Origin of the sequence: Actinomadura madurae (genome assembly GCF_900115095.1) — a bacterium.
Classification (GTDB): Bacteria; Actinomycetota; Actinomycetes; order Streptosporangiales; family Streptosporangiaceae; genus Spirillospora; species Spirillospora madurae.
In genome coordinates this window covers 739275-795752 of record NZ_FOVH01000002.1, presented here as the reverse complement: position 1 = coordinate 795752, position 56478 = coordinate 739275, and the positions used below count along the sequence as shown (strand labels likewise).

Below are 56478 nucleotides of genomic sequence, written 5' to 3'. Positions count from 1 at the left end.
GCCGAACGCGACGGCCGTGCCGTCCACCCGCACCTCGCCCGCGTCGGGGCGGTGCACGCCTGCGAACGTTTTTACAACCGTGGACTTGCCCGCGCCGTTCTCCCCGGCCAGGGCGTGCACCTCGCCCGCGTGGAGCTCCAGGGTGACGCCCTGGAGGGCGCGCACGGCGCCGAACGACTTACTCACGTTGACCAGTGCCAATGTCGGCGGCGCCGACCGGCCCGGTGCACCCATCGCGGCCCTCCTCGCGGGGGACGTCTGTGACGTACGAATGAAAAACGTTTTAACAGGATGTTGCGGAGGACGCTAGATGTGAGCCGGAGCACTCGTCAAGAGGTGATCTCTCGGCGGCCCCCCGCCGAGCCTGCGCAAAGCCCGTGCTCGCAAGGGCGGCGAAGTTTTCGGAATCGGCCGCGGCCGGGACCGGCCAGCGAGGTTTGCCGGGCCCGCGTCCCGACTCCGGGGTTGACACGTTTTAATCCGATGACCCAAAGTGAGCGGCGACACGGCACGCGGACGGACCGGGGGCACACCGATTGAGCACAGACGACACCGGACGTCCCGAGAACCCGGGCAGAACGGTCGGGATCAAGCAGGTCGCGGCGCACGCCGGTGTCTCGCCGGGCACCGTGTCCAACGTGCTCAACCGGCCCGAGCGGGTCGCCGCGGCGACCCGGGCCCGGGTCGAGCGGGCGATCCGCGAGCTGGGCTTCGTCCGCAACGGCTCGGCGTCCACGCTGCGCGCCGGGCACAGCAGCACGATCGGCCTCATGGTGCTCGACCTCGGCAACCCGTTCTTCACCGACGTGGCGCGCGGCGTGGAGGACACCGCCAGCGAGCGCGGCTACGCGGTGATCCTGTCGTCGTCGGGCGAGTCGAACGAGCGGGAGCAGCGCAACCTGCGGGTGTTCGCCGAGCAGCGGGTCCGCGGCGTGCTGCTGACCCCGGTCGGCGACGACGGCGAGACCGCCGACCGGCTGCGCGAGCGCAACGTCCCGGTGGTGCTGCTCGACCATCCGACGCCGCGCGCCAACCAGTGCTCGGTCGCCGTCGACGACGTCGCGGGCGGCGAGCTGGCCGCCGGCGAGCTGCTGGACGGCGGCGCCCGCACGCTCGCGTTCGTCACCGGGCCGACGGTGCTGCGCCAGTGCGCCGACCGCCGCAAGGGCGCGCTGCGGGCGCTGCGCGCCGCCGGCCTCGGCCGCGAGGCGATGCGCGAGGTGGCCGTCGGGGCGATGAACGCCCGGTCCGGGCAGGAGGCGGCGCGGCGGCTGCCGGAGGCGGGCCCGCCGCTGCCCGACGCGATCTTCTGCGCGAACGACCTGCTCGCGCTCGGTGTGCTGCGCGTCCTGCTGCAGGCCGGGGTGAAGGTGCCGACTGACGTCGCGCTGATCGGGTACGACGACATCGAGTTCTCGGCCGCGGCGGCCGTCCCGCTCAGCTCGGTGCGGCAGCCCACGTACCAGCTCGGCCGGATCGCGACCGAGCTGCTGCTGGAGGAGTGCGACGAATCGGGCGGGCACGCCCACCAGCAGGTCATGTTCCAACCCGAACTGGTGGTCCGCGAGTCCAGCCGCTCCCCGTCCGGAGGCGCCTCATGAAGGTCGCGCTGTTCCTCACCTGCGTCAACGACACGATGTTCCCGGGAACGGGCAAGGCGGTGGTCCGGTTGCTGCGGCGGCTCGGCCACGACGTCGAGTTCCCCGAAACGCAGACCTGCTGCGGGCAGATGCATCTCAACACCGGCTACCGGCGGCAAGCGCTCCCCCTGGTCAAGGGGTTCGCCGAGACGTTCGAGCCCTACGACGCGATCGTGACGCCGTCCGCCTCGTGCGGGGCGATGATCCGGGACTGGCATCCGAGGCTGGCGCCGCGCTCGGCCGGGGTGGCGTCGCGGGTGTACGAGCTGTCGGAGTTCCTGGTGGACGTCCTCGGCGTCACCGACGTCGGCGCGTACTTCCCGCACCGCGTCACCTACCACCCGACGTGCCACTCGCTGCGGATGCTGCACGTGGGCGACCGCCCGCTGCGGCTGCTGCGCGAGGTCCGCGGCATCGACCTGGTCGACCTGCCGGACGCCGCCGAGTGCTGCGGGTTCGGCGGGACGTTCGCGCTGAAGAACTCCGAGGTGTCGGCGGCGATGTGCGCGGACAAGGTCACCGCCGTCCGGGAGACGAGGGCCGAGGCGCTGTGCGCGGCCGACAACTCCTGCCTGATGCACATCGGGGGCGCGCTCACCCGCACACGCGCGGGGGTGCGGGCCGTCCACCTGGCCGAGATCCTCGCCTCCACGGAGGAGGACCCGTCACGATGAGCGAAGCGAAGATGCCGACCTACGTCGGGATGCCGTCGTTCCCGGACGCCGCCCGGCGCGCGGTGGCCGACACCCGGCTGCGCGGCAACCTGGCGCACGCGACCACGACGATCCGGGGGCGGCGCGCCTCCGCGGTCGCGGAGCTGGACGACTGGTCCGCGCTGCGCGAGGCGGGCAAGCAGATCAAGGACCACGTCCTGGAGAACCTCTCCCACTACCTGCGGCTGCTGGAGGAGAAGGTCACCGAGGCCGGCGGGACGGTGCACTGGGCGCGGGACGCGGCCGAGGCCAACCGGATCGTGGCCGACCTGGTGAAGGCGACCGGCGAGACCGAGGTCGTCAAGGTCAAGTCGATGGCCACGCAGGAGATCGGCCTCAACGAGTTCCTCGCCGAGGAGGGCATCACCGCCTACGAGACCGACCTCGCCGAGCTGATCGTCCAGCTCGGGGACGACCGGCCGTCGCACATCCTCGTCCCGGCGATCCACCGGAACCGGTCCGACATCCGCGACATCTTCCTGCGCACGATGCGGGACGCGCCGGAGGGCCTGACCGACTCCCCCGCCGAGCTGGCCGAGGCCGCCCGGCGGCACCTGCGCGCCAAGTTCCTGTCGGCGAAGGTCGGGGTGTCGGGGGTGAACTTCGCCGTCGCCGACACCGGCTCGCTCGTCGTGCTGGAGTCGGAGGGCAACGGGCGGATGTGCCTGACGCTCCCCGAGACGCTGATCTCGGTGATGGGCGTGGAGAAGATCGTGCCCGGCTGGCGGGACCTGGAGGTGTTCCTGCAGCTGCTGCCCCGCTCGTCCACGGCCGAGCGGATGAACCCCTACACCTCCGCCTGGACGGGCGTCTCCCCCGGCGACGGCCCGCGCGACTTCCACCTCGTCCTGCTCGACAACGGCCGCACCGACACGCTGGCCGACGAGGTGGGCCGGCAGGCGCTGCGCTGCATCCGATGCTCCGCGTGCCTGAACGTGTGCCCGGTCTACCAGCGCGCGGGCGGCCACGCCTACGGGTCGCCGTATCCGGGGCCGATCGGCGCGATCCTGTCGCCCCAGATCAGGGGCATCGGGTCGAAGGTGGACGCCTCACTGCCCTACGCCTCGTCGCTGTGCGGGGCGTGCTTCGAGGTGTGCCCGGTCGCGATCGACATCCCGGAGGTGCTCGTCCACCTGCGGGCCCGCGCCGTGGAGAAGGGCCCGCGCCATCCGCTGGAACGGGTGGCGATGGCGGCGGCCGGGTGGACGCTGCGCTCCCCCACCCGGCTGGCGCTGGCGCAGCGCGCCGCGTCCGCGAGCCGCCGCGCCGTGGCGCGCCGCGGCCGGATCCGGCGGCTGCCCGGCCCGCTGAGCGCGTGGACCGAGACGCGGGACGCGCCCGCGCCGCCGCCCGAGTCGTTCCGCGCCTGGTGGGCCCGCACGGACGGCGGCCGGAAGGAGGGGGAGGACACGTGAACGCGCGCGAGGAGATCCTCGGCCGGATCGAGCGGGTGATGCCCGAACGGCCGGCCGCCGAGGTCGCCGCCTCCTACGACCGGATCGACCGCGGCTACCTGCGCCGCCACCACGAGGACGGCGTGCTCGACCTGTTCGCGGAGCGGGTCGCCCACTACCGGGCGACGGTCCTGCGGGTCTCCCCGGCGGAGATCGCCGCGACGGTCGCGGAGCGGCTCGCGGCCCGTCCCGGCTCGTACGGCGTTCCGTCCGACCTGCCGGAGGAGTGGACGTCCGCGGCGGGGGACGTGATCGTCCGCGACCCGTCGGTCCCGTCCCTGGACGGGCTCGCGGGCGCGGTCACCGGCTGCGCCGCCGCCATCGCCGAGACGGGCACGATCGTGCTCGACCACGGCGCCGCGCAGGGGGTGCGCGCGCTGTCGCTCGTCCCCGACTACCACCTGATCGTCGTCCTGGCGGACCAGGTCGCCCCGGACGTGCCGGAGGCGCTCGAACGGCTGGACCCTCGGCGCCCGCTGACGTTCGTGTCGGGCCCGTCGGCCACGAGCGACATCGAGCTGTCCCGCGTCGAGGGCGTGCACGGGCCGAGGACGCTGGAGGTGCTGGTCGTCACATGAGCGAAGCGACCTTCGCCGCCGTGGACCTGGGGGCGTCGAGCGGCCGTGTGATGGCCGGGCGCGTCGGGCCGGGCACCCTCGCCCTGGACGAGGTCCGGCGCTTCGCGAACCGCCCGGTCAGGGTCAACGGCACCCTGCACTGGGACGTCCTCGGGCTCTACGGCAACGTCCTGGACGGCCTGCGCGCCGCGCCGCACGGCCTGGTGTCGGCCGGCATCGACTCGTGGGCGGTCGACTACGGCCTGCTGGACGGGGACGGCGACCTGCTCGGCAATCCCGTCCACTACCGCGACGGCCGCACGGCCGGGGTGATGGAGCGGATCCGCGCCGAGCTGGGCGACGACCTGCTCTACCAGGCGTCCGGCCTGCAGTTCCTGCCGTTCAACACGATCTACCAGCTGGCGGCGGACGACCTGGCCGCGGCGAGCACGCTCCTGCTGATCCCGGACCTGCTGGCCTACTGGCTGACGGGCGAGATCGGCGCGGAGCGGACCAACGCGTCCACGACCGGCCTCCTGGACGTCCGCGAAGGCACCTGGTCGCGGGAGCTCCTCGCCCGGCTGGACCTGCCGGCGGCGATCCTCCCGCCGCTCCGCGACCCCGGCTCGGTGATCGGCGCGCTCCGGCCGGACGTGGCGGCCGAGACCGGCCACGGCGCCCTGCCCGTCACGGCCGTCGGCTCCCACGACACCGCGTCCGCCGTCGTCGCCGTGCCCGCGACGACGGAGCGGTTCGCCTACATCTCGTGCGGCACCTGGTCGCTGGTGGGGGTGGAGCTGGACGCGCCCGTCCTGACCGAGGCGAGCCGCAAGGCCAACTTCACCAACGAGGGCGGCGTCGACGGGACGGTCCGCTACCTGCGGAACGTGATGGGGCTGTGGCTGCTCCAGGAGTCCCTGCGCACCTGGGGCGGCCCCGACCTGCCCGCCCTGCTCGCCGAGGCCGCGGACGTCCCGGGCCTGCGCTCCCTCGTCGACCCCGACGACCCGGAGTTCCTGCCGCCCGGCGACATGCCCGCCCGGATCGCCGCGCACTGCCGCCGCCGGGGGTTCCCCGAGCCGTCGACCCGGGCCGAGACCGTCCGCTGCATCCTGGACAGCCTCGCCCTGGCGCACCGCGCCGCGCTCCGCCAGGCGTCCCGCCTGTCGGGCCGGGACGTCGACGTCGTCCACCTGGTCGGCGGCGGCAGCCGCAACGACCTGCTGTGCCGGCTGACCGCCGACGCCGGCGGCCTGCCGGTGGTGGCGGGTCCGGTGGAGGCGACCGCGCTCGGCAACGTCCTGATCCAGGCCCGCGCCCACGGCGCGGCCGGCGGCCTGGCCGAGTGCCGGGCGCTGGTGGCCGCCACCCAGGACGTCCGCCGCTACACGCCGTCCGGGGACGAGGCGCGCTGGAGGGAAGCCGCCGCCCGCCTGGGGCTGGAGGGCTGACCCGTGCCTCCGGGCGCCCCGGGATGTCACGGTGCCGGGACGGTTTACCTTCCCAAGGTTGACATGGGGCGCCCGAGGGCCGTTCATTGCTAATGGACGGAGGAGACCGGCCCGCGGGCACCGCGCGCGGGCGGGGGCGTGTTGCCCCACCTTATTGACGTTCCACCCGATAAGGTAAGTCCGCCAGTTCTCAGGGACCACGACGACGAGCAGGATCACGGCGTATCGACCGCCTGGTGGGGTGTGAGCATGGAGGGTCGTGCGGCCCGCGGCGCCGGGGGGCGGCCCGGCAACGGCCCGCTGGTCGGCCGGCGCGACGCGCTGCGCGAGATCGACCGCGTGCTGGACGCGGCCGAGGGCGGCTACGGTTTCCTGGCGATGGTCGGCGAGCCCGGCGCGGGCAAGTCGCGGCTGCTGAACGAGCTGGCGGACGCCGCGGGCGCGCGCAAGCTGCCGTACGTGGCGGGCCGGGCGGCCGAGTTCGAGCAGGAGATGCCGTTCGGCGCCGTCGTCGACGCCCTCGACGACCACCTCGAAGACCAGACCCTGCACCTGTCGCAGGGCGCGCTGCGGCTGCTGGGGACGGTGTTCCCCGCGCTCGCCGACATCACCGGCGAGCCGCCCGCCGCCTCCCCGGAGTCCCGGACGGCGCGCTACCAGCTGCACCGGACCGTCCGGCACCTGCTGGAGGACCTGGCCGAGCCGTCCGGGCTGGTGCTGATCCTGGACGACCTGCACTGGGCCGACGACGCGACCATCGAACTGCTGGACCATCTCGTCCGGCACCCGCCGCGCGGCCGGGTGCTGGTCGCGGTCGCCTACCGGCCCGCCCAGGCGTCGCCGCGGCTGGCGGCGCTGGTGGACGCGGCCGGCCCGCAGGGCGTGCGGGTCGCCGTCGACCCGCTCAGCGAGAGCGAGGTCAGGGAGTTCCTCGGCCCGGACGTCAGCCACACCCGGTGCAGGGCCCTGTTCAAGGCCAGCGGCGGCAACCCCTTCTACCTTGAGGCGCTGTCGAAGATGCCGGACGGGGCCGCCCCGGCGGGCGGCGACGGCATCGACCGGCAGAGCTGGCAGAAGGGCGTGGCGAGCCTCACCGAGGTGCCGCCGCCGGTGCGGGCGGCGCTGCAGGTGGAGCTGAGCGCGCTGCCGCCCGAGGCGCTGCGGATGGCGCGCGGCGCCGCCGTCGCCGCGGACGTGTTCGAGCCCGCGCTCGCCGCCGTCGCCGCGGAGATGGAGCAGAACGCCGCGCTCACCGCCCTGGACGTGCTGACCGGCCACGACGTGGTGCGGCCCGCGCCGGGCGGCCGGTTCCGGTTCCGGCACCCCCTCGTGCGGCACGTCGCCTACGCCTCCACTGCGGCCGGCTGGCGGATCGCCGCGCACTCCCGTGTCTCCTCGCGGCTGGCCGAGCTGGGCGCCCCGGCGGCCGTCCGCGCCCACCACGTGGTGCGGTCGGCGCGGTTCGGCGACGCCGAGGCGATCCGGACGCTGGTGGAGGCCGCCCGCGTCGTGGCGCAGCAGGCGCCCGGCACCGCCGCGTACTGGCTGCAGGCCGCCCTCGACCTGATGCCCGACGGCGCCGACGCCGCCTACCCGGACCGCCTCGCGCTGCTGGTCGAGCTGGCCCAGGCGCAGGCGGTCAGCGGCCACGCCGAGGAGGGCCGCGACAGCGCCCGCACCCTGCTCGGCCTGCTGCCGCCCGACGACACCGTCCGCCGCGCCCGCACCGTGCACATGTGCGCGGTGATGGAGCGCCAGCTCGGCCGGATCCACGAGGCTCGCGCCCTGGTGCTGGACGAGCTGCGCCGCATCACCGACCGGCAGACGCCCGAGGCGGTGCTGCTGCGGATCCGGCTCGTCGCCGACCGCATCCAGAAGATCGACACCCGCGGGTCGCAGGCCGTCCTGGACAGCATTCCCGAACGGGACCCCGGCTGGGGCCCCGGGCTGACCGCGGCGGTGGCGTCGATGCGCCCGATCGTGTCGTACGGGCGGGGCCAGATCGACGAGGCGATCGCCTACGCGCGGACCGCCGACCAGCTGTTCTCGGCCGCGTCCGACAACGACTTCGCCGACTGCCTGGACTGCTTCGCCTGGCTGGTGTTCGCCGAGTCGTTCCTCGGCATGTACGACGAGGCGCTGCGGCACGTCGAGCGGCTGGTGTCGATCACCCGGACGACGGGCCAGACGTTCATCCTCGGCTACATGCTGGCCGGGCAGTCGCGCGTCCTCACCCAGCTCGGGCGGCTGGAGGAGGCCTCCGCCGTCGCCGACGAGGCCACCGCCGTCGGCCGCGACCTGCGGTCCAAGGAGGTGCTGGCCTACGGGCTGATGCAGCAGTGCCTCACGGCGAGCTGGATCGGCGACCACGAGCGGGCGGTCCGCGCCGGGGACGAGGCCGTCGCCAACGACACCGGCTCGGGCGAGTGGTGGACCCACATGGCGCACGTCGCGCGCGCCATCGCGGTGATCAACGAGGGGCGGCTGGAGGAGGGCGCGACCGCGCTGATCGCCGCGTGCGGCGACGGCACCCAGGGCCTGGACTTCAGCACGCTGGTGATCTGCGCCGAGGCGCTGGCCGCGGTCCGCGCCGCGCAGGAGGACCACGCCGACGCCGCCGCGTGGGCCGGCATCGCCGACGCGATCGCCAATCCGGCGCTGACCGGCGACGTCGGGCTGGCGAAGCTGACCCGTGCGCACGCCGTCCGGGCGAGCGACCCGGCCGCGTCGGCCGCGCTGGCCGCGGAGGCCGCCGGCCTGCTCGCCAAGGCGGGCCGCCGGCCCGAGGCCGGCCGCGCCGAGCTGGCCGCCGGCGTCGCGCACGCCGCCGCCGGCGAGCGCACCGCGGCCCGCGAGCGGCTGCGCGCGGCGGCGGAGACCTTCGAGGCGTGCGGGATGCGCGGGCTGCTGGCCCAGACCGTCCGCGAGCAGCGCCGCCTCGGCGTCCGGGTGCCGACCACGCCCGCGCCCCAGGGCCGGCCCAAGGGCGCCAAGAAGGACCTGCCGTTCGGGCTCTCGCCGCGCGAGCACGAGATCGCGCTGCTGGTCGCCGAGGGCAAGAGCAACCAGCAGATCGCCGAGCAGCTGTTCCTCAGCGTCCGGACGGTCGAGACCCATCTCTCCCGCGTGTTCGCCAAGATCGGCGTCTCCTCGCGCGTCGGTGTCGCGACCGCTATGAACCGTTCCGCCTAGATCCGACTCTTACATCACGTACGTCCCGTACGCGCGCCAGACCCCGCAGCGCACGTAAGTACGGGTTCTCCACGATGCCGCGCCGATATTCGGGTTTGGCAAGGTTAGGGCGTCGGAAACGCCGGAGGGGATCACCATGGACCAGGAGCGGATCGCGCGCTTCACGCACGCGGGCGTCGCCGATGCCGACGTGTCCGTGCACCCCTTCGCGACCGGGGACGGCCTCGGCCTGACCCTGACCCGGTTCCGCCGCGCGCAGAGCGACGACGTGGTCCTGCTGGTGCACGGCCTGACGACGTCCAGCGACATGTACATCATGCCGGAGCACGCCAACCTGGTGAACTACCTGCACGACGCCGGGTTCGGCGACGTGTGGGCGCTGGACTTCCGGATGAGCGGCCGGTTCCCCTACAACGCCGAGACCCAGCGCTACAACCTCGACGACATCGCGCTCTTCGACCACCCGGCGGCGATGGCCGAGCTGCGCCGCCACATCGGGGGCCGGCGCGTGCACGTGATCTCCCACTGCCTGGGCGCCGTGTCGTTCTCCATGGCCCTGTTCGCCGGGACCGTCACCGGCGTCACCAGCCTCGTCTGCAACAGCGTCTCGCTGACGCCGCGGACGCCGCTCTGGTCGAGGGTCAAGCTCGCATACGGGCCGGCGCTGATGGAGTACGTCGTCGGACCGTGCCATCTCGACCCGCGCTACGGGGCCGCCCCCGTGCTGACCCGCGGCTGGACGCTCGCCAAGGCGGTCGGGCCGTTCCACCGCGACTGCGCCGAGCCGGCCTGCCACATGCTCAGCTTCATGTGGGGCGGCGGCAAGCCGATCTTCACGCACGAGAAGATGTCGCCGGTCACGCACGGGCGCCTGCCCGACCTGTTCGGGGCGTGCAACGTCCACTACTACCGGCACATCCACGCGATGGTGAAGGCCGGCCGCGCGGTGAAGTACGCCCCCCGCTCCGCCCGGCACGCGAGCCTGCCGGACGACTACCTGGCCGGCGCCGCCGAGGTCACCACGCCGATCCTGTTCCTCACCGGAGACCGCAACAACGTGTTCACCGACTCGAACATCGTCTGCCACCGCGCCCTTGAGAAGATCGCGCCGGGCCGGCACGAGCTGGCGATCCTGCCGGGCTACGGCCACCAGGACGTCTTCATGGGCAAGAGCATCGACATCGAGGTGCTGCCGCAGGTGCTCGACTTCCTCAAGCGGAAGGCGGGCTGACGCATGGAGCACGTGGACGCCGTCGTGATCGGGTCCGGCTTCGGCGGCTCCGTCGCCGCCTACCGGCTGGCCGAGGCGGGCCGGCGGGTGGTGCTGATGGAGCGCGGCCAGCCGTACCCGCCGGGCGCCTTCCCGCGCTCCCCCGCGGAGATGGGACGGGCGTTCTGGGACCCGGACGCCGGGCTGTACGGCATGTTCGACGTCTGGAGCTTCAAGGGCTGCGACTCCGTCGTCTCGTCGGGGCTGGGCGGCGGCTCCCTGATCTACGCGAACGTGCTGCTGCGCAAGGACGAGCGCTGGTTCGTCCACGACCAGCCGCTGCCCGGCGGCGGGTACGAGTCGTGGCCGATCTCCCGCGCCGACCTCGACCCGCACTACGACGCGGTCGAGAAGATGATGGGCGCGAGGCCCTACCCGCTGGAGCAGGTCCCGTTCGACGACACCCCGAAGACGCACGCGATGCAGGACGCGGCGGCCGAGCTCGGCCTGCAGTGCACGCTGCCGCCGCTCGCGGTCAGCTTCGCCTCGCGGCCCGGCGGCACGCCCGGCCTGAGCCTGCCGATCGTGGACGCCGGGTACGGCAACGTCCACGGCGTCCCCCGGCGGACGTGCCGGCTGTGCGGCGAGTGCGACATCGGCTGCAACGAGGGCGCCAAGAACAGCCTCGACCACACCTACCTGTCGGCCGCGGCGCACCACGGCGCCGACATCCGCACGTCCCACGAGGTCAAGGCGATCCGGCCGCGGCCGGGCGGCGGGTACGAGGTCGACTACGTCCACCACGTCGACCTGACCGCGAAGAAGCAACGCCTGCCGATCCGGACGATCTCCTGCGACCGGCTGGTCCTGGGCGCCGGCACCTACGGCACGACGTTCCTGCTGCTGAAGTCGCGGGAGGCGTTCCCCGGGCTGAGCGACGCGCTCGGCACCCGCTTCAGCGGCAACGGCGACCTGCTGACGTTCCTGATGCGGGCCAAGGACCGCAACCGGGTCCGGCCGCTGAACGCCAGCCGCGGCCCGGTGATCACCACGGCGATCCGGCTGCCGGACGAGCTGGACGGCGTGCCCGGCGCGGGCCGCGGCGCCTACATCGAGGACGGCGGCTACCCGGGGTTCACCGACTGGATCGTCGACGGCTTCGACGTCGGCAACGACTTCGAGCGCGCGGTGAAGTTCCTGTGGAACCGGTTCACCGACTTCTTCCGGGACGCGCCGGACACCAACCTGTCCAAGGAGATCTCCGACCTGATCGGCGACGGGGCGCTGACCGTCAGCTCGCTGCCGCTGCTCGGGATGGGCCGCGACACCGCCGACGGGCGGCTGCGGCTGAAGGACGGCCGGCTCGCCGCCGACTGGACGTCGGAGACCAGCGAGGAGCTGTTCACCCGGGTCCGCAGGACGATGCAGGGGATCGCGGACGTGCTCGGCGCCCACTACGCCGACAACCCGATGTGGTTCCGCAAGCGGATCATCACCGTCCATCCGCTGGGCGGCGCCCCCATGGGCGCCCACCGGGACGAGGGCGTCTGCGACGCCTTCGGTGAGGTGTTCGGGTTCCCGGGCCTGTACATCGCCGACGGGGCGGCGATGCCGGGTCCGGTGGGCCCGAACCCCTCGCTCACCATCGCCGCGCACGCCGACCGGCTGGCGACGCGGCTGCTGGAGAACTCGTCCGCACGACGGGGTGCGGGCGGTTCCAGCACCACCGTCCCGTCCACCACGGGGGCCGAGCCGGTCGGGGGACCCGGCTCGCCGGGCGGGGGGGAGAACGGCTCGGCGTACGAGTCGGTTTCCGGGGGGCGCGGGGGGGCGTCCCCCCACACGGCGTACGGTCCGGCATCGGGGAGTCACGATGGGGCACGGGGACCGTCCCATGTGGCTGCCGGCCGTACGTCGCTGTCGTTCACCGAGGAGATGAAGGGCTTCGTCACCTACGGCGAGAGCGATCCGCGGATCGGCGAGCTGGCCGAGGGGCGCCGGCCCCTGTCGTTCCGGCTGACGATCACCGCGGCGGACACCGACCGGTTCCTGGCCGAGCCCGGGCACGAGGCGAAGGCCGAGGGCTGGGTGGACGCGGCCGGCGACGGCGGCCGCCGCCCGGTCGAGAAGGGCACGTTCAACCTGTTCGTCGCCGACGGCGAGGACGACCGGCGGCTGATGAAGTACCGGCTGTTCTACACCGACGGGGAGGACCGGCCGCGCACGCTGAGCGGGCACAAGAACGTCCTGCACGGGCCGCCGACGCGGATCTGGCCGGACACCAGCACGCTCTACGTGCGCCTGCTGGAGGGGCATGTGGGCGAGGACGAGGAGGAGGCCGCCGAGATCGTCGCGGCGGGCGTCCTGCACATCCAGCTGACGGACTTCGCGCGGCAGCTCACGACGTTCCGCACGTCGGGCCCGGACGGGGCGGGCAAGCTGCTCGACTTCGGCAGGTTCTTCGCCGGGGAACTGTGGGAGGTCTACGGCCCGGACCCCGCCTGAGAGGGGCCGAGGGGGGCCAAGGTCGTGCAGGCCGAGGGAACTGCGGGGTGCTCTCGGCCTGCACCTTTTCGCCGGAGGTCGCGCGGGGGGTCGCGCGGCCTCCGGCCCCTGTCCGGGTCAGATGTCGCCCGCCCGGCGGGCGGGGCAGTCGGCGGGGCAGTCCTCGACGTGCGCGGGCAGCCACTTGACGAACGTCTTCAGCATCAGCCGCAGCCCGAACCCGACCAGCGCGCCGGTTCCGGGGATCAGCGGCTCGAACGTCGCCTCCCACCGGATGAGGGTGCCCTGCCCGCCATTCTCGAGGTGCCCGCCGTTCTCCAGGTGGACGTCGGAGCGGTAGCGGCGGACGGGGAGCCCTCTCAGCGCGATGTAGCCGAAGTGCGTATAGGGCTCGTAGGCGACGGTCTGCTCGCTGGCCGGCCAGATCTTCTTGACCGTCCCGACGCCGTAGGTGGTCGTGTCGCCCTTGCGCGCCTGCCTGGCCGGGGTGGGGAACCTGCCCCAGCGGCCCCACGCCTCGGGGACGGCGAGGTGCCGGAACAGATCCTCGGGCGCGGCGGTGGTGGTGGCGGTGGCCTGGATCATCGCCACACGCTACACCGCCGTTGGCGGGGTGTCAGGAGGAGTGGGCGCGGGCGCGGAACGCGGCGGCCTTGACGCGGTTCTGGCAGGCGGTCCCGCAGAACCGGCGGGTGCCGTTGCGGGAGGTGTCGACGTAGACGCGGTCGCAGTGCGGCGCGGTGCAGACGCCGAGGCGGTCGTGCATCTCGCCGCCGAGGACGACCGCGAGACCGGTCGCGCAGGTGGCGCCCCAGTCGGTGGTGATGGTGCCGCCCTCGCCGTGGAAGTGCAGGTGCCACGGCTCGCCGTCGTGGCGTGCCAGCCGGGGCCTGGCCCGGGTCCGCGCCAGCAGCCGGTTCAGCTGCCCTGCGGCGGCGTTCACGTCGCCGGCGGCGACGGCCTCGAACACCACGCGCAGCTCGCGGGCGACGGCGGCCAACTCGGCGGCCTCGTCCGCGGTCAGGGCGGTGCGCCTGCTGATGCCCTGGAGGGCCTCCATGCCCACGGCGGCCAGGCCCTCCCCGGTGGGCGGCGTGTAGGGCCGCCCGCGCCGCTCCCCCTCGGTCAGCCCGTTGACGAGCTTCACGGCGGACGCCACCACGCCATCGGTATGACTGTTGAAGTTCACTTGACCAGTTACGCCCTTCCGGGTTAGCTTGTCACTGGTCAAAGGCTACATGACAGTCACAGGAGGAGTCATGACGCTGCTCGGCCGGGAGGCCGCCGGTACCTGGATCGCGCGCTGGGACGCCCAGCAGGAGGGGTACGTCCCCGATCGCGAGGACCGCTTCACCGTGATGATCGACGCGGTGGAGGCGGCCGCGGAGCGTCCCGACCCGCTGGTGCTGGACCTCGGCTGCGGGCCCGGCTCGCTCGCCGGCCGCATCCTCGACCGGATCCCCGCCGCCACCGTCGTCGCCATCGACGCCGACCCCCTGCTGCTGTCGCTCGGCCGGGCCGTGCACGCCGGCCGCGACGGCATCGCCTTCACCACGCTCGACCTGCGCGAGCCCGGCTGGGCCGCCCGGCTGCGGCTGCCCCGGCAGGCCGACGCCGCCGTGAGCACCACCGCGCTGCACTGGATCTCCCCCGCCGACCTGCGCGTGGTCTACGCCGAGCTGGCGACCGTACTGCGCCCCGGCGGGCTGTTCCTCAACGGCGACGACCTGCACGCCGACGACGCAACGCCCGGCCTGGACCGGCTGGAGGGCGCAGTGCGGGAACGGGCGGCGGCCCGGCGGCATGCGGCCGTCCCGCGCCCGGAGACCTGGGCGCAGTGGTGGGAGGCGATCGGCGCCGACCCCGCCTTCGCCGGCCTGCGCGCGCAGAGCGCCGACGACGTCACCGGGCACCACGGCGCGCCGGCCCGCCTGCTGTCCGCGCACACCGAGGCGCTGCGCACGGCCGGCTTCACCGAGATCGGCACGCTGTGGCAGCACGGCCACAACCGGCTGCTCGCCGCCCTTCTGCCCGTCTGACCCGCCACGCGGCGGGCCCTCCGGCGATCACCGGCCCCGGCCGCGGACGTGCTCGCCCTCCCGACGCCTCTCACCTCGCGGCGAGGGCGGGGAAGTCCAGGACGCGGGCTCGCGGGACGAGCCCGGGATCCTGGCCGCCCCGCGCGGACGGCGCGCCGGAGCGGGCCGCGCGGCCGGTGAGGATGTGGCCGCGGAACGCCGCGCCCTTCGCGACGACCTTGACGGCGTGGAAGTCTCCCGGCGGCAGGGCGCAGAACCCGGTCCGCACGACGTCGTCGAACAGCGAGTCCGACACGACGTAGGCCAGGTCGCGGTCCTCGTCGTCGATCAGCAGGCGGCGCAGCGGCGTCGCGTCCAGCAGCCGCTGGACGACGATCGGCGCGTCGCCGGCCGGGCCGAACGGCCCCGCGGTGAGCGTGCCGTGGTGCAGCGCGAGCCGCACCCGCAGCCGGAACCGGCCGGCGTCCTCGTTGACCACGCGCAGCGCCTCGTCGAGGCCGATCACGAAGTCGCCGGCCACCGTCGCCGGGTCGACCCCGTCCGGCAGTGTGGCGAGCTCCCCGTCCCCGCCGACCTGCTTGTCCCAGCCGGCCCGGTCGAGGCCGACGCCCCGGGCCGCGCGGTCGAGCGCGTCCGAGAGCAGCCGCTGCGCGCGCAGCTGCTCGCGGGTGTCGCGCCGGCTGTACCCCTGGATGTCCACCGCCAGCAGCAGGCGGTAGCTGAGCTGTGCTTCCCCGTTTCCCTTCACTCTGCCGCCCCTCGTCATCGGTTGGGCAAATGGGCTCGGTGCCCTCATTCGCTCCACGACCGGAATGAATGTGCCCGGCGAAGACCCTGGCGCGGTCGTTCGGATCCTGCCGTCCCCCTACGAACCTGAGACGCGGCCCGGGGGGCGTCCGCCCCGGGGGTAAGGAAAAGGTCGCGAACAAGTAAGGGAGCAACTGGAAAATTCGCCTCGAAACGGTCTCCAGTTGAACCGGCGGGCCCAGGGGTCCCGTACTGCCTCCCAACGTGACACCCACGGTCACCGCGTCGACCCGCCCCTCGCACCCGCCCGGAGACCCCCGATGGCCCACAGATCACCGGCCGCCGCGTCGGCCACCCGCGAACGCCCTCCCGGACCGTGGAGCTGGTTCCGCGGCCCGCAGCCCGCCGGAGGCGTCGACGACCAGGTGATCGTGACCGAGCTGTACCGCGTGTACGGCCGTCCGCTGCTGTCGTTCGTCCTCCGCCTCACCGGCGGCGACCGGCACTGGGCCGAGGACGTCGTGCAGGAGACGATGATCCGCGCGTGGCGCAGCGCGCACCAGCTCGACGAGAACGCGACCTCCCTGCTGCCGTGGCTGGCGACGGTCGCCCGCCGGATCGTCATCGACGACCAGCGCCGCAAGAACGCACGGCCGCAGGAGGCGGGCGAGGGCCCGCTGGAGAACATGCGCGTGCCCGACGGGTTGGAGGATCTGCTGCGCTCCGTCGTCGTGTCCGAAGCACTCCTCGCGCTGTCCCCCGCCCACCGCGAGATCCTCAACGAGACCTTCTTCCGGGACCGGTCGGTCAACGAGGCCGCCAAGCAGCTCGGCATCCCCGTGGGCACCGTGAAGTCCCGGGTCTACTACGCGCTCAGGGCGCTCCGCGTCGCCCTGGAGGAGAGGGGCGTGACGCCATGAGAGCGCCGGACATGCCGCACGTCGACGTCGGCGCCTACGCCCTCGGCCTGCTGGAGGAGCCCGACCGCCGCGCCTTCGAGGCCCACCTGTCGACCTGCTACTCCTGCCACGAGGAGCTGGGTGCGCTCCGCGGGCTGGCGGAGACGCTCGACGGCATCGGCCCGATCGAGGACCCGGTGGAGGCGATGCCCGCGCCGCCGGAGCCCGCGGTGGTCACCGACATGATGCGGCACCGGATCCGCCGCCGGCGGCGCCACCGCGCGGCCCGGTCGCTGGCCGCGGCGGCGGCCGGGGTCGTGCTGCTCGGCGGCGCGGCCGGCACCGGGTTCACCCTCGGCGCGGACCGCGAGCGGGCCCCGGCCGGTCAGGACGGCGACACGGCCGCGCTGATGCGCGAGGGCCGGCTGATGTCGGCCTCCGACGAGGGCACCGGCGTCACCGGCACGGTCGCGATGCAGCAGAAGGCCTGGGGCAGCCGCGTCGGGCTGCAGCTCAGCAAGGTGGACGGGCCGCTGCGCTGCGAGCTGGTCGCGGTGGACAAGAACGGCAAGGCCCACACCGTCGTCGGCTGGGCCGTCCCGGCCAAGGGGTACGGGCTGCCGGGCTCGGCGCAGCCGCGGCTCGCGGTGCAGGGCGGCACGGCGCTGCGGCCGCAGGAGATCAGCCGGTTCGAGGTCCGGACGATCGGCGAGGGCCGCACGCTGCTGACCGTCCCCGCCTAGGCCCGGGCCTTCTGGATCCGGCCTTCGCAGGACCCGCGGCGCGTCCACGCCGGCCCGGCCGCACCGGCCGCGCGGACGCGCCGCTCCGTCACGTCTCATGGGCCGGGTCTCGTAGGCTGGTCCGGTGAGTGCGATCCGGCCGTCCGCGGGCCCCGAGCTGATGCTGCCGGGGCTCCGCGAGGTGTACGCGGCCTACGTCCGTGAGGCGGACGCCCTGCCCGCGCTGCCGGGCCCGCTGCAGGCGGAGGTGTGGGCGTCCGCGCGGCTCGGCGATCTCGAGGCGGCGGCCCCGCACGTCCAGGGGCGGCGTGCCGCGCTCGGCGACCTGATCGGCTGTCTGCGGGCGGCGGCGACGCCGGGCGCCCGGACGTTCCTGCGGGCGCTCGCCGCGATCGGCCCGGCGGAGGGCCGCCGGGCGGCGGGGCGCGCGGCGGACGGACTCCGCGACGTCCCGGCCGCGCCCTGGGAGGGCTCGCTCGGGCGGGCCGTCCCCGGTCAGGCGTGGCTGATCCAGGAAGGACCGCTGGACGGCGACCGCCTGGTCTGCGAGTTCCGCTACGAGGGCGCCGGAACCGCCGGGATGCACGCTCTGGCAGTCCGGCTGTCGTATGGCGACGTCCCGGCGGAGGTCGTGATCGTGGGGGACGTCCCGGCGCTGATGTCGGCCGCACGGCAGGCGATGCAGGCCGAGCTGTGCGTCGTCCAGCCTCACGAGGCCGCGGCCGTGGGGGCGAGGCTCCGCGCCGCTCTCGCGGGCGCGGAGCCTCTGCCCGAGGCGTGCTACCCGGCGCTCGCGCTGGCGCGGCACCGGGCGTCCCTGCTGCCCTAGCGGCCGAGGGCGCGGTAGCGGCGTACCGACAGCGGGACGAACACCGCCGCGATCACCAGCGGCCACGCCACCGCGAGCGGCAGGCTGCGCTGCGCCGCCCACGACCCGCCGGTGACAGGGTCGCCGAACAGGTCGCGGCACGCCGTCACGGTCGCCGACATGGGGTTCCAGTCGGCGATCGCGCCGAGCCAGCCCGGCATCGTGCTCGGCGCGACCAGGGCGCTGGACAGGAACCCGATCGGCCACACCAGGATCTGGATCGCCGCCACCGACTCCGGCCCCTTGGCGACCAGGCCGAGGTAGACGCCGAGCCAGATCAGCGCGAACCGCAGGAGCAGCAGCAGCCCGAGCCCCGCGAGGGCCCGCACCGGGCCGTCGTGGACGCGCCAGCCGATGAGCACGCCGCACGCCGCCATGACGGCCAGGGCGGCGACCGAGTGCAGCATGTCGGCGGTGGCGCGGCCCACCACGACGGCGGACGGCGACATCGGCATCGACCGGAACCGGTCCGTCACGCCCTTGGCGGCGTCGCTCGCGACCGCGGTGAACGTGGTCTCGACGCCGAACGCCATCGTGAGGGCGAACATGCCGGGGACGATGAACGCGCGGTAGTTCCCGCCGCCGGGCACGTCCATCTGGCCGCCGAACAGGTAGCCCATCATCAGCACGACCATCACCGGGAACAGCAGCCCGACCGCGACCTCGCCGGGCCTGCGGGCCCAGTGGGCGAGGGCCCGCCCGGTCAGGGTCCGCCCGTCGGCGACGGCCCAGCGCAGTGCCTCGACACTCATGAGGGCACCTCCTCTTTCTCCGTGAGGTGCAGGAACACCTCGTCCAGGGTGGGGCGGCGCAGGCCGATGTCGGCGACGGCGACGCCCGCCTCGTCCAGGGCCCGGACGGCCTCGGTCAGCGCGGCGGCCCGGCCGGACACCGGCGCCCCGACGCGCAGGGTCTCGGCGTCGACGTCCACCTCGCCGGCCGCGACCTTCCCGACGATCCCGGCGGCGGCGGTGAGCGACCCGGGGTCGTCCAGGACGACCTCGATGCGGTCGCCGCCGAGGCGGGCCTTCAGCGCGTCGGGGGTGCCCTCGGCGATGACGCGGCCGCGGTCGATCACCGAGATGCCGGAGGCGAGCCGGTCGGCCTCCTCCAGGTACTGGGTGGTGAGCAGGACGGTCGTGCCGCCGCCGACCAGGGCGCGGATCGCGTCCCACACCTCGCCCCGGCTGCGCGGGTCGAGTCCGGTGGTCGGCTCGTCCAGGAACAGCACCGGCGGCGCGAGAATCATGGACGCGGCCAGGTCGAGGCGCCGCCGCATGCCCCCGGAGTACTCCCCGGCGGGCTTGGCTGCCGCGTCGGCCAGCCGGAACCGCTCCAGCAGCTCGTCGGCGCGCCGCCGCGCCTCCTTCGCGCCGAGGTGGTGGAGGCGGCCGAACATGACGAGGTTCTGCCGGCCGCCGAGGATCTCGTCGACCGCCGCGTGCTGCCCGACGAGCCCGATCCGGCGCCGCACCTCGTCCGGCTCGCGGACCACGTCGTGCCCGGCGACGCGGGCGGTACCGCCGTCCGGCCGGGTGAGCGTGGTCAGGATCCGGACGGCGGTGGTCTTGCCCGCGCCGTTCGGGCCGAGCAGCCCGTGCACGGTGCCGGCGGGGACGCGCAGGTCGAGCCCCGCCAGGGCCTCGGTGCCGCCGTAGCGCTTGCGCAGCCCCTCGGCGGAGACCGCGATCCGTGGTTCCGTCACCCCGTCCTCCAAACTATGTACGCAGTACGGAATTACTATCGCGGCCAATATAGCGTACGGAGTACAGAGTTTCATCCCTGAGAGGATCCCGGCGTGACCGAGTACAGCGGGGGCGGGGACCCGAAACGCAGCCTGGAGCTCCTGTGGGGCGTGCGGGCTCGCCCCAGACGGGGGCCCAAGCCGCGGCTGACCCCGGAGGACATCGTCCGGACGGCGATCGGGCTGGCCGACGCCGAGGGCCTGGAGGCGCTGTCCATGCGGCGCATCGCCGACGAGCTCGGCGTCTCCCCCATGTCGATCTACACCTACGTCCCGGGCAAGGCCGAGCTGATCGACGCCATGGTCGACCGCGCGTTCGGCGAGCTGACACCCCCGGAGCAGGACACGTGGCGGGCCCGGCTGGAGCACGTCGCCCACGACGGCTGGGCGCTGTACCACCGCCACCCGTGGCTGCTGCAGGTGACGCTCGCGCGCCCGCCGATGGGCCCGCACACGCTCGCCAAGTACGAGTTCGAGCTGCGCGCCGTGGAGGGACTCGGCCTCACCGACGTGGAGATGGACTCGGTCGTCGCGCTCGTCACCGGCTTCGCCGAGAGCGCCGCCCGCGTCTCGGTCAACGCCGCCGAGGCCGAGCGCCGCAGCGGCATCAGCGACCTGCAGTGGTGGGAGGCCACCGCGCCGCTGCTCGCCGAGCTCGTCGACGAGGCCGACTACCCGATCGGCACCCGCGTCGGCACCGCGGCCGGGCAGGAGTACAACGCCCCCGCCGCGCCCCGGCGCGCCTTCGAGTTCGGCCTCGCCCGCGTCCTGGACGGCATCGAGGTCCTGATCAGCTCCCGCTAGCCCGCTTGGTCCGCTTCGTCGGGACGGCCCCCGCCGGGTCCTCCGGCCACGGGTGCTTCGGGTAGCGCCCGCGCAGCTCCGCCCGGACCGCCTTGTAGCCCTCGCGCCAGAACGAGGCCAGGTCGGCGGTGACCGCGGCCGGGCGCCCCGCCGGGGACAGCAGGTGCACCACCAGCGGCACCCGCCCGCCCGCGAGCCGCGGCACCGCGTCCCAGCCGAACAGCTCCTGCAGCTTCACGGCCAGGACGGGCCGCTCGCCCGAGTAGCCGACGCGGATCCGCGACCCGGACGGCACCTCGATCCGCTCGGGCGCGTACTCGTCCAGCCGCGCGGCCTGCTCCCAGGGCAGGAGCCCCCGCAGCATGGCGGCGACGTCGACCCGCGCCAGGTCGGCGCGGCGCCGCGCTCCCGCCAGCCACTCCGGAGCCCGCTCCAGCAGGGCCGCGTCGTCGACCGCGGGCCAGGGCTCCCCCAGGGCACCGTGCAGGAACGCGAGCCGCTCGCGGAGCGCGACGGCCGCCGGGGTCCAGGTGAGCAGTCCCAGCCCCTCGGCGCGGACCCCGTCCAGCAGCGCGGCCCGCACCGCGGCCGGGTCGGGCTCCGGCAGCGGCCGGACGTCCAGCTCGATCGCGCCGAGCCGCTCGACGCGGCGCGCGGCCACGTCCCCGTCCCGCCACGCGACCTCCTCGTCCGCGCCGAGCAGCGGCGCCGCGGCGAACCGCGCCACGTCCTCGCCGATCACGACGGCCTGCCGCACCCGCGCCGACGCCGACCCGGCCGGGCGGTCCGCCGCCGCCACCGCGAGCCACTCCGGCCGCGCCCCGGCCAGCGCCGACCCGTCCGCGAGGACGGCCCCGGTCCCGGACGCCATCAGATACCCGCCGCCCCGCCTGCGCGCCACCCGCTCCGGGAACGCCAGCGCCACCACGACTCCGGCCACCCGGTCGTCCTCGGCCTCCCCTCCCGGCCGGACCTCCGGAGCCGAGGAGGCGAGCGCCTTCTCCAGGCGGGCGGTCTCGTCCCGCCAGCGGGCGGCGTGGGCGTCGGCGGGACGGCCGCGGCGGCGCAGGGCGCGCCAGGCGGCGGTCAGGTCGTCGCCGGCGGCGCGGGGCGGGGGCTCGGAGAGCAGCGCGACGACCTCGGCCGCGGCACGGGCGCCGACCTCGCCGGCACCGTCGACCAGGGCGCGGGCGAGGCGCGGATGCAACCCGACACGGGCCAGCCTGCGGCCCCGGCCGGTGACGCGCCCGTCCTCCACGGCGTTGCGGGGGGCGTGGGGGGTCGTCCCCCCTCGGGAAGACACGGCGCCGAGGGCGCGCAGGGTGGCGCGGGCGGCGTCCATGGCGGCGGGCGGGGGCGGGTCGGGCAGGGCGAGGCCGCTCGCGTCGGGGTCGCCCCAGCAGGCCGCCTGGAGCGCGAACCCGGCGAGGTCGGCGAGCTCGATCTCGGGGCGGGGCCGGGCCGGGAGGCGGTCGTGCTCGGCCGCCGTCCAGCACCGGTACACCGTGCCGGGGGCCTCCCGCCCGGCGCGGCCGGCGCGCTGCGCGGCGGTGGCGCGGGACGCGCGGACGGTGGTGAGGGAGCCGAGGCCGCGGGCGTGGTCGGTGCGGGGCTCGCGGGCGAGGCCGGAGTCCACGACGGTCCGGACGCCGGGCACGGTGAGGCTCGACTCGGCGACCGAGGTGGCCAGCACGATCCGGCGGCGGGAGGAGGGCGCGAGCACCTCGTCCTGCGCGGACCGGGGCGCCTGCCCGTGGATCTGCAGGACGTCGGCCCCGGCGCCGGCGAGCATCCCGGCGACGCGGGCGATCTCCCCGACGCCGGGCAGGAAGCACAGGACGTCGCCGTCGCGCTCGTCCGCGGCCCGCCGGACGGTCGCGGCGACGTGCGCGAGGAAGGCCGGGTCGACGCGCATGCCGTGGGGCGGCGCGACGGGGCGCGGCGGCGGCGCCCAGATCGTCTCGACCGGGTGCAGCGCCGCCTCGGTCTCCACGACGGGCGCGCCGCCGAGGAGCCGCGCCCACGGCCCGGTGTCGGCGGTGGCGGACGCGGCGACCAGCCGCAGGTCGGGGCGGACCGTGGCGCGCACGTCCAGCAGGAACGCCAGCGCGGTGTCGGCGTCCAGATGCCGCTCGTGGCACTCGTCCAGGATCACCGTGCCGACGCCGGGGAGGTCGGGTTCGGACTGGAGCCGCTGCAGGACGACGCCCGTGGTGACGACCTCGACGCGGGAGCCGGGACGGGACTCGCCGCGCACGGTGACGCCGACCCGGCCGCCGACGCGCTCGCCGAGGAGCCAGGCCATGCGGCGGGCGGCGGCGCGGGCGGCGAGGCGCCGCGGTTCCAGCACGAGCACCTTCCCGGCGGCGGGCGGGCCGCCGAGGGCGAGCCCGGCGAGGGCGAGCGGGACCAGCGTCGTCTTGCCGGTGCCGGGAGGCGCGGCCAGCACCGCCGTGCCGCCGTCGTCCAGGGCCGCGCGCAGGGCGGGGACGGCGTGGCGGACGGGGAGGGACTCGGCGGCGCTCAGCTGCATCGTCCCAGTGTGCCGCCCCGGCGCACGGACCCTGGAACGGCCCCCGATGAATTGCGGCGAAAAAGGCCGTGTTTCTTGCGGTGATACTTGCACTGTGCCTTTCATGCACTCCGCCCGACCTATTCTGTGTTTTCCCGCGAATCGGCCGGGCCAACCCTGCACGATCGACCAGGCACGCAATGCCGTCAAGGCCGAGAACTGTCCTAGGAGTTTGATTTAAGTCACCTTGCGAACTGTAGCGTCAATGCCGGGGGCATCCCCATAATGATGCTGTCATCGCAGGTGCTGGGAGGTTCCCATGTTCGGCAGCTCCATCTATCTCAGGGACCGGCCGGCCTTCACGGGCGGCTCGCCGCAGGCGGTGTACGAGGAGCTATGGCAGCGCGGCCAAAAGGGGCGTTTGCGGACGCGCGCTATTCTGTCGGCGGCGGCGCTCGTGTTGTGCGCACTGCTCGTCAACGCCGCTTTCGGAATCCTGATGGCCGTTCTGGTGGCGTCCGCGGACACGTTCGTCCATTGGCGCATTCATAACGCCTCGCGGGTGTGGCGGCTCGGGCTGCGGGGCGAGGAGCGCATGAACCGCTTCCTGCGCCACACGCTGGAGCGCCGCGGTCACCGCGTCCTGTACGGGCGGACGGTCCCCGGGCACGGCACCGCCGACGAGCTGGTCATCGGCCCCGGCGGGGTCTGGCTCGTGCACAACGAGGCGTGGGCCCCCGGCACCGAGATCTCCCAGCACGGCGGCAAGCTGTTCGTCGACGGCCGCACCCAGTCCAAGCTTGTCGCCGGGCTGACCGCGCGGGCCGAGGCCGCCGCGGCGGCGATCTCCCGGGTCGCGGAGGTGCCGGTGCCGGTGACGCCGGTGCTGGCCGTGCACGGCGGCAAGCTCGTCCGGACGCCCTTCGCCGCCGACGGCATCGTCTTCGCGCAGCCGCTGCGGCTGATCCGCTGGATGCACCGCAACCCGGTCGCCGACCGGTCGCCCGAGGAGGTCGAGGCGATCACCAGCGCCGCCGTCCGCGCCCTGCCGATCGGCGGCCACCACTTGACGGCCGCGGCATGACGGCACGCATGACGGAGCGGAGAGGGCATGCCGCGGCAACCGACTTCTGAACACCTGTGGCCGGGGGGCTCACACGCCGCCGTTCACAGGGCGCCCACCGCCCGCGGAGGCTCCGCCACCTTCGCGGGCGGTGCGGCGCAGCCACAGCAGGCCGAGGACCGGGAGCACCAGCGGCACGAACCCGTAGCCGCGCCCGAACATGGACCAGACGGTCTCGTCGGGGAAGGCCGCCGTGTCGATGACGCTCAGCGTGCCCACGACCAGCACGCCGGCCAGTTCGGTCGAGCAGGCCGCGACGGCGATCCGGAACGACGTCCGGCCGCCGCGGGCGAGCGCGACCGTCGCCAGGACGTAGACGGCCGCGGCGAGCGCCGACAGCAGGTAGGCCACGGGCGCGTCGGAGAACTTCGTGGCGATCTGCACGCCCGCCCGCGCACCGGCCGCGAGCGCGAAGACCGCGTAGACGGCGACCAGCAGCCGTCCCGGCCCGCTCGCGGTGCCGCCGGGCCGGCCTTCGGCGCCCGCGCGGGTTCCGGCGCCGGCGCGGGCGCCGTCGCCCGCGCGGGTCTCGGGCCGCCCGCCCGCGGGTTCCCGGACGTCCTCGTGCTCGGGCTCAGGCACCGGTGCCGCTCCACAGCTGGTTCATCCGTACGACCATGACGGCGGCCGCCAGGCCGGCGACGACGATGACGCCCGGCCCCCAGCGGGTCCGCTCCAGCAGGCCCCACCCGGCGCCGGCGACGGGGATCAGCAGCGAGCCGATCAGGTAGCCGACGAAGGTGGCGGGGCCGTCCGGGCCCTCGCCGCCGGACAGCTTCACGACGGCGACGACGGCCTGCGCGATCAGCAGCGCCTCCAGGACGCCGAGCGCGGTGAGGTCGGCGACGCCCATCGCCCGGCCGCGCAGCGCGGTCACGAGGGCGTAGCCGGCGGTCAGCAGCGCGGCCACGATGGTCACGGTGGCCAGGACGTCCGTCACGGCACAGAGAGTACTACCGCCTGTAGAGGACGGTGTCACCGCACCGGCGTCCGCACCCCGCCGGGCATGGCAGCATGGCGGGCGTGAACGCGCTGCAGTGGCTGACCCTGACCCGGCACGGTGAGAGCACCGGCAACCTCGCCTACCAGGCGGTGGAGGGCACCGACGCCGAGGAGGCCGGCATCCCCGAGCGGGACGCCGACGTCCCGCTGTCGGACACCGGCCGCGCGCAGGCGGCGACGCTCGGCCGCTGGCTCGCCGCGCTTCCCGAGGACGAGCGCCCCACCGTCGTCATCGCCTCCCCCTACCTGCGGACCCTCGACACCGCCGAGATCGCGCTCGCGCAGACGTCCTACGCCGCCCCGCGGGACCCCGGCGGGGTGCGGATCAAGGTGGACGAGCGGCTCCGCGACCGGGAGCAGGGCGCGCTCCAGGGCCTCACCGCCCGCGGCGTGCAGAACCGGTTCCCGGAGGAGGCGGACCGGCTGCGGCGCCTCGGCAAGTTCTACTACCGGCCGCCCGGCGGCGAGTCGTGGGCCGACCTCGCGCTGCGGCTGCGCAGCTTCTACCGCGACCTGCAGGACGGCGCCCCCGGCGGCCGGGCCCTGGTCGTCACGCACGACGCGATCGTCGTCATGACCCGGTACCTGGTCGAGGAGCTGACCGAGAAGGAGGTCATGGCGATCGAGAAGGAGCCGGTCGCCAACGCCTCGGTCACCCGGTGGCGGCACGACGGCACCGGCCTGGCCGCCGTCTGCTACAACGACTGCGCCCACCTGACGGGGACGCCGGCGCCTACGGCTCCCCGCCGAGCAGCCGGGCGCGGCGCGAGCTGACCGCGGGCAGCCGCGGATCGCCCGGCGGCAGGACGGCGCGGAGCCGCTCCAGCGCCTCCAGGTCGGCGCGGCCGGGCTCGGTCTGGACGTAGGTCCACAGCGCCTCGGCCCCGCCCCGGTCGACCACCTGCCGCCGCACCCGCACCGCCAGCTCGTCGCGTTCGGCGCGGACGCCGGGCGCGTCCGACAGCGGCAGCAGCTCGCCCCCGTACAGCCGGGCCGCGGCGGCGACGTCACCGCCGTCGAGCAGCCGCCGCACGGTGAGGAAGTCGGCCTCCACCGCGCAGCCGAGCCGGTAGGGGCGGGCGCGGACGATGCCGCCGAACTGCTGGCGGAGCCGGTGGATCTCGGGCCGGACGGTCGCGGGGCTGCCGTCGTCGCCGTACAGGTAGAGCGCGAGCCGGTCGCCGCTCAGCCCGCGCGGGTGCAGCGCCAGCAGCGCGAGGATCTCGGCGTGCCGCAGCGTCAGGTCGAACCGGCGCCCGTCCAGGTGCGCGTGCGGCTGTCCGGCACCGAGGAGCGTCAGGGTCAGCAGCGGCGCGTCGCCGGCGGGCGGCGCCGCGGCGTCGCGGCCGGCCCGCGCGCCGGTGTCCACCCGGCCGACGAGGCCCGGCAGCCGCAGCAGGAACGCCTCGCCGAGCGGTTCGGCGACGGCGGTGCGCCCGTCCGGCAGGACGACCGTGCCGCCCGGTTCCGGGACGGGGACGCGCCGGCCGCGCAGCCGCTCGCCCGCGATGATGCGGCCGGTGGGGGTGACGAGGGCGCCGGCGCCGCGCAGCCCGCGCAGGTGCGGCAGCAGCCGCTCGCGCAGCCGCTCGTCCCGGGCCAGCATCTCGTTCTCCAGCCGCGACTCCGCCAGCCGCGCGGCGGCGGCGACGAGCGCGACGGTCGCGGGATGCAGCGCGTCCACCGTGGCGCTGACGTCGATGCACCCGACGATCCGCCCGGTGTCGGGGTCGGTGACCGGCGCGCCGGCGCACGACCAGCCGTGCAGGACGTGCGCGACGTGCTCGGCGGCGTAGACGTACTCGGGCCGGCCGGTGGCGAGCGCGGTGCCGATCCCGTTGGTCCCGACGGCGTCCTCCGACCAGCGGAAGCCCTCGGTCAGCCCGATCGCGTCGGCGGCGCGGCTGACGGCCGGCGGGCCCTGCGTCCACAGCGCGTTGCCGGTCTCGTCGGTGATCACCATCAGGTGCTCGGTCTCGTCGGCGACCTGCCGCAGCAGCGCCTCCAGCATCGGCAGGTGCCGTTCGAGGGGGTGCGCGGCGCGGGCGTCGGCGAGAACGTCCCGGTCGAACACCAGGGGCGCCGCCGCCACCCCGGCGTCGACGCCGGCGTCCCGGGACCGGCGCCACGACTCGGCGATCGGCTGCCGGACCGGCACAGCCTCGTGCACCACCATCAGCCCTTTCCCCGGAGAGACCTCGGCCGTCTGAGGATCGGTCCAATCGCGCCGGCGGCGCAACCGATTCCCGGGATCTCGCCCGGCCGGATTCGGACACACAGAGTGATCGGACGATCGCAACCTGCATGCAACGTGGCGGCGCCTACCGTGTCGCTGCCGGGGAGCCGACGGGCCGTCCCAAGGGTCCCGCCGTCCCGTGCGCGTCCGGGGGGAATGCGTGCGGGACGGCGCCGCTCCCCGCACTACGGGGAGGACGTCGGAACGCATGCTCTGCCTGACCTGCCACCGCGTCCGCCCGGCCCTGAGCCGGACGGACTACACCGCCGAACGCGCCTGGCTCATCGTCCGGCGGGGCCTGTGCGCCTGCGCCGCGCCGGCCGCGCCGGCCGCCCCGGGCCCGCGTCCCGGGCCCGTCCGAAAAGCACGTCCGCTCCCCTGAATAAACTCCTGAGTTCACAAAAGGTTCACGGTCGGTTCGCCTACAGTTTAAGGAGATTCCATCCGCTCATCCCGTGGAGGGAGCGCCATGACCGTGATCCCGGGTCTCGTCCGCCGCGCCGCCGCCGAGGCGGAGCGCCATCTGCGCGAAGGCGCCGGCCTTCTCGTCAGAGCGGGGCGGGATCTGGAACGGTCGGCGCGGCTCGCCCGGCTGCTGCCGGACTATATCGAGCGCGTGGCGGTCCTGGAGCGGGAGGTCCGCGACCAGGGCACCGAGGTGCGCGCGATCCGCATCGAGCTCGACTCCCTCGTCGGCCAGCTCAACGACCGGCTGCTGCCGCGCATCGACGAGCGGATGGACGACACCGAGCGCGACCTGGCGGCCGTCGCGACCAGCCTGATCCGCACCGGCCGCGAGACCGCCGGCCACGACGCCCGGTTGGAGTCGGCCGAGCGGCGGATCGGCGAGCTGCGCACCAAGCTCGCCCAGCTGGAGCAGCGCACCGGGCTGTGGCGCGACCTGCAGTCCACCGTGGCCAGGTTCGGCGACGACCTCGACGCGATGCGCGCCCGGATGGCGCTGCGCGCCGCCGAGCCGCCGCCGGCCGAGGCCGCGCCCGCCCCCGTGCAGAACATCACCGACCGCCCGGCCTGAGCGCGGCCCTCCCCGGCAGGGCGGAAACCGGGCGTCCTGGACAATGGACGCATGACTCTGCCGCCCGAATCCCGCCCGCCCGCGACACGCGGTTTCGCCAGCGACAACCAGGCGAGCGTCCACCCGGACGTCCTCGCCGCCCTCGCCGAGGTCAACGACGGGCACCAGCCCGCCTACGGCGATGACGTCGTCACCGCGCGGCTCCGCGAGGTCGTCCGGCGGCATTTCGGGACGCGGGCCGAGGTCTTCCCGGTGTTCAACGGGACGGGCGCGAACGTGGTGTCGCTGCAGGCGCTGTCGGAGCGGTGGAGCTCGGTGGTCTGCCCGGAGTCCTCGCACATCAACACCGACGAGTGCGGCGCCGCCGAGAAGATCGCCGGGCTGAAGCTGGCGACCGTGCCGACGCCGGACGGCAAGCTGACACCGGAGATGGTCGAACGGCACGCCACGGGGTTCGGCAACGTCCAGCGGCGCGAGCCCGCCGTCGTGTCGATCACCCAGAGCACCGAGCTCGGCACCGTCTACACCGCGCGGGAGACCGCGGCCGTCGCCGCGGCGGCGCACGAGCGCGGCCTGACCGTGCACATGGACGGCGCCCGCATCGCCAACGCCGCCGCGTCCCTCGGCCTGCCGCTGCGCGCCCTCACCACGGACGCGGGCGTGGACGTGCTGTCCTTCGGCGGCACCAAGAACGGGCTCCTGCTCGGGGAGGCCGTCGTCGTCCTGAACCCGGACGCCGTGCGCGGCGTGGCCTACCTGCGCAAGTCGAGCATGCAGCTGGCGTCCAAGATGCGGTACGTGTCCGCGCAGCTCGTCGCGCTGCTGGACGGCGACCTGTGGCTGCGCAACGCCGAGCACGCCAACGCGATGGCCCGCCGCCTGGAGGCCGCCGCCCGCGCCGTCCCCGGCGTGCGGATCACGCAGGCAGTGCAGGCCAACACGGTGTTCGCGATCCTGCCCGGGGACGTGGCCGGGCGGCTGCGCAAGCGGTTCCCCTTCTACACCTGGGACGAGTCGACCGGCGAGGTCCGCTGGGTCTGCTCCTTCGACACCACCCCGGACGACGTGGACGCGTTCGCCGCCGCGCTCGCCGAGGAGGCGTCCGCCTGAACCGGCACGGGCGTCCCGATGATCGGGAGACCGCCCGCCCGCGGCATGGCCCGGCGCGTTATCGTGTACCGAACAGGATTCGGTTACAGGAGGCGAGCCCCATGGCCAACCGCACCTTCGTCGTCGGCGTGGGCATGACCAAGTTCGAGAAGCCCGGCTCCCGCGACTGGGAGTACCCCGACATGGCCAAGGAGGCCGTCGGCAACGCCCTGGCGGACGCCGGCGTCGGCTACGACACCATCGAGATGGCCTACGCCGGCTCGATGTACGGGTCGATGGGCCAGCGCGCCCTCTACGAGACCGGCATGACCGGCATCCCCGTGATGACCGTCATGAACGCCTGCGCGACCGGCTCCAGCGCCCTGTTCCTCGCCCGCCAGGCCGTCCGCGGCGGACTCGCCGACTGCGCCCTCGCCCTCGGCATGGAGAAGATGAAGAAGGGCTCCCTCGGCGCCGGCATGGGCGAGTCCAAGGTCACCATCATCGACCACCACCTGCGCTCCATGACCGCCGGCCGCGAATGGGAGCTCGACAAGGCGCCCATGCCGCAGATGTTCGGCAACGCCGGCCGCGAGCACATGGAGAAGTACGGCTCCACCCCCGACCACTACGCCTGGATCGGCTGGAAGAACCACAAGCACTCGGTCAACAACCCCTACGCGCAGTTCCAGACCGAGTACAGCCTCGACGACGTCAAGAACGCCACGATGATCTTCGACCCGCTCACCAAGCTGCAGTGCTCCCCCACCTCCGACGGCGCCGCCGCCGCGCTCGTCGTCAGCGAGCGGTTCCTCGACCGGCACGACCTCTGGGACCAGGCCGTCGAGATCGCCGGCCACCACATCGCCACCGACACCCCCGAGAGCTTCGAGGACAACTCCTCCATCCAGGTCGTCGGCTTCGGCGTCTCCCAGCGCGCCGCCGGGAAGGCCATGGACGAGGCGCGGGTCACCATCGACGACGTCGACGTCATCGAGCTCCACGACTGCTTCAGCGCCAACGAGCTCATCACCTACGAGGCCCTCGGCATGGCCGGCGTCGGCGAAGGCCACAAACTCGTCGACGACCAGGCCACCACCTACGGCGGGAAGTGGGTCGTCAACCCGTCCGGCGGCCTCATCTCCAAGGGCCACCCCCTCGGCGCCACCGGCCTCGCCCAGTGCGCCGAACTCACCTGGCAGCTCCGCGGCAAGGCCGGCGACCGCCAGGTCGACGGCGCCCGCGTCGCCCTCCAGCACAACATCGGCCTGGGCAGCGCCTGCGCGGTGGCGGTGTACAAGAGGAGCTAGCCGGCTCGGTGCGTTCGGGGCGGGTTCGGACGTGCGACAATCTTTGACTCTTGTCTCATCCGGGTTACTCTGGGTCTGAGTGATCGCTTGCCTGGAGGTGCGATGCCCGCCCCGTCCTCGCCCCCGTCGGTCGTCACCACCGCGGCTCGCCGCACCGCGGCGCACGCCCCGCTCGTCCCCGGCACGCTGCTGTGGCGGCACGCCGCCGACATGCGTTCGCTGCTTCCCGGCGCCGCCGCCGGGCTCATGCAGCTCATGCATCCCGGCATCGGCGCCGGGGTCAGCGAGCATTCCGCGTTCTTCGACGCCCCCTTCGACCGGATCCACCGGTCCGTCCCGCAGATCTGGGCGACGATCCTCACCCCGGACGGCGCCGCCCGCGCCCGCGGCATCCGCGACCTGCACCGCGCCATCGGCGGCGTCGACGAGCACGCCCGCCGGTACCACGCCCTCGAACCCGAGACGTTCTGGTGGGCGCACGCCACCTTCACCTGGGAGATCTTCAAGGCGGCCGAGACCTTCCACCCCGGCACCCTCACCGCCGAGGACCACGAGCAGATGTACGCCGAGACCGTCACCTGGTACTCCCGCTACGGCGTCAGCATGCGCCCCGTCCCCGCCGACTACGCCGCCTTCCAGTCCAAGTTCTGGCACATCTGCGCCAAGACGCTCGAACTCACCCCGGCCGCCGCCCGCGCGCTGGAGATCGCCAAGCACGGCTCGGACACCGTCACGCTGCTGCCCGTCGGCGGCCCCCGCCTCGACCGCGCCGGCCGCCTCGTCATCGAGCGGCCGCTGCGCCTGATCACCTTCGGCTGCCTGCCCCCGCTCGTCCGGGAGCGGTTCGACATCCCCTGGTCGCCGCTCGACCAGGCCCGGTTCGCCGCCCTCGCCCTGGCCAACCGGCAGGGTTACCGCATGATGCCCGCCGGCCTCAACCACTGGGCCCTGCGCAGCATGCTCCGCTACATCGGCGCCCAGACCCGCCAGAGCCGCTACCAGCCCGCCGCCTAGCCCGCGGGGGCCGACGCGGGGACGGCCAGCCGGGGGTGGAGTTCCGCACAGGCCGCGAGGATCCGCGAGACGTCGTCGTCGCTCAGCGCGGCATGGGCGGAGAGGCGCACCAGCGTGCGGCCCACCGACGCCGACGGCGGGAACAGCGCCGCGCTGAAGATGTCGCGGCGGACCAGCGCGTCCCGCAGCATGGTCGCGTCGGCCTCCGAGCCGGTCTCCAGGGCGATGATCTGCGAGTCCGACGCGACGAGGCGGTAGCCGAGGCCCGCCAGGCCGTCCCGCAGCCGGGCGGTGACGGCGCGCAGGCGGTCCCGGCGCCAGCCCTCCTTGCGGACGACCTTCAGCGCCGCCGCGAGCCCCGCCACGTCGTGCGGCAGCAGCGTCGAGCTGAACACCGCGGGGAGCGCGGTGTGCGCGAAGTAGTCGGCGAAGCCGGGACGGTCGCAGGTGATCAGCCCCGCCCGGCCCGGCAGCGCCTTCGCCAGGCTCGCGGTGCGGAAGTCGACGCGCCCGGTGAGCCCCGTCGCGGCGACCAGCCCCGCGCCGCGCTCCCCGTGCGTGCCGAGCGAATGCGACTCGTCCACCACCAGCAGGCAGTCGTACTCCTCGGCCACCTCCACGAGGCCGGCCAGCGGGCACACCGAGCCGTCGGTGCTGTAGACGGCGTCCACGGCGATCACCCCCGAGCCGCCCACCTCGATCCGCCGCCGCAGGTGGTCGAGGTCGTTGTGGCGGAAGTAGGCCAGCTCGGCGCCCGCCGCCCGCGCCCCCTCCCACAGCGACATGTGCGCGAGGACGTCCAGGTAGACCGGGACGTCCGGCCCGGCGACCACCTGGAGGAGCCCGGTGTTGGCGGCCCACCCCGACGGGCACAGCACCCCGGCCCGCGCGCCCATGTGCCGTGCGACGTGCTCGCCGAGGACGACCTGCGGGTGGTCCTCGGGCAGGCAGGGGCCGGGTGCCTGCGCGGCGCCCTCCGACGCGCGCAGGCAGGCGATCATGGCCTCGGTGATCGCCGGATGCTCGGCCAGGCCCAGATAGTCGCTACAGGTCAGCATGATCGCCCGGTCGCCGGGGGCCTTCGCGGTGGCCGGCCGCCGCCCGCCGCGGGTGCCCCGGAACACCCTGATGCGTTCGCCCAGCCGCTGGTGAGCGCTGGTCATGGTCGTCACTCTCCCCCGTCAAACCTAGGTCACGTCCTGTAGCGGCCCCTAATCATAGTGTGAAAAGAATCTCGGGAGCGGACCAAGGCGTCGTGGCGCGGGAAAAGTTCGAGTGGAACGAATCATTCCGTTCTGATAGAATCGGAGGCATGAACAAGACCTCCGGCTGGACCGTCCTCGACACCGCCCACGACATGCTGCGCACCGCCGTCCACGGCCTCTCCGACCGGGACCTCGGCCGCCCGACCCCGTGCAGCCGATGGGACGTCGCCCAGGTCGTCCAGCACGCCGCGGGCGACCAGCTCGCCTTCGCCGCCGCCATCACCGGCGAGCCAGGCCCCGGCTACGACCCCTTCCAGCCGTCCGGCACGCTCGACGGCACGCCGATGGACCTGCTGGAGCCGTCCCTGACCGCCTGCGCCGCCGCCTGGGCGACCGTCGGCCGCGACGCCGCCGCGGTCACCGTCCCCGTGCCGCCCGGCTCCCTCACGCCGGACACCGGCGCCGGGGCCGCCGCGCTCGACGCCGCCGTCCACGCCTGGGACATCGCCGTCGCCACCGGCCGGCCGTCCCCGCTCACCCCCGAGATCTCCCGGACGCTGCTCGGCGTCGCCCGGGAGATCGTGGAGCCGCTGCGCCAGTACGGCGCCTACGCCGCGGCCCTCCCCCACACCGGTCAGGACGACGTCGCCGCCCTCCTGCGCCACCTCGGCCGCGAGCCCGGCTGGACGGCCTGATCCGCACGTGACCTGCGGGCCTCGTGGATCACAGGTCACCCAACGTTCGCGTCCAGGGATGCCGGGGGTCGCATACTCTTCAATCGAGTAGCCGACCACTGAGGTGTGGAGACGATCGCCGCCCCCGCTGAAACCGCGGCGTCCGCCAAGGTCACCGGAATTGGCGTCGACGCCCCCGCCCTCCCCTCCGTCCCGCGGTCCCGCGGGGCCCGCTGGGCCGTCCTCGGAATCCTGACGGCCGCCCTCACCGCGGCCGCGCTCGTGGCGGCCGGCCCACTACGGCCGGCCGCCGCGGCGGTCGGCCACATGCGGTGGGGATTCCTCGCGCCGCTGGTCCTGCTGTCCCTGCTGCACTACGTCTTCTCGGCGATCGCGCTGCGCGGGGCGGCGGGCCGGCCGCTCCCGCTGGTCGCGACGACGATGACGCAGTTCACCGCGTCCGCCGCCAACCGGGTCACCCCGGGAGGCCTCGGCGCCGTCGCCGTGAACACCCGCTACCTCGTCTGCCGCGGCCTGCCACTCCCCCGCGCCGCCGTGGCCGTGGCCGTCCTGCAGGTGGCCGGCCTGCCCGCGGACCTGCTGCTGATGGGCGCCGTCCTCGGGCTCGGCACCGTGCTCCTGCCCGGCGCCGCGAACGACCGGATGCTGGACGCGCTCGGCCACCACGCCGCCCAGGCCGCCGAACTCGTCCCGCCCCTCCCGCTGCTCGTCGCCGTCGGGGTACTGCTGCCCGCCGCGGTGCTGTGGGGCCGCCGCGCGCTCCGCTCCGGGCCCGCCCGCCGGGCCGCCGCCGGGTTCGCCGACCTGTGCCGCCGCCCGCGCGACCTCGCGGTCGTCCTCGGCGCGTCCGCCGGGACGACGCTCGCCCTCGGCCTCGCCTTCACGCTCAGCGTCCTCGCCATCCCCGGCACGGCGGTGGGGCCGGCCGACACCCTGGCCCTCGTCGCCGCCTACCTGGTGGGCGCCGCGGCGGGCTCGGCCATCCCGACGCCCGGCGGCGTCGGCTCCACCGAGGCCGCGCTCGTCGCCGCGCTCGCCGCCCTGGACATCGACACCGGCGCCGCCCTGCACGCCGTCCTGCTGTTCCGCGCGATCACCTTCTGGGCGCCGGTCCCCCTGGGGATCCTGGCGTGCCGGACGCTCCGGCGCTGACCTTTACGTTGTAGATCATTAAAGACCGAAGACCTTCTGGGCGTTGCCCGCGAGGAACGCCTCCTTCGCGGTCGCGCCGAGGCCAAGGTCGCCCAGCCCCTTGAGGGCCCGCTCAGCGGTCATCATCGGGTAGTTCGTCCCGAACATGACCTTGTGGTGCCGGTCCTGGGTCATGTATCGGACGAGTTCCGGCGGGTACCTGCGCACCGTGTAGGCGGACGTGTCGATGTACACGTTCGGATGCTTGCGGCACACCGCGACCATCTCCTCCGTCCACGGATAGCCGATGTGGCCGCCGACGATGACCAGCTCAGGGAAGTCGAGCGCCACCTGGTCGATGTACGGGATCGGCCGTCCCGTCTCGCTCGGACGGAGCGGGCCCGTGTGGCCGACCTGCGTGCAGAAGGGGACGCCCAGCTCCACGCACTCGGCGAACAGCGGGTAGTAGCGGCGGTCCGTCGGCGGCAGCTCCCACAGCCACGGCACCACGCGCAGGCCCTTGAACCCCAGATCGCGCACGCACCGCCGGAGCTCCCTCACCGCCTCCATGGGCTTGCGCAGGTCGGCGGACGCGATCCCGACGAGCCGGTCCGGGGCCTGCCGGACGAAGGACGCCACCTCGTCGTTGCTCACCAGGTCGCCCTCCGGGCCGTACCAGGCACTGATCAGGCCGACGTCCACGCCCCCGGCGTCCATCGCCGCGACCGTCGCCGCGACCGGGATCTCCTCTTCCGGCGGACGCTCCCCCGTCCACCGCCACAGCGAGTCCAGCATCTCGTGCCGCAGGAACCGGACCGTCCCGTGCTGCATCCACGCGTCAACCAGCATGATCGCCTCCCACCGACCGCCACGCGGCCTCGCTCAGCCATTCGACCTGCCCGCCGTCCGGCTCCGGGGCCTGGCCGTTCAGCCACATCCGGCACAGCTCCTGCGCGGGACCGAGCCAGAGGACGAACGCGGTCACCGCGTCCACGTCGGCCAGCGCGCCGTGGCGCACATGGACCCGCCACCAGCCGCGGACCTCGCGGAAGAACATCCTGTTGCGCGCGGCCAGATCCTCGCTCCCCGCCGGACGCTCGGTGAACATGAACCGCGCCCGGCCGGGATTCTCCCTGCACCACCGGACGTGGAAGGCGACGACGCCGGTCACCGCCTCGCGGGCCCCGTCATGCGCCTTCAGCTCGGCGAGGAAGGCGTCCTGGTACATCGAGACGCACTCCACGAACAGTGCCTCCGCCACCTGCTCCTTGCCGGCGAAATGGTGGTAGAAGCTCCCGACGCTCACCCCGCTCGCCGTCCGGAGCCCGCTCAGCGTCGTGCCGGCGACCCCGTCCCGCCCGAACAGCTCCAGCGCCGCCCGCAGCACCCGGGCCCGCCCCGCCTCCGTCATAGAACATCATTCTGGCACTCCAGAACAATGTTCTGTCAACCCGGTCACGGCCGCTGCTAGCCTGGTGGCCATGTCCAGCCCCGAGTCGGATAGACGCTGACTCCCGGCGGCCCCCTCCCTGCGGGCCGCCCGAGGCGGGCTGTCCTCGCCCTCTGACGCGAGGGATCTCCTTTCGCCACCGCCGTCCGTGACGACACCGGACGGCCATCCCGGCGCAGCCCCCCACCGATCAGCCGACCTGTTCGCCGTCTCGGGAGTCTCCCTTGCCTTTCGCCGTCTATGTCCTCGGGCTGGCCGTGTTCGCCCAGGGCACCTCGGAGTTCATGCTGTCCGGGCTCGTCCCCGGCATCGCCGCCGACCTGCGCGTGTCCGTCCCCGCCGCCGGCCTGCTCACCTCGGCCTTCGCCATCGGCATGGTGATCGGCGCGCCGTCGATGACGCTGCTCGCCCGGCGGTGGCCGCGCCGCCGGGCGCTGCTGGCGTTCCTGTGCGTCTTCGTCGCCGTGCACGTGATCGGCGCGCTCACCACCAGCTACGCCCTGCTGCTGGTCACCCGCGTCGTCGCGGCGCTGGCCAACGCCGGGTTCTGGGCCGTCGCGCTCACCACCGCGACCGCGCTCGCACCCCCCGCCGCCCGCGCCCGCGCCACCTCGGTCGTGGTCGGCGGCGTCACCGTCGCCTGCGTCGCGGGCGTCCCGGCCGGCGCGCTGCTCGGCGAGGCGTGGGGCTGGCGCGCGGCCTTCTGGGCGGTCGCGCTGGTCTCGCTTCCCGCCGTCGCCGCGATCGCCAGGGCGATCCCGGAGGAACGCCCGTCCGCGGGCGGCGCCCGTCAGGAACTGCGTGCGCTGGCCGACGGCCGGCTCCTGCTCACCCTCACGGTGAACGCGCTGTTCCAGGGCGCGACGTTCTGCACCTTCACCTACCTGGCGCCGCTCGCGACCAACGTCACCGGCCTCGGCTCCGCATGGGTGCCGGCACTGCTGGCGCTGTTCGGCGCCGGGTCCCTCGCGGGCGTGACCCTCGGCGGGCGCTTCGCCGACCGCCGTCCCACAGTGCTCATCGCGGGCGGGATGGCGTCACTGACCGTCGGATGGGCCGCGCTCGCCCTGGCGGCGGCGCACCCCGTGCCGGCGGTCGCGCTCGTCTTCGTCCAGGGGATGCTGGCGTTCGGCACGGGCCCCGCGCTGATCGCACGCGTCCTCGACCAGGGAGCGGGCGCGCCGACGCTGGCGGGCGGGTTCGCGACGGCCGCGTTCAACGTGGGCGGCACGATCGGCCCGTGGCTCGGCGGCACCGCGATCGGCGCCGGCCTCGGCTACCGCTCCCCCGTCTGGGTGAGCGCGCTGCTGATGGCCGGCGCGATCGCGGTGCTCGCCGGTCAGGCCAGCTTCTTCAGGGCCAGGCGGGCGGAGCCGGTCATGGCGGGCAGGTAGCCGGACCGGTGGCCGAGCGCGGTCGGGTGGTAGGACGACCCGATCGGGATCGTCACCGCGTTGAGCCAGTCGTGCCCTGAGCACAGTTCGTGCCCGGCGAACTCGTCCCGGACGTCCGACCAGGCGAACCCGGCGCGGCCCGCCGCCGAGGCGATGACGCCGTCGAGGGTGTCGGCGGCGCCGTTCAGGGCGGTGCGCTTGGCGTTGCTCAGCCCCACGCACACGTCGACGATCTTGTAGAGGCGCGGGTAGCCGAGCACCACCACGCGCGCGGACGGGGCCTTGGCGCGGATCTGCGAGTACAGGGAGTCGAGCCGGCCGGGAAGGGTGTTGCGCATGTAGCTCTCGGCCTGCGCGACCCTGCTCTGGCAGCTGGAGGTCGACTCCAGCACGCACGTCTGCATGACGTTGGCGAAGCCGGCGTCATTGCCACCGGCGGTGAGGCTCACGAGCGTCGTCGAGGAGGTCAGCGCCCCGAGCTGGCCGCTCGCGACGCTCGTGGTCGTCGCCCCCGAGCACGCCACGAACTTGAACGAATCGGTGGCGTGCGCCGCCGCCCACAGGTTCGGGTAGGCGTTGGCGCTGCGGTTGCACGACCCGCTGCCGGGGTCGTAGTTCCCGGCCCCCGTGCCGGACGAGTAGGAGTCCCCCAGTGCGACGTAGCTGGTGGCGGCCGCCGAGGCGGACCCGGACCACAGCAGGGAGGCGGCGGCGATGGTCACCGCACCGAAAGCGGACAGACAGGGGCGGGATGGACGCATCTGCACTCCGGAGCGACGAGCGGAATTCGGTTGCCCCACTCATACCCGCGCCGCCATTCTCCCAAGCCACCAACTGATCAACCCGCTTCGTCACTATTCGCCATTGTAATCCGAAATATCAGGGAATCCCGGGCCGTCAAGCCACAAGAGGCAACAACCATTCTAAAACAGATCCCGACGGCCCCATTGATCACATCCGCCCCATTAATCCCCGCAGACCACCTAGGTTTTGCCAGGTACACGCCAGTCCGCCCAGAGACAGAGAATCTCACCAACCATGCACAGCGCCCGGAGATTCAGACGCGAGCATCACCTCTCGCACCGCGACCCCACGGAGAAGTCCGGGACGGTCCGCACGCCAGAAAGCCCCATCACACCCGCGCACACAGACCGAGATAGAAATCTCCCGTCCACGATCAGAAATCGTGAAACTCCCACCTTTGTCCGAAGATCAAGAACCCCGCCCCGGGACCTCGCACCACCCCGTCCAGCCTCGGGCGACCCCGACTCGGGGTACCTTCCGGGATCCTCAACATTGATCATCGCCGGCGCCGCGTCCGCCGGCCGGCATGCCACTCACCGCCTCCGATGTCCCCGATGGGCGTGGCCCGTTGACGCCACCCGTTCCACCGAGGTCCAGGAGGGCCCTCATCAGGTTCGCGTTGATCGACTTCACGAGCCGTCACCGTTCCCGAACGTCGGTAAACGCCCTGGGCACGTTGGCCGTCCAGCAACTTGACGAAGGTCGGGCGCGCCACGGCTCCCAGCGCTTCCGCAGTTTGCGGCACGAAGGAAGGTCGAGCCACACGTGCATCCCTCTTCAGCGTCCCACCGTGCAGGCCCGGCATGACGGCGAGCAGACCCTTGACGTCCCGGGACCCGGAAAGCCTCGGACGCTACCGCCTGACAGGACGCCTTGGGGAAGGCGGCCAGGGCGTCGTTTACCTCGCCGAGGACGAGGACGGTCGTCGGGTCGCCTTGAAGGTCCTTCATGACCGCGGCGGTTCACGCGATGCCTTCCTCAAGGAAATCTCGGCGGCGCGCAAGGTGGCGTCCTTCTGTACCGCCGAAATCCTCGACATGGGGGAAGACGACGACCTCTCCTACGTCGCCACGGAACTCATCGACGGCCCCTCCCTGCGCGATCTCGTGCTGGAGAACGGCACGCAGGACGGCCCCTCGCTCTACCGTCTGGCCATCGGAACGGCCACGGCGCTCGCGGCGATTCACGAAGCGGGTGTCGTCCACCGCGACTTCAAGCCCGGCAACGTCCTGGTCGGCTCCGACGGCCCCCGTGTCATCGATTTCGGCGTGGCCCGGTCCTTGGACGCCACGGTGACCGCTACCAGCACGGTCATCGGCACCCCGTCCTATATGGCCCCGGAGCAACTCGCAGGTGAGCCGGTCGGCCCGGCCGCCGACGTGTTCGCCTGGGGTGCGACCATCGCCTACGCCGCGATCGGCCGTCCGCCCTACGGCCAGGACACCATCCCGGCCGTCATGAACCGCATCATGAAGGGCAAACCGGATCTCGGCGGGCTGTCCGGCCCGCTACGCGTTCTCGTGGCCCAGACCCTTCACAAGGAACCCGCCAAGCGGCCCCGCAGCCGCGACGTCCTGCTGCAGCTGCTGGAGCATTCCCAGGGCCCGATCAGTGCCCCCGAAGCCCTGTCCCAAGGCCACGCCCTGGCCAGAGCCGACGACGCCACCCTCGCGAACGAGCGCACCACCCGCTGGGCCACCGTCAGACTCCCCGTGGAGGGCAACCCGGCGAAGCGCGCCGCCTTACAGCGCGTCCCTCTCGTGGCCGGCCTTCTCATCGCGGTCGTGTTACTTGTCGGCACCATCGCGATGGCCGTCAAGGCGAGAACCTCCGCCCCTTCCCGCATGGCTACGACCACCCCTAGCGCTGCTGCGACTCCCCGAACCACCCACACCCCGCTCAGCAGGAAATCACCAGTTGCGGCGCCCAGGACCGGCCCTTTGACAACTCCCGCCGCCGTGGCCACCGCCGTGGAGAAAGCCGTTGCGCGACAGCAAACGGCCGCCTTCACCGCCGAGGGAGGCATGACCCAAAGCGCCGACAGTTTCGAAGCGCAAGGCAGGCTGCACTACCAGTCCGGCCAAAGCACCAACTACGACCTCACGGTGCGCACCGATCTGGGCTCCTCGTATGGAGCGCCGGACCGCCAACGCATCATCGTGATCGGAAATTGCGGCTACTACCGCAACGACCCCACGACCTGCCATCCCACCGGCGCCACATCGCAGTCGGAGATCAGCGATGTCTTCATCTGGACGGCGAGCGAGGTGAGGTGGGTCACCTCTCCATACAACGTTCTGGAACTTCTCCGGAAATCCCCGGCACTCAGACGCTCGGCCGACAGCGGCACGATCACCTACCGCGGCACGGCGCAGGGTGGAGACCTCGCGGCCAGTGGGCCGATAGCGTCCTTTTACAAGATGTTCGGCAGCAGGATGAGCAAGGTCACCTACACGCTCGTCACCGACCGCGAGAACTTGCCGAAACGTCTGGACATCGACATCTGGAGCAGGGTCGCGCCGGACCTCGTCTACCATTCGCTCTACTCCGTCGGCTACCGCGATTGGGGAGCGAGCGGCACGATAACGCGCGCGTACTGACTGCGTCGGTCTTGGGTCAGGGGTTCTTGCGGCGGAGTTTGTTCCAGGCGGTGCGGGCGTAGGCGTTCAGGCGGGTGCTGAGGCGGCGGGCCGTGGGGAACTCGGTGCCGAGGAGGCCCAGGCCGGCGAGGATCGCGACGATGCCGGGTCCCGGTATGACGAGCATGACGCAGCCGGCGACGATCAGGGCCACGCCGGCGATCGCGACGCCGACCTTCCGGAGGAGCCGGACGGGCGAGCGGCTCTCGGGAGCCGATGCGGTGTCGGCCGTCGGTTCCATCGCGGTCGTGGTCACAGATCCTCCTGGCTTGTCTGGCTTTCCCTTGTGGGACGAGTCGGGGCCCGCCGGTGGATCCCGATCGCGGGGAGTGTGACGAGGACCACGTCCCGCGCGATGCCGCCCGCGGGCGTTCGTCCGGCCGCGGGGGCGGCGGGGGCTAGCATTCGATCATGAGGATCCCGGTCGGCGTGCCGCGCCGGCTGCGCGGGCGCCTCGGCCGGCTCGCCGCGCGGGTCTGGAGGCGGCTGGGCGGGCGGATGCAGTGGCGGCTCGCGCGGCTCCGGCACGACACGTTCCTGGTGTACGCGGGCGGGATCGTCCAGGACGACGAGGGCAGGATCCTGCTGCTCCGGCATCGGCTGTGGCCCGAGTACCGGGCGTGGGGCCTGCCGGGCGGGTACGTCAACGCCGGCGAGCGGCTTGAGGACGGGGTCAGGCGCGAGGTGCGCGAGGAGACGTCGCTGGAGGTCGAGGTCGTTCCGCGGCCGCTCGGCCTCGCCGGCGGCTTCCGGCACCGGGTCGAGGCGTACTACGAGGCGCGGATCGTGGGCGGGCGGCTCGAGCTGGACGCGGCGGAGATCCTGGAGGCGCGCTGGTACCCGCTCGACGCGCTGCCGGACGCGATGTCCCCGCGCCTGCGCGCCCTGATCGGCGCGCTTGACCTCAAGGGAGGTTGAGGTTACAGGCTGGGCACCATGAGCCTTACCGATCTTGAACGCGAGTACCTCGCCGGGCAGCGGCTCGGCCGGCTGGCCACGGTGGGCCCGAAGGGCGACCCGCAGAACAATCCCGTCGGGTTCAGGTACAACGCCGAGCGGGGCACCATCGATATCCGCGGATACAACCTCGCCCAGAGCCGCAAGTACCGCAACCTTCGCGGCAACGACCAGGTGGCGTTCGTCGTCGACGATCTGGCCTCGATCACGCCGTGGCGCGTGCGCGGCATCGAGATCCGCGGACGTGCCGAGACCGCGGTGGAGGACGCGGGCCAGGAGGCTCATGTCACCGCCGACGTCATCCGCATCCACCCGCGCACCGTCTTCGCCTGGGGCCTCGACCCGGACACCGACGGAATGATCAAACGCGTCATCGACTAGCCGCGCCGCACACCGGTGAGGAATTCGGCAAAGGAACCACTCCGCGGCGCCATACATCTATTAGGCGTCCGCCGTCACACTTGGCCACGGCCGGTCGGTGCCCGATTTTCCCCGGGCACCGGCGGCCGGCCCGCCCTATGGTGTGAGCTGTTTCCGCAGCCAAGGGGGTTCCTATGCCGGTCGGCAACGTCGGGGACGTCAGCTTCAACCGGTTGATCTCCGCGGACTTGCGCCAGACCATCACCGCGGTACCGCAGTCCCTGGACAATCAGTGGTTCGATCGCGATCTTCTGGGCGAGGCGCTCAGGGCGGGCCGGGTCGGCCGGGATGTGCTGGAGAAGCAGGCGCGAAGATCCCGGCGAGAGTACCTGCGGGCCCTGCTGAACGCCGAGAAGGTGCTCATCAACCGCGCCTTTCTCTACAACAACCGGCAGGTCTACCAGGACTACGCGAAGAAGGGCCCGGACCAGAAGGCGTTCCGCGAGATGCTGGCGAGCGGCGTGATCATTCCGATGCTGCTGTCGGAGGACGGGCCGCTCCCCGCGGACGGCCCGCGATTCCAGGTCACCGAGGGCATCGAGGCGTGGCGGCGGACGGCGGAGAGCACGCCCATGTCGTGCCTGCGGCTGTCCTGGGACGACACCGAGAACGCCCTGCTGGCGGAGGAGATGAACCGGACGTTCGGCGAGTTCCTGACGGGCTTCCTCCATTTCAAGGTGCCGGCGCTGCAGCGCGATTTCGGCTTGGACGAGGAAGAGGCCAGGAGCGCCCTCGGACGTCTCAAGGAGGTCGCGCGATGGGCTTTCGATGAGCTGGACGCCGGGCGGCCCGTGGTGCGGCAGACGCTCTACGAGAGATTCGTCGTCGGAGACGGCGGGAACGTCGCACAGCGGCAATACGACGCCGGGCTCCCGCACATGCCCATCGTGAAGCAGCTGGTCGACCTGAAATACGCCACGAACCTCGCCGACGCGGTCGACGTCTTCGCCTTGACGCCGAGCAATTCACCGCGTCGCACCGCCTTACAGGAAGGGCTGGCGCAGATTCGCCGGCGGCGGGACGGCCCGACCGAATCGACGGACGCCGACGAACTCATCAGGCTGCTGCGAAACCTGAGCTTCGAGGACGTGCAGGGCCTTCTGGAAGCGGTGCCGACCCTCGACCGCCTTTCCCTGGCCGACACCTGGCGAGTCCGCAACGAACCGGAGTGGCACGCGTACAAGACGGCGCTCGCCGGGGTCATCAACGCGCCTTCCATCGAGGCCCTGGCCGATCCGGGCACCGGTGTCGTCGAGATCAGCCGGGCCTATCTCGCGATGCTCCGGAAGGCGGAGGAGGTTCGCGACGACCGTTCCGGCGGGCGGTTCGGCGGGCTGACGGAAATCGCCATCGACATCGGGGCCGTGACCCTCAACGTCCTGTACATGCCGGGCGACACCGTCGCCTATGAGGTGGCCGGAGAACTCGGCAGCCTCGCGGGGACCCGCGTGGCCCGGGTTACGCTGCGCCTCGGCCTGGGCAGGTTCCTGGCGAGCAGAGCGCGTCACCGGATCGAGACCACGGCACAGCTGCTGGACATGCGGATGGAAGACCCGTACCGGGAGGCCAGGAAGCTGATCGGTTTCCTGTCCGGACAGGCGGTCGGGCGAGGTTCCGGCGACGACGGCGCCGACCTGTCGAATGAGGGTGAATGACCACGCCTTTCGAGGAGTACGAACTGCTGCGCCGAAGCCGGCCGGATCTGTTCGCCAATCCGCCCGGCGCCGGGAGCGTGATCCTGGACGAGTTCCCGCCCGAAGGCGGCCCGTACGGGATCTGCTATCGGGACCAGTACCTCACCCTGCTACGGGATCCGGTCGCGTTCCCGGACGGCCGGACCGGCGGTTACCTCAGGGCTCTGCATTCCGGCGGCCACGCCGGGGCGGCCGTCCTCCCCGTCCATGACGGCCGGATCGTCCTGCTGCGGCATTTCCGGCACGCGACGCGCCAATGGCATTGGGAGATCCCGCGGGGATTCCCCGAGCCGGGCGAGCCCGCGGAGAAGACCGCGCGCAGGGAGCTGGAGGAGGAGATCGGCGTCCCGGCCGAATCGGTCGAGTTCCTCGGGGACGTCTACGCCGACACCGGCGTCGCGGGAAGCAAGGTCGGTCTCTTCTGGGCCGCCGTCGGCCGGCCGGACTTCTCGATCCGCGGGGAGGGCATCGACCATATCGAGCTGGTCTCGCCACAACGGCTCGACCTCATGCTCGGGCAAGGCGAGATAGCCGACTCGTTCACGATGGCCGCGGTCTTGCACGCCAAACAACGCGCGCTGCCCCCGTTCGCCGGGCAGGACGGTCCCGCGTAAACGGGAACCGTCCAGCGCGGCGAAGTGGGCGAGCCACCGTCGTCCCTCGCCGCCCCACAGGTCACCGATCGACGGGCAGACGACCGTGGCGCGCGGGTCCTCGGCCCCGATGATCGCGGCCGCCCGGCGGGTCATCTCGACCATCGTCTTCACGTCGCCTGTGTAGTGGTAGTGCGTGTTGGCGAAGTCCCACAGCTCATACGCCTCGATCCGGCCGCGGTACCGGGTGACGAGGACGCGGACGTAGCGGTCCCAGTCGGCGAGGTCGCGAGGCGGCGCCGTCCTGGAGTCGTCCAGATAGGGGCTGCGGGGGCCGTCGGGCGCCGCCCACACCGGGGTCATCCCCATCGTGTGGAGCATCGGAAGCCCAGCCCGTCCGGCGCCCGCCACCATGCGGTCGAGCGGGGTCCAGTCGAACCGGTCCCGGCTCGGCTGGACGTTCGACCAGCGCGTCTCGCTGTCCCACGACCGGACCGACCCGATCCTGAACCCGGGCATCGCGCCACTGTTCGTCCCGATCGTCGCGCCGAAGAACGCCCGTGGAACGGGACGGGGCGGGCCGTTCACCCAGGCGGGACCAGGCACCAGCTGCCGCCCCTGCGACGACGCCTCGCCAAGTGCCTGGGAGGACGGCTCGGCCGTCGCCCCGCCCAGGCAGACCAGGGCCACCAGCAGGAGCACGACTCCGACACCGAGTCGAGGCACGACGGGACCGCGTACCCAGGCCGGATAGGCGTCGACGGTGTTGCCTGGAACCGGGGCGGGCGCCTCTGCTCGGACGGGACCGGAAGGCTCTGCGGTGGCCGGGCCGCGGACGGCCGCCGCGCCACGCACAGGCGCTGACTTCAGGGCCCTTGTCGTCTCCACGGTCGGCTCGGGCTCAGGCGGGTTCGGCGGCGGTTCCGGTTCGGCGCGCCAGGGCGCCACCTCGTCTCTGAGAATCGCCTCATGAAGATCGCGGAGCCGTTCGCCCGGTTCCAGGCCCGTCTCCTCGATCAGCAGCGTCCGGCCGTCGCGGTAGGCCTGGAGCGCTTCCGAACGCCTGCCGCAGCGGTAGAGGGCCAGCATCAACCCGGCCCGCAGCTCCTCACGGAGGGGTGCTCATCGACGAGCGAGGCCAGCTCCGCCACGATCGCGCCATGCCGTCCGAGGTCCAGCTCGACGGCGAGGCACTGCTCCACCGCCGCGAGGCGCATCTCTTCGAGCCGCGCGGCCTCACGAGGGACGAACGCCCCCGTCCGCCCCGTCCAGAGCGGGACCCCACCAGACGCCGAGCGCCTCCCGGAAGGCACCGGCCGCCTCCGCCAGGCGGCTCGCCCCGGCGTGCGTCCTGGCCCGGTCGACGAGTTCGACGAACACGGCGAGGTCCACCTGCGCCGCCCGGGTGCGCAGCAGATATCCGGGCGGACGCGTCTCCAGCAACTCCGCGGCCTCACCGAGCGCCCGCCGGACCCGGTGCACCAGCGTGTGCACCTGGGTACGGGCGGAGGACGGCGGGCGCTCCCCCCACAACTCGTCCACGAGCCGGTCCACGGACACGACACGGCCGGCGCTCAGCAGCAGCGCCGCGAGGAGCGCCCGCTGCCTCCCGCCGCCGAGGGCCGCCGCCCGGTCACCGACGTTCGCCTCGACCGACCCGAGCACCGAGAAGGTGACGTCGGGCATGGACCCCTCATCTCGGTTCGTCGGCGGATCTGCTGAATACATGCCATCCACGCGCCGTATTGTCCAGCGATCACCCGCATCCGGCCACGTGGCGAGGGCGCGGCGAGCGGAGGCACAACGGTGCCGGGCGCGAACCCCGGCCCTGCCGCCCTCCCCGATCGACCAGCTATTCGAACCCGCAGGCGAATCCGCCTCCTCTCATTTTCAGCTCCACCACCCATGCATTTCTTTCACGGATGTTGACAGGTGAGTCGAGCAGCCATCAGAATCCGGCGAAGCAGAGCACCGCCCCTCTTCCCCGGGCGCACCCCGCGGAGCTCGTGCATCTCTTTCAACCGACGCCGGTCCGCCGCGCGGGCGCCATCCGGCATGATCATCGGGAGAGCGATGAACGAGAACGCGGAGGAAACCCGTCCTTGGCTGCGGGTGATGAAGGAGGAGTGCCCGGTCGGCGCGCCGCAGCAGGCCTGGATCGAGGCGTCGATGACATGGTTCGCGAGCGAGTTCGGCCGGGAGCCGCTGCTCGGCGGCATCGTCCTTCCGGGACCGAGCCTCGCGTCCGGCTACGAGGGGACGCCGCGGCAGATCAACCGCCTGATCGCCGGCGTGTGCACGGTCATGTCGCTGGAGCCGTCCGACCTGGTCGTGGAGTTCTTCGACCTGCGGGACAACGAGGACAAGGAGGGCAGGCGCGCGGTCGGGCACTACTCCGTCCGGTACGGCCGGCCGGTCATCGGGCTGGACGTCAGCGAGGCGTCCGACGCCGAGTACCTCACGGCGATCATCGCCCACGAACTCTGCCACGTCCGGCTCCTCGGGGAAGGGCGCATCACGACCGAGCGCAAGGACCACGAGCGGCTGACCGATCTCCTCACCGTCTATTTCGGGTTCGGGATCTTCAGCACGAACGCCGCGTTGCGATTCGCGGACGGCACACCGGGTTTCTCCGTGCGGCCTCTCGGTTATCTCGATGAACGCGCGCTGAACGCCGCCTGCAGCGACGGCTATTCACGGGTCGGATATCTCACCGAACCCGAGTTCGGGTACGCGATGGCCTGCTACGCCTGGCTGCGCGAGGAAACGGAGCCCTCGTGGGCCCGCCACCTCGACCCGGGTCCGCGCACACACCTGGAGCAAGGGCTGGCATATCTGTCGCGCTGCGCACCACAGGGCCGGTTCCCGACGACCAGGACCGGCGGCGTCCGGATAACGGTGCATGCGAGAACGAACACCGCGGCTCGCGGCGTGCGCCGGCCGTTCCCCGTCTTCACGCGCGGCGGCGCCCGTCCAGCGCGCTAGCACCACTCTGGGCGAATTACGCATCGCCGGTCAGTGTTCGCGCTGTTGTCGCTTCCGCGTCGGCATGCGCGCCTGCCTCCGTTAACCACCGCCGGGCCATCCTCCTGTGTCGATCAAAGGGAGGGTGTATGTCGGAGCAGTTTCCTCGCCGCCGGTTCCTCGCCACCGGTGGAGCGGCATCAGCGCTGGCCGCCGGCCACGTCCTGCTGGGTCCAGCGCTGCTGGAGCAGGACGGGGCGCTCGCCGCGGTCCGCTCGTACGGCGGCGTCCCGTTGCCGCGTGGCCTGTTCACACTCGGGGTGGCGTCCGGTGACCCGTCGCCCGACGGCTTCGTGTTGTGGACGCGGCTGGCGCCACGTCCCGTCGACGGCGGCGGCATGCCCGACCGTCCCGTCCCGGTGACGTGGCAGGTCGCCGAGGACGAGCGCTTCCGCCGGATCCGCGCGAGCGGCACCGAGACGGCGCGTCCCGGCCAGGGACACGCGGTGCACGCGGAGGTCGGCGACCTGCGCCCCGACCGCGAATACTTCTACCGGTTCCGGGCCGGCGGCGAGCTGTCGCCCACCGGCCGCAGCCGCACGGCGCCATCGCACGGGGCCGTCAACCGGCGGCTGAAGTTCGCCTTCGCGTCCTGCCAGAACTGGCAGGACGGCTATTTCACCGCCTACCACCATTTGGCGCAGGAGGACCTGGCGTTCGTCGCCTTCCTCGGCGACTACATCTACGAATCCGTCCCGCGAACCACGACCGTCCGCGCCCACGAGGGCACCGACGAGCCCTACACGCTCACCGATTACCGCAACCGGCACGCGCAGTACAAAACCGACACGAACCTGCAGGCCGCGCACGCCGCCTTCCCCTGGATCACGACGTGGGACGACCACGAGCTCGACAACAACTGGGCCGACGAGATCCCCCAAGACCCGGACCAGCAGACGCACACCGCGTTCCTGGCCCGCCGCACCGCCGCGTTCCAGGCGTACTACGAGCACATGCCCCTCCGCCGGTCCACCCGCCCGCGCGGCATCGACATGCGGCTGCACCGCAGGCTCGCCTTCGGCCGGCTCGCCACCGTCCACGTCCTCGACACCCGCCAGTACCGCAGCGACCAGCCCGCCACGCTCGCCGAGGCCGAGGACCCCGCCCGCACCATGACCGGCGCCGCCCAGGAGAAGTGGCTGGTGGACGGCATGTCCCGATCCGGCACGCGCTGGAACCTGCTGGCTAACCAGGTGATGTGGGCGTCCAACGACCGCATGGCCGGCCCCGAAGAGGTCTACGACTTCGACAACTGGGACGGCTACCGCGCGCAGCGCCGGCGCATGCTGGAGTTCTTCGGCTCCGGCCGGACGGCGAACCCGGTCGTGCTCACCGGTGACCGGCACGCCACCTGGGTCTGCGACCTGAAACCCGAGTTCGGCGACCCCGCGTCCCCCGTCGTCGGCGCGGAGATCACCGGGACGTCGATCAGCTCCGGCGGCGACTCCGACCCCGCCGCCTTCCACCGGACCTACGACCCGATCATGGCCGAGAGCCCGCACTGGAAGTACATCGGCAACCAGCGCGGATACGTCGTCTGCGACGTCAGCCCGTCCCGGCTGCTGGCCTCGCTCCGCACCGTCAGCACCGTCTGGTCCACGAGCGGAACGACGGTGACCACGGCCGCGCGCTTCCAGGTCGAGGCGGGACGTCCAGGAATCACGGTGGTCGACCAACAGGACACACGGCAGACCCTCAGTTCGTCCGCGCGCCGCTACGACGTGGACGACGACCAGTTCTGACCGCTGTCCGGCACCGGCCTGCTCACCGGCCGGTGCCGGACGCGCATGTCCGTGGTGGATCAGTGGTACATCGGTGGCGGCACGGATGCCCCCGGCCGTCCCGCTGGAACACGATCGGAACAACGCGAGTGTTCCGATACACCGACCGGAGGAGACCACCATGCGACGTGTCATCAACTCGACCTACATATCGCTCGACGGCGTCGTCCACGAGCCCCAGAACTGGACGTTCGGCTACCGCAGCGAGGACGCCGCCCAGCACGCGCAGGACCTGCTGTTCGGCGCCGACGCGATCATCATGGGCCGGCGGACCTACGAGGTCTTCGCCGACTCCTGGCCGAAGATGAGCGACGAGACCGGCATGGCCGACCGCATGAACACCCTGCCGAAGTACGTCGCGTCCGACACGCTGACCGACCCGAGTTGGAACAACACCACGGTCAGCAAGGTCGGCGACTTCCCCGGCATGCTCCGGGGCCTGAAGGAGCAGCCGGGGCAGGACATCGTCCAGTACGGATTCGGCCCCCTGACAGGAGTTCTGCTCCGCGAGGGCCTGCTCGACGAGATGCAACTGTGGCTGCACCCACTCTTCTGCGGCAGCCCCGCGCCAAGCGACCTCATCGCACACCACGCACCCGAGGCCAAATTCCACCTCGCCGACGTCCGCCGCTACGACTCAGGCGTGATCATCCTCCACTACCAGCCGATCTGACACCGATACTCGGCTGTGAGCGGTCTGCATCGACGGAGGCCCTGAGGCGCGCGGGCACCTGGCAATCGCTCCCGAGCCTTCCATGCATGGACGCGCGGGGAGGGAGAACGACGATGCCGGGTGCAAGCCGTCCGTGAAGAGGTCCTGGACGGGGGACTGAGACACTACCCGGTCGCCGGAGAACGAACGCCCAGCCTTGAAACCCTGGCGACCTGACGGCCAAACACCACGAAAGCGGACTTATGGAGACGAACGCGGGCCACGTGCCCGCGAGTGCGGAAGCAGAGCCGCCAGGACCGCGGGTCCTGCTGGCAATGCCCGGCGGTGTGTACGTGAACAGCGTGAGTTACACACCGCGGATGCGCCGAGGTCACCGGGACGCGGGCTCTGCTTCTAACCACCTGGCTGGGTCCACGACGATCCGTCTGGAGTCAGAAAGGGAAGTTGCCGAAGAGCGCTCGTGCACCGCTCGACCAGCGACTCCAATCACATACTCAGACAAAGTAGACATTTCCATATTCCTCAACTTCTCGCGCCCAAAGCATGGATCAGCACGTCATAGGACGCTCAGTATACGAATCCACGTCCTTTAAGCGGCAGGCTCGCGCGATACGCAGACCAGGCGTCGAGCACTCGACGCCCGCACGTGCAAAGTTCGGACGTGCGCGATTTCATAGGGGATCGGCGTGCTCCCGATGTCAGCCCCGCACGTCAGGGGCCACGCCTGGCGGCCCGTCCGACCGATGCCCTGATGGTGGTCCGCTTCCCCTCGACGAAAGGGCAGCGAGCGTGGGCGTGGAACACGGCGGATCAGACAAGGGTCCCGAAACCGGGGACAAGCCCACAAAGCCTGATAGCGCCAGTGGACCACCGCCCGACAATCCCGGATCACCCGGGCAGCAGTCCCGCATCGAGAGCCTCAAGGCCGCAGGCTGGAACGTCAACGGCCAGCAGGAAAGCAGCAGCGAACGCGGACAGAAAAGCAACGAGTCCTCCTCGACCGGATCGAGCGAAGAGAGCGCCTCCGCCGCCCCCAAGACCGAGAAGGGGACCGGATCGGAGACTGGCTCCCAGCCTGGTGACGGCAAGAGCGAGCCCGGCCGCCCGAAGCCCGAAACCGGCGAGGCAGCGCCACGGGACGAGGGCAAGGGGGAACCTCGGACGACCGAGCCTGGGGAGCGACACCCGAAGGCCAACGCCGAACCGCAGTCGACCAGCGAGCGGAACGGCGAAGCGGCCAAGAACACAGAGCCTCTCGGCGACAAGGACAGCCGCACCGAGCTCGGCGACAAGCCCCGCGCAGACGACTCCGGCAAGCCGCCCACCGAGGCCCCTGAGCCGTCCAAGCCGATGACCCGCCGCGAAAGCCTCCAGAACGCCGGCTGGGACTTGCGCGACCCACCGGCGCCCAGCACCGATCAATCATCGTCCAAGAAGACGGATGAAAACGCTGCGCCACCAGAACCCCGAGACGGCAAGCCGGCGACCGACGCTGGCGGTCTCCAGGCTGACGAAACCACGCCACAGGACAAGCCCGCCCCACCAGTAGCCGAAAGCGACAACGCCAAGGCAAACGAAGCCGGCAATCTGCGCGTCACCACCGACGATCAGAACACAGGCAAAGCGTCGGACAAACCAGAACCTGAACTCGGCGAGACACGACCACAGGCAGAGCAGGTCGGACAAACAAACCCACGGGACGGCGACATCCCGGCTAGGGAGCAGCCCACCAGCAACACCGTGGCTGACTCCGACCGGCCCACTGGGCAGACACCCAAAGACCAGGCCAGCACGAGCAACCCAGAGACCAAGCCTGCGCAGGAGAAGGCCCCAAAGCCGGAGGCCCCTGCAACACCACCACCCACTGAGCAACCCCCAGCCACAGACAAGCCAACCGCAGAAACCACCGACACCGACCCGCAACGAGCAACACCGGAGACGGCCACCAACGCCCCAGAGTCCGCGGAGCATGGAACCAAACCGCCGGAACGGCAACCGGAACAACCCTCTGCCACAGAAGACGAGACTAGGGACGCCCCAGCAGACCAACGCCCTGCCGGCGACGCCTCACCCTCACCCACAGAAACGCGCGACCATGATAAGAAAGCCGAGGAGACAGACCTCCCCGAACCCTTCACCGAAAGCAACCCACCCGACCGCGCCCCAACCCAAACCAGCGAAACGGAGGAACCTGGCAAAGAACTAGGTACCCATGAGGAAAACCTGCCCGAACCGGAACAGAACCCATATCGCGCAAGAATCACCCTGCGCCGCGACAGCGACGGCAACTTCATCCAGGAAAGACGCTTCGACGTCGAAGACGATACGCCGGACCGCGCCGAACCCCGCAACCCCCAAGAGGATCCAGCCGAACGCGACCTCCTCGCCGCAGATCCCGAGCGTCGACGGAGTCCAAAGGATCTACGTAAGGAGATGCTCAGAGCCACCGCAGAACTCAACGACGCCGTTAACGAAAACGCCAAACCAGCTTTCAAGCAGTTCGACACAAAGCCGCCAAAAGTCCAACCTTGCTTGGCCCGCAATATATCCGACCATATCCAATCCCTGGATCAACCCATTAAGGGTGGAGACGTAATGGTAGGCATGGTTAGCGGGATGATTATATTTACCGAAATCACTCGACGGAGTATCGAATTGACCAAGAAGCTTGGAGGAAGAGAGCATGCGGGTAACCGATGACCAAGTAGCCGCCCTTCACTCTCAATTGGCAGGGGAACCACCAGAAGAGCACCTACAACTATTCAACAAGCTCGACGAGACCGACAACGTCGGCTATGCAGCGCTTTTGGCCGCTGGCTTGTTCGAGGCGATCCAGCGACGTTTCGCCCAGGAGGGCCGTAGCGCCGATCGAAGGGAAATCGTTGACTTCATTGCCACCGCGCGAGAAAAGGATGACGAGGCTCCCGACACGATAAACCCTGACGTCGCAGAGCGAATAATACTGCATGCTCTCGGCCAGGGAACGATAGCGGACATCGACGACAAGACCGTCCTCGCCCATCAGATCATTCTGTTGGCAGCTCTGGTTGCTCAGGAGCATTACACCAAGGCCGAACTTGAGGCGTTCATGTCTCAAATCCGAGCAGATGCCGAAGAAATGCTTGAGTGATGAACTACTCGCGCGTTGAAATTTGCGAGGAGAACATCCTCGCGTTGCGGTCATTCTTACTGGACGGGCCCGAGGCGTGGGTGCCTCTGCAGGACGAACTCCAGAAGGACGACGAGACCGCAGCCGGGTACATGTCGTTGCTCTTCGGGGCATTCTGCGTGGCGGTGCGGCGGAGGTTCTCGCCGACCTACACCGTTGGTGACATCGTTCGCTTCGTCGCCGACCTGCGGATCAAGGCCGAAGAAGACGCTCACCTGATCAACACGCTCGTCGCCGAGGACATGATCCGCCGCGCCGTCGACGCGGCACCGCTGAAGGGCGATGTACCGGACGACCCGTCGACCGTACTGCACGCCCAGGTCATCATCCTGCTGTACCTCATCGCCGAGGCCGAATTCGACCGTGCAGGCCTAGAGCAGTTCATCGACGAGACCACGGCATACACCAAGATGTGGCTGGACGCCCGGCAGAGCGAGTCCGTCGACTCGTCTGGTCAACGGTCCTGACACCCCATACCTATCTCCGTAGGTCGAGTCTGGTCAGTGTTCCGCGATGACCACCGTTGCTGGCAACGCTCTCTGCCACCGAAGGGAGCTGGACGCTCTCAATGGGCGGCGCGGTAGGCGGTGTATTCGCGGATGAGGGTGGGGTGGGGCATGCGGGGCCAGCGGCTGAGGGCGCCGGTGTGGCGGTCGACGATCAGCAGTGGAGCCGGGTCGTCGGCGGGGGCGTCGGCGGCGCGGGTGATGAAGCCGTCCGGGAACTCCTCGACGATGACCGGGACGGGGCGGGCGCCGCGGGTGAAGTGGGCGTCGGCGCGGCGCCACGCCTCGGCGCGGTCGACGCCGCAAGGGCGGACCGTGTAGGCGGTGAGGACGTCGGCGACGCCGCGCAAGGTGCGGCAGCCGCGGGTGCCGCAGCCTCGGCAGATCTCGCGGCCGTGCGGGTCCTCGCCAGGGCGGTGCGCGGAGAGCACGCAGGTGAGCGCGGCCGTGCAGGCGAGTACCAGGCGACGCGACTCGGCGACGAAATCGCGGCTGTAGGGGTCAAGGACTCCGTTCTGGACGAGTGCCGCGTCGATGGCGTGGACGTCGGCGCGCATGGCGGCGGTCATCGCGGCGTGGACGCGCCGATGGACCTGGTCGTGCGTCCAGGAGGCCGGCGCGGTCATGCGGCCCACTCCCCCGCGAACACGGCGGTGACGGTGCGGCCCTCGCCGTTGCCGTGCCAGCCCCAGCTCGCGGCGGTGAGGGAGACGGTGCGCAGCCCTCGTCCGGACTCGGCCAACTCGCCGGCGTCGGTGACGGTGGGCTCACCGGGGCCGCCCTGGTCGGCGACGGTGACGGCGACCAGGGCGCCGTCATGCGCGACCTCGACCGTGAAGAAGCCGCCGTCCTGACCGGACTTGGTGTGCCGCAGGGCGTTGACGACCAGTTCGTCGGCGGCGAGCAGGACGTCGTCGAGGAACGGGCAGCCGTCCAGGAGGCAGCCGACGAACCGCCGGACGTTGCGGGCCTGCTCGGGCCCGCCGGGGAAGGAGCGCCGCCACCGCAGCGGCGCGGGCGGGACTGCCGGGAGCATGGTCGGGGACATCGGACACCTCGCGGTCGTAACGGACATCGTGTGCTGCGGATCCTTCGGGTCACTCCTGGTCCGCGCGTCAATCGTCACAGGAAGTCGCCACCCGGTCACGATGATTCGTCGTTTCGGGGCTTCCGGGCGGCGGATCGGCACGCACGGTGCTCACATCCCCAAATCTCGCACGTGCGAGATTCGCACGCCCGTCAGCCGGACGAACAATCATTGGGTGCTCAAATTCTATTCGAGCGCCATTTTCAAAGCTGAGCTCGAACAGAAAGATGGCCGTGATATAAAGGTCGTGAAATCGATCCGGAAAGCGATAGGAGGTGCACCTTGGGCTCCCCCGATGCCGACGAGCGAAGAATCCCGATAACGGGTCTCCATGTCGCCGCGGTGCGCGCGCTGCTGACCCGCTGCAACGACGACTACCGGGAGCTGTCGAAGCAGATCGAGACGGAGGACGACTGCGAGGGGTTCGCCCGCCTGCTGTTCAGCGCCTTCTTCGAGGCCGTCGACCGGCGCTTTGCCCGGGAAGGTGACGCCGCCATCATCGAGTTCGTCGCGGACATGCGCGCGGAGAACCTCCACCTCCTCGACGACATCGACCCGTCCGTGGCCGAGAAGATGATCGCGTACACGCTCGGACGCGGCGAAATCGGCGACATCGACGGCGCCACCAAGAACAGCCATCTGATCGCGATTCTCATGCACCTGGCTGGGGACCTCCCGCCGGGCGGCGCCCTCGACCGCCTTCTCGCCACAGCCCGCCGCGACGCCGAGGAATGGTGACCGGATGACCGGTAAGTTGAAGATCACCATCGATGACCTCCACCGGGATGCCGTGCGCGGGCTGCTCCTGGACAGCGCGGACGACTTCGAGCGCGACCATGGCGAATCCCTGGACGCCGACCCCAATCCGATGGGTTTTTCTGCGCTCCTGACGTTCGCGACCGCGACCATGCTTCACCGCCGGTTCGCGCCCGCCTACACGCTCGCGGACGTGATCCGGTTCGTGGCCCGCGTGCGGGTGGCGCTCGACGACCCGAAGGCGCTCGGCGCGCTCGTCATCGAGAAGACCATCCGCATGCTCCTTGAGGACCCAGCGCTCGGGGAGGCGCCACCTTTCGGTGCGCCCCCGGAAGACATGGTGGCCGCTCTGTACGCCGTCCTCTTCCACCTCGTAGACGAGGCCGGCCTGGACGAGGGCGGCGTGGACTCGCTGATCGCCGAGGCCGCGCAGGTCGTCGACGGGCGCGAGTTCGACGTGGATGCGCTGCCGGTCCCCGTCCCGCCCGAGCTCATGGAGCGCCTGCGCCGGTCGTGACCGTCCCGGCCGGGCGGCGTCGCCCTCCCGGCCGGTGCGGGCCCGGCGGCTTGAGCCCGATGCCCGATGTTCACGACGAGCGAGTGGCCGCCGAA

Annotated in this window: 55 protein-coding genes and 1 pseudogene (2 of these 56 running past the window's edge); 36 read left to right on the top strand and 20 right to left on the bottom strand. The window is 72.3% G+C overall.

The window, feature by feature from the left end; translation table 11 throughout:
• A protein-coding gene (locus tag BM339_RS09240) for a sugar ABC transporter ATP-binding protein (RefSeq protein WP_024935545.1) crosses the window boundary here: on the bottom strand, positions 1-234 show its 5' portion. It extends 1305 nt beyond the left edge of the window; the window shows 234 of its 1539 coding nt (coding positions 1-234); the start codon lies at positions 232-234; its stop codon lies off the left edge, out of view.
• 302 nt (positions 235-536) lie between these two features.
• On the opposite strand from BM339_RS09240, the gene BM339_RS09235 reads away from it, so the two are divergent.
• From BM339_RS09235 to BM339_RS09200, 8 genes are all read left to right on the top strand, one after another.
• Positions 537-1601, top strand: coding sequence for a LacI family DNA-binding transcriptional regulator (locus BM339_RS09235; RefSeq protein WP_075020518.1), 1065 nt, complete (start codon positions 537-539; stop codon positions 1599-1601).
• Positions 1598-2314, top strand: a complete 717-nt coding sequence (locus tag BM339_RS09230; RefSeq protein ID WP_021598288.1) for a (Fe-S)-binding protein — start codon at positions 1598-1600, stop codon at positions 2312-2314. Before BM339_RS09235 ends, BM339_RS09230 begins: the two co-directional genes overlap by 4 nt.
• Positions 2311-3768, top strand: a complete 1458-nt coding sequence (locus BM339_RS09225; RefSeq protein WP_420883407.1) for a LutB/LldF family L-lactate oxidation iron-sulfur protein — start codon at positions 2311-2313, stop codon at positions 3766-3768. The genes BM339_RS09230 and BM339_RS09225 overlap by 4 nt, the downstream gene beginning before the upstream one ends.
• Entirely contained in the window at positions 3765-4385 is a 621-nt protein-coding gene (locus BM339_RS09220; protein WP_256255274.1) for a LutC/YkgG family protein, read from the top strand. Before BM339_RS09225 ends, BM339_RS09220 begins: the two co-directional genes overlap by 4 nt.
• Entirely contained in the window at positions 4382-5815 is a 1434-nt protein-coding gene (locus BM339_RS09215) for a rhamnulokinase (protein ID WP_075020517.1), read from the top strand. The genes BM339_RS09220 and BM339_RS09215 overlap by 4 nt, the downstream gene beginning before the upstream one ends.
• Before the next feature lie 249 nt (positions 5816-6064).
• A complete protein-coding gene (locus BM339_RS09210) occupies positions 6065-9007 on the top strand; it encodes a helix-turn-helix transcriptional regulator (protein ID WP_075020516.1) in 2943 nt (980 codons plus the stop codon).
• A 136-nt stretch (positions 9008-9143) separates the two neighbouring features.
• Positions 9144-10238: an alpha/beta hydrolase gene (locus tag BM339_RS09205; protein ID WP_021598922.1), complete on the top strand. Its 1095-nt coding sequence runs from the start codon at positions 9144-9146 to the stop codon at positions 10236-10238.
• Positions 10239-10241: 3 nt separating this feature from the next.
• Positions 10242-12722 carry a GMC oxidoreductase gene (locus tag BM339_RS09200; protein ID WP_075020515.1) on the top strand — a complete coding sequence of 827 codons (2481 nt, stop codon included), beginning with the start codon at positions 10242-10244 and terminating at the stop codon, positions 12720-12722.
• 117 nt (positions 12723-12839) lie between these two features.
• On the opposite strand, the gene BM339_RS09195 is transcribed toward BM339_RS09200, so the two are convergent.
• Entirely contained in the window at positions 12840-13307 is a 468-nt protein-coding gene (locus BM339_RS09195) for an SRPBCC family protein (protein WP_033332177.1), read from the bottom strand.
• 31 nt (positions 13308-13338) lie between these two features.
• Entirely contained in the window at positions 13339-13881 is a 543-nt protein-coding gene (locus tag BM339_RS09190) for a CGNR zinc finger domain-containing protein (RefSeq protein WP_256255273.1), read from the bottom strand.
• Positions 13882-13981: 100 nt separating this feature from the next.
• On the opposite strand from BM339_RS09190, the gene BM339_RS09185 reads away from it, so the two are divergent.
• Positions 13982-14761 (top strand): class I SAM-dependent methyltransferase, encoded by a 780-nt coding sequence (locus BM339_RS09185; protein ID WP_021598918.1) that lies wholly within the window; start codon positions 13982-13984, stop codon positions 14759-14761.
• Between the two features lie 70 nt (positions 14762-14831).
• On the opposite strand, the gene BM339_RS09180 is transcribed toward BM339_RS09185, so the two are convergent.
• Positions 14832-15509 carry a nucleotidyl cyclase domain-containing protein gene (locus BM339_RS09180; RefSeq protein ID WP_256255272.1) on the bottom strand — a complete coding sequence of 226 codons (678 nt, stop codon included), beginning with the start codon at positions 15507-15509 and terminating at the stop codon, positions 14832-14834.
• A 319-nt stretch (positions 15510-15828) separates the two neighbouring features.
• Here BM339_RS09180 and BM339_RS09175 point away from each other — a divergent pair, with 319 nt between their 5' ends.
• From BM339_RS09175 to BM339_RS09165, 3 genes are all read left to right on the top strand, one after another.
• Positions 15829-16428, top strand: coding sequence for a sigma-70 family RNA polymerase sigma factor (locus tag BM339_RS09175; RefSeq protein ID WP_021598916.1), 600 nt, complete (start codon positions 15829-15831; stop codon positions 16426-16428).
• Positions 16425-17150 (top strand): anti-sigma factor family protein, encoded by a 726-nt coding sequence (locus tag BM339_RS09170; protein ID WP_081842674.1) that lies wholly within the window; start codon positions 16425-16427, stop codon positions 17148-17150. The genes BM339_RS09175 and BM339_RS09170 overlap by 4 nt, the downstream gene beginning before the upstream one ends.
• Before the next feature lie 124 nt (positions 17151-17274).
• The gene (locus BM339_RS09165; protein WP_024935552.1) at positions 17275-17979 is read left to right on the top strand and encodes a hypothetical protein; all 705 of its coding nucleotides are present in this window, start codon (positions 17275-17277) and stop codon (positions 17977-17979) included.
• On the opposite strand, the gene BM339_RS09160 is transcribed toward BM339_RS09165, so the two are convergent.
• Together BM339_RS09160 and BM339_RS09155 are read right to left on the bottom strand one after the other, a co-directional pair.
• Positions 17976-18770 carry an ABC transporter permease gene (locus tag BM339_RS09160; protein WP_075020512.1) on the bottom strand — a complete coding sequence of 265 codons (795 nt, stop codon included), beginning with the start codon at positions 18768-18770 and terminating at the stop codon, positions 17976-17978. The two genes, BM339_RS09165 and BM339_RS09160, sit on opposite strands and share 4 nt — an antisense overlap.
• Positions 18767-19723: an ATP-binding cassette domain-containing protein gene (locus tag BM339_RS09155; RefSeq protein WP_075020511.1), complete on the bottom strand. Its 957-nt coding sequence runs from the start codon at positions 19721-19723 to the stop codon at positions 18767-18769. The genes BM339_RS09160 and BM339_RS09155 overlap by 4 nt, the downstream gene beginning before the upstream one ends.
• A gap of 93 nt (positions 19724-19816) precedes the next feature.
• On the opposite strand from BM339_RS09155, the gene BM339_RS09150 reads away from it, so the two are divergent.
• A complete protein-coding gene (locus BM339_RS09150) occupies positions 19817-20566 on the top strand; it encodes a TetR/AcrR family transcriptional regulator (protein ID WP_075020510.1) in 750 nt (249 codons plus the stop codon).
• Here the strand turns inward: BM339_RS09150 and hrpB are convergent.
• Positions 20553-23099, bottom strand: a complete 2547-nt coding sequence (hrpB, locus tag BM339_RS09145; RefSeq protein WP_075020509.1) for an ATP-dependent helicase HrpB — start codon at positions 23097-23099, stop codon at positions 20553-20555. The genes BM339_RS09150 and hrpB overlap by 14 nt on opposite strands.
• Before the next feature lie 298 nt (positions 23100-23397).
• Between hrpB and BM339_RS09140 the strand changes: the two genes are divergently transcribed.
• Positions 23398-24162, top strand: coding sequence for a nuclease-related domain-containing protein (locus BM339_RS09140; RefSeq protein WP_021600314.1), 765 nt, complete (start codon positions 23398-23400; stop codon positions 24160-24162).
• A 69-nt stretch (positions 24163-24231) separates the two neighbouring features.
• Here the strand turns inward: BM339_RS09140 and BM339_RS09135 are convergent, their stop codons facing one another.
• Positions 24232-24639, bottom strand: coding sequence for a hypothetical protein (locus BM339_RS09135; RefSeq protein ID WP_052357360.1), 408 nt, complete (start codon positions 24637-24639; stop codon positions 24232-24234).
• 136 nt (positions 24640-24775) lie between these two features.
• On the bottom strand, positions 24776-25141 hold the full coding sequence (locus BM339_RS09130) for a hypothetical protein (protein WP_024934758.1): 366 nt from the start codon (positions 25139-25141) through the stop codon (positions 24776-24778).
• A gap of 74 nt (positions 25142-25215) precedes the next feature.
• On the opposite strand from BM339_RS09130, the gene BM339_RS09125 reads away from it, so the two are divergent.
• Positions 25216-25977: a histidine phosphatase family protein gene (locus BM339_RS09125; protein ID WP_021600464.1), complete on the top strand. Its 762-nt coding sequence runs from the start codon at positions 25216-25218 to the stop codon at positions 25975-25977.
• On the opposite strand, the gene BM339_RS09120 is transcribed toward BM339_RS09125, so the two are convergent.
• Positions 25937-27379 carry a helix-turn-helix domain-containing protein gene (locus BM339_RS09120; RefSeq protein WP_024934756.1) on the bottom strand — a complete coding sequence of 481 codons (1443 nt, stop codon included), beginning with the start codon at positions 27377-27379 and terminating at the stop codon, positions 25937-25939. The two genes, BM339_RS09125 and BM339_RS09120, sit on opposite strands and share 41 nt — an antisense overlap.
• A 529-nt stretch (positions 27380-27908) precedes the next feature.
• Between BM339_RS09120 and BM339_RS09115 the strand changes: the two genes are divergently transcribed.
• From BM339_RS09115 to BM339_RS09100, 4 genes are all read left to right on the top strand, one after another.
• Complete coding sequence (locus BM339_RS09115; protein WP_021599433.1) at positions 27909-28475, top strand: hypothetical protein; 567 nt, start codon at positions 27909-27911, stop codon at positions 28473-28475.
• 51 nt (positions 28476-28526) lie between these two features.
• Positions 28527-29585 (top strand): threonine aldolase family protein, encoded by a 1059-nt coding sequence (locus BM339_RS09110; RefSeq protein ID WP_075020508.1) that lies wholly within the window; start codon positions 28527-28529, stop codon positions 29583-29585.
• A gap of 101 nt (positions 29586-29686) precedes the next feature.
• Positions 29687-30874 (top strand): thiolase C-terminal domain-containing protein, encoded by a 1188-nt coding sequence (locus BM339_RS09105; RefSeq protein WP_075020507.1) that lies wholly within the window; start codon positions 29687-29689, stop codon positions 30872-30874.
• Positions 30875-30976: 102 nt separating this feature from the next.
• Positions 30977-31888: an oxygenase MpaB family protein gene (locus BM339_RS09100; protein ID WP_083597468.1), complete on the top strand. Its 912-nt coding sequence runs from the start codon at positions 30977-30979 to the stop codon at positions 31886-31888.
• Here BM339_RS09100 and cqsA read toward each other — a convergent pair.
• On the bottom strand, positions 31885-33051 hold the full coding sequence (gene cqsA, locus BM339_RS09095; protein WP_021599437.1) for an alpha-hydroxyketone-type quorum-sensing autoinducer synthase: 1167 nt from the start codon (positions 33049-33051) through the stop codon (positions 31885-31887). The two genes, BM339_RS09100 and cqsA, sit on opposite strands and share 4 nt — an antisense overlap.
• A 149-nt stretch (positions 33052-33200) precedes the next feature.
• Here cqsA and BM339_RS09090 point away from each other — a divergent pair, with 149 nt between their 5' ends.
• Both BM339_RS09090 and BM339_RS09085 read left to right on the top strand, forming a co-directional pair.
• Positions 33201-33788: a TIGR03086 family metal-binding protein gene (locus BM339_RS09090; RefSeq protein ID WP_075020506.1), complete on the top strand. Its 588-nt coding sequence runs from the start codon at positions 33201-33203 to the stop codon at positions 33786-33788.
• Positions 33789-33893: 105 nt separating this feature from the next.
• The gene (locus BM339_RS09085) at positions 33894-34940 is read left to right on the top strand and encodes a lysylphosphatidylglycerol synthase transmembrane domain-containing protein (RefSeq protein ID WP_075020505.1); all 1047 of its coding nucleotides are present in this window, start codon (positions 33894-33896) and stop codon (positions 34938-34940) included.
• An 18-nt stretch (positions 34941-34958) separates the two neighbouring features.
• Here BM339_RS09085 and BM339_RS09080 read toward each other — a convergent pair whose 3' ends face one another.
• Together BM339_RS09080 and BM339_RS09075 are read right to left on the bottom strand one after the other, a co-directional pair.
• Positions 34959-35768 (bottom strand): amidohydrolase family protein, encoded by an 810-nt coding sequence (locus BM339_RS09080; protein WP_075020504.1) that lies wholly within the window; start codon positions 35766-35768, stop codon positions 34959-34961.
• Complete coding sequence (locus tag BM339_RS09075; RefSeq protein ID WP_021592540.1) at positions 35758-36330, bottom strand: TetR/AcrR family transcriptional regulator; 573 nt, start codon at positions 36328-36330, stop codon at positions 35758-35760. The genes BM339_RS09080 and BM339_RS09075 overlap by 11 nt, the downstream gene beginning before the upstream one ends.
• Before the next feature lie 263 nt (positions 36331-36593).
• Between BM339_RS09075 and BM339_RS09070 the strand changes: the two genes are divergently transcribed.
• A complete protein-coding gene (locus tag BM339_RS09070; protein ID WP_075020503.1) occupies positions 36594-37763 on the top strand; it encodes a Cmx/CmrA family chloramphenicol efflux MFS transporter in 1170 nt (389 codons plus the stop codon).
• Here BM339_RS09070 and BM339_RS09065 read toward each other — a convergent pair.
• Positions 37709-38485, bottom strand: coding sequence for an SGNH/GDSL hydrolase family protein (locus BM339_RS09065; protein ID WP_021592538.1), 777 nt, complete (start codon positions 38483-38485; stop codon positions 37709-37711). The genes BM339_RS09070 and BM339_RS09065 overlap by 55 nt on opposite strands.
• Before the next feature lie 903 nt (positions 38486-39388).
• On the opposite strand from BM339_RS09065, the gene BM339_RS09060 reads away from it, so the two are divergent.
• The gene (locus BM339_RS09060) at positions 39389-41167 is read left to right on the top strand and encodes a serine/threonine-protein kinase (protein WP_075020502.1); all 1779 of its coding nucleotides are present in this window, start codon (positions 39389-39391) and stop codon (positions 41165-41167) included.
• Positions 41168-41183: 16 nt separating this feature from the next.
• On the opposite strand, the gene BM339_RS09055 is transcribed toward BM339_RS09060, so the two are convergent.
• Positions 41184-41462 carry a PGPGW domain-containing protein gene (locus BM339_RS09055; protein WP_021592536.1) on the bottom strand — a complete coding sequence of 93 codons (279 nt, stop codon included), beginning with the start codon at positions 41460-41462 and terminating at the stop codon, positions 41184-41186.
• Between the two features lie 155 nt (positions 41463-41617).
• Here BM339_RS09055 and BM339_RS09050 point away from each other — a divergent pair, with 155 nt between their 5' ends.
• The 5 genes from BM339_RS09050 to BM339_RS48535 all read left to right on the top strand — a co-directional run bounded on the left by BM339_RS09050 (position 41618) and on the right by BM339_RS48535 (position 45624).
• Positions 41618-42124, top strand: a complete 507-nt coding sequence (locus BM339_RS09050; RefSeq protein ID WP_024934752.1) for an NUDIX domain-containing protein — start codon at positions 41618-41620, stop codon at positions 42122-42124.
• An 18-nt stretch (positions 42125-42142) separates the two neighbouring features.
• Positions 42143-42544, top strand: coding sequence for a PPOX class F420-dependent oxidoreductase (locus tag BM339_RS09045; protein WP_021592534.1), 402 nt, complete (start codon positions 42143-42145; stop codon positions 42542-42544).
• 173 nt (positions 42545-42717) lie between these two features.
• Positions 42718-44238 (top strand): hypothetical protein, encoded by a 1521-nt coding sequence (locus BM339_RS09040; RefSeq protein WP_021592533.1) that lies wholly within the window; start codon positions 42718-42720, stop codon positions 44236-44238.
• Entirely contained in the window at positions 44235-44891 is a 657-nt protein-coding gene (locus tag BM339_RS09035; protein WP_075020501.1) for an NUDIX hydrolase, read from the top strand. The genes BM339_RS09040 and BM339_RS09035 overlap by 4 nt, the downstream gene beginning before the upstream one ends.
• 349 nt (positions 44892-45240) lie before the next feature.
• Positions 45241-45624, top strand: a complete 384-nt coding sequence (locus tag BM339_RS48535; protein WP_143118326.1) for a hypothetical protein — start codon at positions 45241-45243, stop codon at positions 45622-45624.
• A gap of 263 nt (positions 45625-45887) precedes the next feature.
• Here the strand turns inward: BM339_RS48535 and BM339_RS52590 are convergent.
• Together BM339_RS52590 and BM339_RS09020 are read right to left on the bottom strand one after the other, a co-directional pair.
• Positions 45888-46183 (bottom strand): annotated as a pseudogene (locus BM339_RS52590) (AfsR/SARP family transcriptional regulator); the annotation flags it as partial.
• Positions 46107-46556, bottom strand: a complete 450-nt coding sequence (locus BM339_RS09020) for an AfsR/SARP family transcriptional regulator (protein WP_075020499.1) — start codon at positions 46554-46556, stop codon at positions 46107-46109. The pseudogene BM339_RS52590 and the gene BM339_RS09020, both read right to left, overlap by 77 nt.
• Positions 46557-46943: 387 nt before the next feature.
• Here BM339_RS09020 and BM339_RS09015 point away from each other — a divergent pair, with 387 nt between their 5' ends.
• The 6 genes from BM339_RS09015 (at position 46944) to BM339_RS08990 (ending at position 53984) form a co-directional block, all read left to right on the top strand.
• Positions 46944-47855: a hypothetical protein gene (locus BM339_RS09015; protein WP_075020498.1), complete on the top strand. Its 912-nt coding sequence runs from the start codon at positions 46944-46946 to the stop codon at positions 47853-47855.
• A gap of 128 nt (positions 47856-47983) precedes the next feature.
• Positions 47984-49636 (top strand): alkaline phosphatase D family protein, encoded by a 1653-nt coding sequence (locus tag BM339_RS09010; RefSeq protein WP_083597462.1) that lies wholly within the window; start codon positions 47984-47986, stop codon positions 49634-49636.
• Positions 49637-49796: 160 nt separating this feature from the next.
• Positions 49797-50348, top strand: a complete 552-nt coding sequence (locus tag BM339_RS09005; protein WP_075020497.1) for a dihydrofolate reductase family protein — start codon at positions 49797-49799, stop codon at positions 50346-50348.
• A 789-nt stretch (positions 50349-51137) separates the two neighbouring features.
• Positions 51138-53048, top strand: a complete 1911-nt coding sequence (locus tag BM339_RS48530; protein ID WP_143118324.1) for a hypothetical protein — start codon at positions 51138-51140, stop codon at positions 53046-53048.
• Complete coding sequence (locus BM339_RS08995) at positions 53032-53478, top strand: hypothetical protein (RefSeq protein ID WP_021592526.1); 447 nt, start codon at positions 53032-53034, stop codon at positions 53476-53478. Before BM339_RS48530 ends, BM339_RS08995 begins: the two co-directional genes overlap by 17 nt.
• Positions 53478-53984, top strand: coding sequence for a hypothetical protein (locus BM339_RS08990; protein ID WP_075020495.1), 507 nt, complete (start codon positions 53478-53480; stop codon positions 53982-53984). The genes BM339_RS08995 and BM339_RS08990 overlap by 1 nt, the downstream gene beginning before the upstream one ends.
• 98 nt (positions 53985-54082) lie before the next feature.
• Here BM339_RS08990 and BM339_RS08985 read toward each other — a convergent pair whose 3' ends face one another.
• Positions 54083-54649: a hypothetical protein gene (locus BM339_RS08985; RefSeq protein WP_075020494.1), complete on the bottom strand. Its 567-nt coding sequence runs from the start codon at positions 54647-54649 to the stop codon at positions 54083-54085.
• The gene (locus BM339_RS08980) at positions 54646-55071 is read right to left on the bottom strand and encodes an ATP-binding protein (protein WP_143118323.1); all 426 of its coding nucleotides are present in this window, start codon (positions 55069-55071) and stop codon (positions 54646-54648) included. Before BM339_RS08980 ends, BM339_RS08985 begins: the two co-directional genes overlap by 4 nt.
• Positions 55072-55392: 321 nt before the next feature.
• On the opposite strand from BM339_RS08980, the gene BM339_RS08975 reads away from it, so the two are divergent.
• The gene (locus BM339_RS08975; RefSeq protein ID WP_143118322.1) at positions 55393-55848 is read left to right on the top strand and encodes a hypothetical protein; all 456 of its coding nucleotides are present in this window, start codon (positions 55393-55395) and stop codon (positions 55846-55848) included.
• A 4-nt stretch (positions 55849-55852) separates the two neighbouring features.
• Positions 55853-56383, top strand: coding sequence for a hypothetical protein (locus tag BM339_RS08970; protein WP_075020492.1), 531 nt, complete (start codon positions 55853-55855; stop codon positions 56381-56383).
• Between the two features lie 70 nt (positions 56384-56453).
• On the opposite strand, the gene BM339_RS08965 is transcribed toward BM339_RS08970, so the two are convergent.
• On the bottom strand, positions 56454-56478 hold the final stretch of the coding sequence (locus BM339_RS08965) for an McrC family protein (protein WP_075020491.1). The gene runs 1211 nt beyond the window's last position; the window shows 25 of its 1236 coding nt (coding positions 1212-1236); its start codon lies off the right edge, out of view — the gene reads right to left on this strand; its stop codon occupies positions 56454-56456.

Coding starts and splice junctions, on each gene's coding strand:
- BM339_RS09005 (WP_075020497.1), top strand. CDS start 49,797: ATGCGACGTGTCATCAACTCGACCTACATATCGCTCGACGGCGTCGTC.
- BM339_RS09140 (WP_021600314.1), top strand. CDS start 23,398: ATGTTCGGCAGCTCCATCTATCTCAGGGACCGGCCGGCCTTCACGGGC.
- BM339_RS09015 (WP_075020498.1), top strand. CDS start 46,944: ATGAACGAGAACGCGGAGGAAACCCGTCCTTGGCTGCGGGTGATGAAG.
- BM339_RS09115 (WP_021599433.1), top strand. CDS start 27,909: ATGACCGTGATCCCGGGTCTCGTCCGCCGCGCCGCCGCCGAGGCGGAG.
- BM339_RS09225 (WP_420883407.1), top strand. CDS start 2,311: ATGAGCGAAGCGAAGATGCCGACCTACGTCGGGATGCCGTCGTTCCCG.
- BM339_RS08970 (WP_075020492.1), top strand. CDS start 55,853: ATGACCGGTAAGTTGAAGATCACCATCGATGACCTCCACCGGGATGCC.
- BM339_RS09010 (WP_083597462.1), top strand. CDS start 47,984: ATGTCGGAGCAGTTTCCTCGCCGCCGGTTCCTCGCCACCGGTGGAGCG.
- cqsA (WP_021599437.1), bottom strand. CDS start 33,051: ATGACCAGCGCTCACCAGCGGCTGGGCGAACGCATCAGGGTGTTCCGG.
- BM339_RS09020 (WP_075020499.1), bottom strand. CDS start 46,556: ATGCCCGACGTCACCTTCTCGGTGCTCGGGTCGGTCGAGGCGAACGTC.
- BM339_RS09185 (WP_021598918.1), top strand. CDS start 13,982: ATGACGCTGCTCGGCCGGGAGGCCGCCGGTACCTGGATCGCGCGCTGG.
- BM339_RS09100 (WP_083597468.1), top strand. CDS start 30,977: ATGCCCGCCCCGTCCTCGCCCCCGTCGGTCGTCACCACCGCGGCTCGC.
- BM339_RS09120 (WP_024934756.1), bottom strand. CDS start 27,379: ATGGTGGTGCACGAGGCTGTGCCGGTCCGGCAGCCGATCGCCGAGTCG.
- BM339_RS09050 (WP_024934752.1), top strand. CDS start 41,618: ATGAGGATCCCGGTCGGCGTGCCGCGCCGGCTGCGCGGGCGCCTCGGC.
- BM339_RS09035 (WP_075020501.1), top strand. CDS start 44,235: ATGACCACGCCTTTCGAGGAGTACGAACTGCTGCGCCGAAGCCGGCCG.
- BM339_RS09090 (WP_075020506.1), top strand. CDS start 33,201: ATGAACAAGACCTCCGGCTGGACCGTCCTCGACACCGCCCACGACATG.
- BM339_RS09125 (WP_021600464.1), top strand. CDS start 25,216: ATGGCGGGCGTGAACGCGCTGCAGTGGCTGACCCTGACCCGGCACGGT.
- BM339_RS09215 (WP_075020517.1), top strand. CDS start 4,382: ATGAGCGAAGCGACCTTCGCCGCCGTGGACCTGGGGGCGTCGAGCGGC.
- BM339_RS08990 (WP_075020495.1), top strand. CDS start 53,478: ATGAACTACTCGCGCGTTGAAATTTGCGAGGAGAACATCCTCGCGTTG.
- BM339_RS08980 (WP_143118323.1), bottom strand. CDS start 55,071: ATGTCCCCGACCATGCTCCCGGCAGTCCCGCCCGCGCCGCTGCGGTGG.
- BM339_RS09210 (WP_075020516.1), top strand. CDS start 6,065: ATGGAGGGTCGTGCGGCCCGCGGCGCCGGGGGGCGGCCCGGCAACGGC.
- hrpB (WP_075020509.1), bottom strand. CDS start 23,099: ATGCAGCTGAGCGCCGCCGAGTCCCTCCCCGTCCGCCACGCCGTCCCC.
- BM339_RS08985 (WP_075020494.1), bottom strand. CDS start 54,649: ATGACCGCGCCGGCCTCCTGGACGCACGACCAGGTCCATCGGCGCGTC.
- BM339_RS09200 (WP_075020515.1), top strand. CDS start 10,242: ATGGAGCACGTGGACGCCGTCGTGATCGGGTCCGGCTTCGGCGGCTCC.
- BM339_RS09045 (WP_021592534.1), top strand. CDS start 42,143: ATGAGCCTTACCGATCTTGAACGCGAGTACCTCGCCGGGCAGCGGCTC.
- BM339_RS09175 (WP_021598916.1), top strand. CDS start 15,829: ATGGCCCACAGATCACCGGCCGCCGCGTCGGCCACCCGCGAACGCCCT.
- BM339_RS09105 (WP_075020507.1), top strand. CDS start 29,687: ATGGCCAACCGCACCTTCGTCGTCGGCGTGGGCATGACCAAGTTCGAG.
- BM339_RS09205 (WP_021598922.1), top strand. CDS start 9,144: ATGGACCAGGAGCGGATCGCGCGCTTCACGCACGCGGGCGTCGCCGAT.
- BM339_RS09160 (WP_075020512.1), bottom strand. CDS start 18,770: ATGAGTGTCGAGGCACTGCGCTGGGCCGTCGCCGACGGGCGGACCCTG.
- BM339_RS09195 (WP_033332177.1), bottom strand. CDS start 13,307: ATGATCCAGGCCACCGCCACCACCACCGCCGCGCCCGAGGATCTGTTC.
- BM339_RS09040 (WP_021592533.1), top strand. CDS start 42,718: ATGCCGGTCGGCAACGTCGGGGACGTCAGCTTCAACCGGTTGATCTCC.
- BM339_RS09230 (WP_021598288.1), top strand. CDS start 1,598: ATGAAGGTCGCGCTGTTCCTCACCTGCGTCAACGACACGATGTTCCCG.
- BM339_RS09170 (WP_081842674.1), top strand. CDS start 16,425: ATGAGAGCGCCGGACATGCCGCACGTCGACGTCGGCGCCTACGCCCTC.
- BM339_RS08995 (WP_021592526.1), top strand. CDS start 53,032: ATGCGGGTAACCGATGACCAAGTAGCCGCCCTTCACTCTCAATTGGCA.
- BM339_RS09075 (WP_021592540.1), bottom strand. CDS start 36,330: ATGACGGAGGCGGGGCGGGCCCGGGTGCTGCGGGCGGCGCTGGAGCTG.
- BM339_RS09110 (WP_075020508.1), top strand. CDS start 28,527: ATGACTCTGCCGCCCGAATCCCGCCCGCCCGCGACACGCGGTTTCGCC.
- BM339_RS09080 (WP_075020504.1), bottom strand. CDS start 35,768: ATGCTGGTTGACGCGTGGATGCAGCACGGGACGGTCCGGTTCCTGCGG.